This is a genomic window from uncultured Desulfobulbus sp. (genome assembly GCF_963662935.2).
Lineage (GTDB): Bacteria > Desulfobacterota > Desulfobulbia > Desulfobulbales > Desulfobulbaceae > Desulfobulbus.
The window spans coordinates 230687-288357 of the sequence record NZ_CAXXTL010000003.1 but is presented as its reverse complement, the minus strand read 5'-3'; the positions used below and the strand labels follow the sequence as shown (position 1 = coordinate 288357).

The following is a 57671-nucleotide window of genomic DNA, read 5'->3' as shown; positions in this document are numbered from 1 at the left end:
TTGGGTAAACTGTAAGAGCGGCTGTTGACGGCGGGAGCAAAAAAACAGCGGCTTGATTTCCTGATCGTTGAACGGGGATTAGCGGACACTGTTGACTTGGCCCGACGGTTGCTAGGCGCGGGCAGTGTTCAGGTTGAGAACCGGGTCTGTGACAAAGCAGGGACGCTTGTTGATCCAACCTGTACAATAGCAGTCAAAACCACCAAGCGGTTTGTCAGTCGTGGCGGCGATAAACTTGAAGCCGGTCTGCTCGGCACAGCGGTGAACCCCCTCGGGTACACTTGTGCTGACATCGGTTGTTCAACCGGCGGTTTCACCGACTGCTTACTGCAGCATGGGGCGAAAAAGGTGTACTGCGTTGATGTCGGTTATGGCCTCCTTGACTGGAAACTGCGGCAAGATGGGCGGGTCGTTGTCCTTGAACGCACCAATGCCCGTCACCTCACCAGACAGCAGATGGCCGAACCCCTTGATTTGGCCGTGATCGACGCCTCGTTTATCTCGCTGGAACCGCTTCTTGCCCCCTTGCTCCCCTTTTTCCAGGACGCAATTCGAATTTTAGCTCTTGTCAAACCGCAGTTTCAATTGCCCCGTGAAATGGTGGGGCCTGGTGGGGTTGTTGCAGATGCAACCTTGCACCAGCAATCGCTGGCGATGGTCAGGCAGTTCGGGCAAAATTTGGGGCTGCATTGTGCGGGTGTTGTCGCCTCGCCCGTCAGAGGCGCAAAAGGGAACCAGGAATTTTTTATGTTATTGACCAATTCTTCCGAGGGGGAAGAATGAAGGATCGAATAATCTGGAACAAGGAGATCGTGATGTTGTTTCGACCACTGACTAAATGCATACCAATGAGTTTGCTGGCCTCTGCTTTTGCCCTGACCACCGCCTTTGCCGGCGAATATATGAGCGTCATCAAAGACGGAGTGAATTTGCGCTCCGGCCCCAATACCAACGCTGAAATCCTTTTTCAACTGCCGGTTGGCTACCCGCTGGAAGTGCTGAGTAAAGAAGGGCAGTGGCTGAAAGTGAGCGATTACGAGGGTGACAAAGGGTATATTCAGGAGTCGCTGGTTAATAAAACCCCCCATGTGATCGTCAAGGTGAAAGAATGCAAGGTCCGCAGTGGTCCCGGTGCCAACGAGAAGGTCGTGGGCAACGGTGTCAAGGATGTCATTTTCACCAAGAACGAGCAGAAGGGCGATTGGATAAAAGTAACCCATCCTGACCTCACCGGCTGGGTGCATAAAGACCTTGTCTGGCCCTGAGTATTCGTTTTCCCCGCTCCAGGGTTTCCCCGATTGACCGGGCAAAATCAACCGGCAGCCGCACCTCCTGTCCCGCCTTGTTCTGGAAGAGGAGGTGTTGTTGCCGGAATCCGAACAAGAAAAGATCACGTGTAATCTCAACATCCTTCCGGCAATACTCTGCGAGTTTTTTCATCTCCCCCTGCTTGAACCAGCGCAAGGCATCCAGGCCGTCCCCGTCTTTTTTCACCATCAGGGTTTTTTCTGCTAACCTGTCCAAGCTGAGCCGATATCCCAATTGGCCGGTGATTGCCTCAAGGATATCAAAAGATGGCAGCAGGCTGAGATCTTGCTTGGTGTAGGCCGAGAGCACCTTGTTGTCGAACCGTTTATTGTTGAACCCGACCACCAGATCCAGAGCAAACAGCCGTTTGATCAGTTCTTCAATGGTGTTCTCGGTGAAGGTGGTGAATTGTTGCCCCTCGCTCTCATAAAGCACGGCGACGCTGATCTGCATCAGGTTGGCTCGGTGCCAGCCGCCAACTTCCTGGGCCGATTTCTGTGTTTCCACGTCAAAGACGCCGAACTTTTTCGGAAGATCAAAGGCTTCCTTTAGGCTGACCGCAGGCGTTCTAAGCGGGACAGGCCGTTTGGTACCGGGTGGATTTTTTTCTAGTTGCTTGGCATAGAGTTGCTCCAGAATAAAGAGACAAGCGTGTTTGTCGAGGGGCCGGTTGCCGGAACCGCATTTGGGCGAATGGACACAGGAGGGGCAGCCGAGATCGCAGGGGCAATCGCTGACGATTTTCCGGGTCTGTTCAAGCAGGATGGCCATGGCGGCAAAGGCCTTGGAGGTCAACCCCATGCCGCCGGCGTATCCATCGTAGACAAAGACCGCCGGGCCAGCTACCTGATCATGCCAAGGGTGGGAAATGCCGCCGATATCGTTGCGGTCGCAGAGCACCAGCAGAGGCATCAGTCCGATCATCGCATGTTCCATGGCGTGGATGCCACCCATGAAATGTAATTGTGCCGCCTCGGTCTTTTTTTGCAGCCAATCCGGAATTTCGATCCAGAAGCCTTCGGTCTCAAAGATCTGCGGTGGCAGGTCGAGGAGGATCCGGTTGATGATTCGCATGCTGCCCTGCGCTATTTTTTGGTAACCGGTAATTCGTTCAGTGACCCGCAGTGCGCCGAAATGGACAAAAGTCGCACCGCACCGGATGCTGCGGCGGACCTCCAGAATCTCGGTGGTTTTCTCGGTCAAAACCCTGGTGAAATAGGAAGGCTTGACCGGTGAAACCAGAACCTCCCGGCCTTCCTGATCCAGGCTGTCGACATGGTAGGTGCAGGCTCTATGGAGATAGATGGCGCCGGGGTGGCACTCCCGCAGGGCACGGTAAGCGTCGATCTCGCCCAACACCTTTCGTTGTGGCAGCTCAAAAATTGCCATTGTGGTGCCGCCGCCGCGGAGATTGACATGGCGTTGCGGATAGGTCTGGGGCGAGAACCAGGTGGCACCATCCGCCGACTGCAGGAGTTGTCCGTCCTTGGTCAGGCGATCAACAAGTGTAGCCCTCTCCTTGCCCAGCAGCAGAGGATCGGTCAGGGTGAGCGGCAGTTCGGCAGCGGCACACACCATCTGGGGACCGGCGATGAAGGGATTGTCGGGGTTCATGGTCACCGGTTCTACTGGCCGGGTGAAGAATTCCTCAGGATTGCGCATGAAATACTGATCCAGGGCATCCTCATGGCCGATCAGCACCACCAGCGACTCCTGGTTTTTCCTGCCGACCCTACCAGCCCGTTGCCAGGTAGCCATCATCGATCCGGGGTAGCCGACCAGGATACAGATATCGAGGTTGCCGATATCAATCCCCAGTTCCAGGGCTGAGGTGGAGATCACGCCCAGCAGGTTGCCGTTGGCCAGGCGATCCTCAATGTCACGGCGCTCCTCCGGCAGAAAACCGGAGCGGTAGGAGGCGATCAGGCCTTTTTGTTCTTTGAGCCGCCCCTCGGTCCAGATGGTGATCAGTTCGGTCATTTTGCGCGACTGGCAGTAGACAATGGTGCGCAGGCCCCGGCTGATTGCGGCCTCCAGCAACTGGCTGGCGCTGGCGGCGGCGGAATCGAGGGGGTTGAGCAGGAGGATGTTGCGAGCGGCACTGCCCGCCCCGGATTGAGTCACCTCTGTCACCGGCGCGTCGACCAACAGCCGGGCATGTTCCCCGGGGTTACCGATGGTGGCTGAGGCCAGAATAAAGGTGGGGTCCGAGCCGTACAGGGCGCAGATGCGTTTGAGCCGCCGCATCACCCAGGCCACGTGCGAGCCAAAAACGCCCCGGTAGGTGTGGACCTCGTCGATGACCACATGCCGCAGGTTTGCCCAGAAGTGGCCCCAACGGTCATGGTAGGGCAGCATCGAGAGATGCAGCATGTCAGGGTTGGTGATCAGGATGGGCGGTAGAAAATCGCGGATTTTCTTGCGGCGGTATCCTGAGGTGTCGCCGTCATAGATGGCTGCGGGCTGCTGCTCGCAGCGGATCGCCTCCGGCAGCATTCGCCAGAGCCTGTCGACGGTTTTGAGTTGATCCTGGGCTAGAGCCTTCAGGGGAAAGAGATAGAGGGCCTTGGCGGAAGGGTCGCGGAGAAAGGTCTGTAAAACCGGCAGGGTGTAGATCAGGCTCTTGCCTGAGGCGGTGGGTGTGGCTACCACCGTATTCTTGCCGGCCAGGATATGGGCGATGGCCGCATGCTGGTGGGTGTAGAGGTTGTGCACCCCCATATCCCGGACCAGTTGTTGCAGTTCGATTGCCAGGTGATCGGGTGGAGTGGTGGTTGCCGCTGTGGCCGCAAGAATGCGGTGATCCACAACCTGCGGCCCGAATTTTTCCGAAGCTTTCAAGGCGAGGATATATTCCGCCACCGTGCCACGTTCCGGTCTCATCTCATGCGTCCGAGCATCGCTCACGTCATTGTTTAAAAAAATCTTGCCTATCCGCCGCTGAAAATGTATTGGACCGTGTTGGAGTTGTTTTTTCGGATTCGTCTCGCATGCCGCGCTTTTCTCTTTCCTGAAAAATCCACCTCTCCATGGGCAACGGCTTCACGGTTGTCACACGATTTTTGTTCATCGAAGCCGGTGGCAAGGGTTGGGCCCATACGGGACGACAAAGCCGGGCAGTGCTCGGCCAGTGAAAGAATGCACACTCAAAACCTGAGCAGGAACACCCCACAATGAAAACAATCGCCACCCTCGGGCCGGAACAATCCCAGTCATGGCAGGCTGCCGTCCAGTACGACAGTGAGGCGGAAATACGGCTGTATCCGCACGTTAAAGCCCTGCTCGATGCCTTTGCCGCGCGTGAAGTCGAGTATGCCGTCCTGCCGGTGTATAATACCCGTGAAGGTGAAAAGAAACAGTATTTCCGTTTTTTTGATCAGATCAAGGCCGGGTATTGGGTCGACAATGTTATTCTGCACTCCAATCTCTCCCTGGGTGTGTTCAACGAGGAGGATGCGGTCGAAAGCCTGCGCATGCTGGTGGGAAAGCGCGAGGTTTTCAACCAGTGCGAGGAGTTCATTGAAAACCGTCTGCCCGGTATCACCGAGATGAGCGTCCAGGATATCGACCAGGCCATCACCGAAATCCGGGACAGCGGGCAGAGCAAGGGCAGGGCGGTCATCGACAACGCGGAGACCCTGACTGCACATGGCTTGCGCATCATCGAGCGCGAGGTTGCCCCGCATAACCGCACCCGATACGCGGTTCTCGGGCACGCCCTGGCCCCGGTGACCGGATATGACGCCACCAGCCTGATCACCGAACCGCTGGATGACCGGGTGGGCATTCTGGTGGATATATTGAGCGAGTTTTCCCGGCGCGGCATCAATATCGTCGACATGCGTTCGGAAAACGACATCAAGACCCAAAAATTGCGTATTTATCTCGAAGCGGAAGGCCATATCCAATCCAACATCATGGCCAGCGCCCTTGCGCACATCGAGTCCCGAGTTATTCAGCAACAGGGCATGATCCGCGTCCTCGGTAGTTTTCCTCGGGTCGATATGCGGACCAAATATGTTAAATCATTTGGTTTCATCGGCACGGGCTCCATGAGCAAGTGGTTTGCCAAGCGGCTGGAGAGCGAGGGGTATGAGGTGCTGCAGACCGGCCGGACGACCACCTTGCGACCAGAGCAGATGATTGAACGAGTCGACGTGGTGGTGGTCTGCGTGCCGATCTCGGTCACTTCGGCCACGGTCCGCCAATATGGGCCGCTGATTAAGGCGGGTAAAGCCCTGATCCTCCTTGCCGGCGAATCAGAGGAGACCATCAAGAGTGCCCTGGAATCGACCAACGAGGAAGTCGAGGTCATGCTGGTCCATAACCTTTGGGGCCCCCAGGCGGCCACAATGAAGGATAAGAACGCCATTGTTGTCCGGACCTCACGCAGCGGTATGTTCTGCAGTGAGTTCGAGGCCTTTCTTTACAAGCATGGGGCCGATATCTTCCATGATTCTCCTTCCAAACACGACCTGCTGATGGGCATCGGTCAGAAGCTGCCCACGGTGATTTCGGTGGCCCTGGCCATGACGCTGGGTGAGAACGACATCACCAGTGAGGACATTGCCAGCCACTGTACCCTGACCTCGCTTTATCCCATCCTCGCCATGTCACGGGTGCATTCACAGAACCCCCGAACCTATGCGGAGATCATGTCTACCACGGGAGACAGCCGCAAGATTGTCGCCGATTTCGCCAAAAACCTGGACGAGGTGATCCGGATGGCGGAGACGGCCTCCATCCCCGGTCTCTGTTCCCTGATCGATGCAAACGCCGAGCACCTGACCGAGGCCTTCCTCCAGGCCCGGATGCAGCAGGCCAAGGCAGTCGACGATGTCCTGGGCCGGATGATTTGAAGACCGCCGGTTGACCGCGCTGGGGCCAATGGTTACTATGACCGCATGACGAACCAACGTAAAAGAAACCTGCTGCTGCTGGCCCTTTTTGCTTTGTGGTGCGCTGTCCTTTTGCTCCGGCCCGCTGTCCGTTCCGGCCCCGGTTGAGCCAGTCTGACCGCGCCGCCGGTCGGCGGTCCGCCTTGCCCACTGCCGCAGGCAGCGAGCCCAACCCCATCCTATTAAGGAGTCAGAAATCATCATGCTGTTAGCCGTCTTGAAATATATTGAAGAAAAGCATTACTGCCCCCATTGCAGCGGCGATCTTAAGCTGTGTCACGCGCCGCCGGTGCATGTTGGGGACGGTTTGGGTTGGGGCTCGGAATTTTTGTTTGTCTGTCTCAACGACGAATGTCCGCTTTTTACTAAAGGATGGGAGTATATCGAGAATCAGTACGGGCATGTCGGCTCCTATCGCTACATGGAGATTCCTGATTCCAAGGAAAGTTACAATATGATGGTTGTCGGTAAAGATGCCTTTACCGGCAGTCTCGTCGATGTTGAGGCCCTCAAGCGGCAGAGTGTGCGTTACCAGCGGTTACAAGAAGCGCTTGCCGCCTTGGAGCATTGTGTCGAACGACAGGAATTGGAACCGGTGCTCACCGTCTTGCTCGACGACTCGGCCTCGATCGATAGCCGGCAACGGGCGGTAAAGATGCTGGAACCATTGAATGACATTGCCTGTATCGAGCCCCTGCGTAATCATGTTTTTACAATCCCCCATCTGAAGGAAGAGGTAAGCCGGGCAATCGGCAAGGTGCTGGCCGGAAATTTCCTCAAGGAATGCCCCTACTGCTTTGAGTTGATCAAGGCGAGGGCAACGGTCTGCAAACACTGTCAGCGGGAGTTGGCTGTCTGACTTTCTGCTTGCGAAAAAGACGCCGTACGGGTATATAAGCCCACGATTGCGTGGTGGGCGTAGCTCAGCTGGTGGTAGCACCGGGTTGTGGCCTCGGAGGTCGTGGGTTCAAGTCCCATCGCTCACCCCATTAGATATTTAAGCAGTCTGAAAAAATACATGAACCCGCTTCCTCACCAGGAAAGCGGGTTTTTTGTTGTCCGTCGGCATCCTTGCCAATCAACCAGGGATCACCCTATTTTTTCAAATAATCCTTGCTGTTTATTCCTGGTACACTATAAAAAAACTGATTGCCAGTCAGTTCACAATCATTTGTATTATGGTTGTTTCTGGATCATGCCGTTCATTCAATTGCCAACCGGTAAAACAGGGAAGAATTCATGAGCTACAATGAGCAGGAAACCCGGTTTTTCCTCATCGATCCTGTCCTGCGAGATAAAGGCTACGACGATTACCAATGGCTACGACTGGAAACTCCTGCCCCGGTCGAACCAACCGGGCCCAAGGGCCGCCGCCGCAGGGGACCAGGACGGACGGATTACCTGTTGTGCGTACAGGCGGGGGATATGCCCAAGCCTCTCCCCGTCGGTGTGCTTGAAGCCAAGAAAGAGAGTCAAGATCCGCTCAAAGGCATGCAGCAGGCCAAAGGCTATGCCGATTGCCAGCGCTTTGATGTGAAGTATGTTTTTGCCACCAACGGCCACCGGTATGGTGAGTTCGATTTTTGCACCAATCTGCAGCAAGGCCCATTTCCTTTCGAAACCTTTCCTTCACATCCCGATTTAACCGCCCGTTATGTCAAAGATACCGGTATCGACCTGGCCCGGCCTGAGGCCAGTATCCTGTTCATGGCCGATAGCCCCGCCTGGTCGCTAAGCCGCTATTATCAGGATGCCGCCATCCGCGCCGCCTTTGAAAAAATCCTCACGAACCAGCAAGCCGGCGAACCTGCCCGTGTCCTACTGTCCCTGGCCACCGGCGCAGGCAAAACCATCATTGCCACCAACCTGCTGTGGCGCTTGAGCGAGGCCGGGCAGTTGCCCAAACCCGCCCTGTTTCTCTGTGACCGCGACGAACTGCGCGAACAGGCCTATACCAAACTCAAAGCCGCTTTTGGCGACAATGCCCGCATCGTCAAAACCGAGCAAGGACGCAACGCCGCCCGCAATGCCCGAATCCACATCGCCACCTATCAGACCTTGGGGCTGGATGATGATGACGATGAAGGCTTTGCCAGCTTCCTCAGCGAACACTACGGCCACGATGCCTTCAGCATTATCATTATTGATGAATGTCATCGTTCCGCCTGGGGCCGGTGGTCGGAAGTGCTCAAGCGCAACCCCAGCTCCATACACATTGGCCTCACCGCCACTCCCCGCCAGTTACATGAATCGAAGAAGGCCACGTCTGAAGACCAGGAGATCACCGCCAATAATCACCGCTATTTTGGCAAACCTGTTTATGAATACACCTTGATTCAGGCCCAGGAAGACGGCTATCTCGCGGCCGGCGAGATAGTCAAGCGCAAGGCCAGCATCGATAACCGGGTATTTACCAGGGAGGAGATTCTGGCCGCCAAACCCAAGAATATCCGAACCGGCAAGCTGCTCACCGAGGCCGACTTGACCAAAGCCACCTACACCGGTAAGGATTTCGACGACGAACTCTTTATCGAACTCCGCACCCCCGCCATGTGCCAGGACCTGTTCGCGCTACTCTGTCAAAATGGCGGGCCGGAACAAAAAGCGATTATCTTTTGCACCCGCGAAATTCACGCCGACCGGGTGGCGCAGCACATGAACAACCTCTATACCCGTTGGTGCAACGAGCATCATCAGATTCCCAAGGACCACTACGCCTTTAAATGCATGGGCGGCGCTCATAACGGTTCGGACATGATCGAACCCATGCGCGGCTCCGGTGAGCGCGCCTTTATCGCCTGCACCGTGGATTTATTGGAGGCCGGGGTGGACATTGAACGCCTCAATGCCGTGGTGTTTTTTCGTTACCTCCAATCGCCGATCAAGTTCTACCAGATGGTGGGGCGCGGCACCCGCATCCACGAAGAGACGGATAAATACAAATTCTGGCTCTACGATTACACCGATGTCACCGCGCTGTTCGGTACCGATTTCATCACCAAACCGCCGAGGCCCAATGGTGGAGGCGGCGAGGACCCTGATCCTCCACCGCTTCCGCCCGAGCCGCCTAGTGTGGCTGAGGTGGGCGGGTATTATGTGACCGTCACTCCCCAGGGCCGCTTCATTCTCTCCAGCCGTGACGGTCGCGACACGCCGATTCCGGTGGATGAATACCGCCGCGAAGTGATCGAGCGGGTGGTGCGTGAAGCCCACAATCTGGATGAGTTTCGGGCGCTTTGGATAGAGGCCCACAAGCGCCGGCAACTCATCAACCACCTGCTTGGGGATAATTTCAGCCCGGAAGTTATTCGTGAAATTGATCAGATGAATGATTTTGATCTCTATGATTTCTTCGGGCACCATGGTTATCGAGCCCGTGCCCTGAAACGGGCCGAACGTGGCGAGTTGTTTGTGGTCAACAACCGGGCCTGGTTTGAGGGGATGGCGGGCAAGGCCGCGATTGTTTTGCAAGGGTTGGGTCACCAGTTTGCCCAGGGCGGCACCGAGGCCTTGGAAACTCCGGCCCTGTGGGAGGTGCCGGAGATTAAGCAGGCGGGCGGGTTGCAAGCGCTCACCCTGGTGGGGCGGCCGGTGGATGTGGTCCATCAGGCCAAGGCAAGGCTCTTTGCCGCGTAGGAGCGGGCCATGCCCGCGATGGTTTGGTGGTGTTCGCGTTTTTCGCGCCCATGGGGCGCTCCTACAGGGTGCGGTGGTTGAGGGAGGGGTTGGGATGAAGGATGAGAAGGTGTTTGGGGTATGAGTATCGGCGCAAATTGGGAAAAAGCAAAACTAGGTGATATTTGCCACGTCGTAACCGGTAATACACCACCAAAATCACATCCAAAATATTATGGTGGCTCTATTCCTTGGATCAAGCCAGATAATTTAGACAAAGAGATGTATGTTCAAGAAAGTACAGAATATTTATCTGATGAAGGAGGCAGTCTTGCAAGACTTCTTCCTGCAGGATCAGTTCTTGTTTCTTGCATCGGGAATTTAGGAAAAATTGCTATAGCCGGAATAACTCTCGCAACCAACCAGCAAATAAATGCATTAATTCCATCGGATAAAATTGATTCAGAGTTTCTGTTTTTTGCCTGTTCAGCAATACGAAAGAAATTGTCACAAATTGCAGCCGTTACAATTGTACCGATAGTCAATAAAAGCGCTTTTTCAGAAATCGAAATACTTGTTCCGCCTATCGAAGAACAACGCCAAATAGCCGCCCGCCTGAAAGCCCAACTGGCCGAAGTGGAAAAGGCCCGCCAGGCGGCAGGGGCGCAATTATCTGCAACCGGCGAGCTTACCAATGCCATCATTAGTGACAGCCTAAAAAAAGGAAAAACGGTAAAATATTTACTTGGCGACGTTCTGCAGGAGGTCAAGCAGGGCATAGGCGATGGCTGGGCAGAGTTTCCGGTGTTGGGAGCTACCCGCAACGGCCTTGCTCCGGCCAAGGAACCGGTTGGCAAGCATCCGCACAAATACAAACCGGTTTTTTCCGGCACCGTCTTTTACAATCCCATGCGTATTCTCATCGGCTCCATCGCCTTTGTCGATATTGACGATGCGCCCGGCATCACCAGCCCTGATTATGTCGCCTTAACAGGGAGGGAAGGGATCGTCGATTCCAGGTGGTTCTATTATTGGCTGCGCTCTTCATTGGGCGAACAATGCATTCTGTCACTGGCACGGGGCGCGGTACGGGAACGGATGCTTTTTAATCGATTGGCAGAAGGGGAAATTGAGCTGCCCAGTTATCAATCGCAACAAAAGGCCTCCATAGCGCTGGCTGGTTTGAAAGCAATGCAGCGTGCAATCGAGAAACAATTGCACGAAATCAGCATCCTCCCCCAAAAAATCCTAGCCCAGGCATTCGATTGGCAAGAACGGTAGGAGCGGGCCATGCCCGCGAAAACAATGAGCCCAGACATTCCACATCGCGGGCATGGCCCGCTCCTACAACCTGAAACTGAAACACCGGGCAATCGGGCGTTGCGACGCGGCCGGGTGTCATTGCCCCATCAGGTGTATCTGGTGACATCGGCTACACTGCAACGGCAACGGTTTTTTGCTGATTTCCCGGCAGGTTGCGCCGCCGCCCGCTGCTTCGAAACCCCGGCCCTTCTCGGTAATGCCCGCATGCTGGCCTGGGTGTTGATGCCGGATCATGCCCATTGGCTGCTCCAACTCGGCGAAAAGGATACCCTCAGCGTGGTGGTGAACCGTCTCAAATCGGCCAGCGCCCGCCTGGCCAATCGAGCCCTGGACAGAAGCGGGGCATTGTGGGAACGGGCATTCCATGACCATGCCTTGCGCTCGGAAGAAGATATCCGGGGCGTTGCCCGGTATGTGGTCACTAATCCGTTGCGGGCAGGGTTGGTTGAGCGGGTAGGTGATTATCCGTTTTGGAATGCGGTTTGGGTTTGAATAATTTTGATACATTTTCGCGGGCATGGCCCGCTCCTACAACAAGAGAAATGATGAGGAAAAAGAATACCACCAAACAGGGCAAGGCCATCGGCTCCACCCAATCGCTTTCGGCCTTTGTCAAATCGATCTGCGACATCATGCGCCGCTCCAACTGCGCCAGCGCCCTGCAATATGTGCCGGAGCTGACCTGGATTCTGTTCCTGCGGATTCTCGATGATCAGGAGACCAGAGCGCGGGATGCGGCTGAGGCTGTGGGCGCGGATTTTACGGCCGCCTTGCAGCCGCCTTTTCGCTGGCAGGACTGGGCCGCCCCGTTTGCTGACAAACCGGATCACCCCACAACCGCCGAATGCAAACCTTTTGGCTGGAAACGGCAGGAACTGTTTGCAGCGGGCGATGGCAACTTATTCGATTTTATCAACAAAGAGCTGCTGCCCCATCTGCACGGCTTGGATATTGACAAGCGCACTGGCCTGCCCAACCCTTCCGCCAGTCGCAAGCAACGGATTGTCGGCCGCATCATGACCGCAGTGGAACGGGTACGGGTGGACAGCGAAACCAACCTGCGCGACATCCTCGACAAGGTGCACGAGATCAAAACCGAGCAGGTGGACGACACCCACTTTTTTACCCTGTCGCAGGTGTATGAAGATTTGCTGTTGAAAATGGGGGAAAAAAATTCCGATGGCGGCCAGTTCTTCACCCCGCGCGAGGTGATCCGGGCCATGGTCCATACGGTCCATCCCACCCTGGGCCAGACCATTTATGACCCCTGCTGCGGCACCGGCGGTTTTTTGGCCATTGCCTATGAGCATATCGCCCGCAACCTCGGCAACAGTGCCACCAGCACCGATATCGACACGCTCAAGCACGACACCTTTTTCGGCCGGGAGAAGGAAAACCTGGTGCTCCCCATTGCCCTGGCCAATCTGGTGTTGCACGGCATTGATCAACCCAATCTCTGGCACGGCAACACGCTCACCAAACGCGCCACCTACGGCGCGCTGTTTGAACAGGCTCCGAAAACCTTTGATGTGATTCTCACCAATCCGCCTTTTGGTGGCAAAGAGGGCAAAGACGCGCAAAAGAACTACGCCTTTGAGACCGGTTCCACCCAGGTGCTGTTTGTGCAGGATATTTTAAGCGAACTGGCCCCCAAAGGGACCTGCGCCATCGTCTTGGATGAGGGTTTGCTCTTCCGCACCAACGAGAGCGCCTTTGTTGAAACAAAACGCAAACTGGTGGACGAGTGTGCGGTGTGGGCGATTGTGAGTCTGCCGGGCGGAGTTTTTTCCACTGCCGGTGCCGGTGTTAAAACCAACCTGCTGTTTTTCACCAAAGGCAGGAAGACCGAAAAGATTTGGTACTACGATCTGTCCGCCGTGAAAGTCGGGAAAAAAACGCCGCTGACCTTGGCCCATTTTGGTTTTGATACCAATACAGCGGTGCTGACAGACAACCTCCTTCCGGCCAACCTTATCGCCGACTGGCTGGAGGATGCAGCCAATGCAGGGAAAGCTTTTCCCAGCTATGCACGGATGCTGCAGGCTCGAGGGACGCCCGAGGGCGAAAGCCGTTATTCCTGGACCATTGATTTTGCGGCGCGGCGCGCCAAGGCACGTGTGGAGATGCAACCGCTGCTGGAGGAATCAGCACAGCTCAGGGCGACGGTGGTCGATCTGAAAGAGCAGTTCAAGCGACTGAAAAAAGAAAAAGCTGGAGCCCAGAAACTCGAGGCGCTGGAAACAGCCATCAAAGACCAGGACAAGGCCGCACGGGATCTGGAGGCCAAAGCAGCTGGCATCGACGCCGCTGTATTCGACCTGAAAGCCGTCAATCCCAATGCGGTCGCCAAGGTGGACAGCCGCACGCCGCAGGAGATTATCGACACAATCCAAGCGCAGGGTGAAATTGTTGCGCAGGCGCTCGGAAAACTGAAAGCACTCTTGGCGGAAGCTGAGTGAGGTGCGTATGAACTTCGCTCCCATCTGTATCGAGTAGAGAGAAGAGAGGCGTGAATGAAGAAGAACAATTACCATCCGCCCTACACCATCACCCCGGCCATTGTCCATCTGGTGGCCCGGGTCAGCGAAGCGGTAGGGCGTTTGGTCGTGCTCACCGATCAGTCCAGGGCGCTGCGGCTGCGACGCATCAATCGCATTCGCACCATTCGGGGATCGCTGGCCATTGAAGGCAATACTCTGAGCGAGGCGCAGATCACCGCGATTGTCGAGGGTAAACGCGTCATTGCGCCACCCCGCGAGATTCAGGAGGTGCGGAACGCTCTTGTCGCGTATGATCGTTTTGCACAATGGAATCCGGAAGGAGCGGCGGATTTGCTGGAAGCACACCGCATCCTGATGGCCGGGCTCCTTGATGAGCCTGGGGCGTATCGGCGCGGCAGTGTCGGCGTGATGGCAGGCGGCGAGGTCATTCATCTCGCCCCCCCGGCGGATCGTGTTCTGGGGTTGATGACTGATCTTTTCCGTTGGCTGGCTGCCTCCGAAGAGCATCCCCTGATCACCAGTTCAGTGTTTCACTACGAGTTCGAGTTCATTCATCCTTTTGCCGACGGCAATGGCCGGATGGGTCGTCTCTGGCAGTCCTTGATTCTGACCCGTTGGAAGCCACTGTTTGCCGATATCCCGGTGGAAAGTCTGGTCCACGAACACCAGGCAGACTATTACCAGGCATTGCAAAAGAGCACGGATCAAACCGATTCAGCACCCTTTATCGAATTCATGCTCAGGATGATTCTTGATGCTGTCTCCACTGCCACCCCCCAAGTCGCCCTACAAGTCACCCCCCAAGTCAAGCGGTTGCTGCAGGTTCTCCAAGGCGAAATGACCCGCGAGGCATTGCAGAACGCGCTTGATTTGCAGGATCGCAAGTCATTCCGCGAGCGGTATCTCAAACCATCGCTGGCTGAAGAACTGATTGAAATGACTATCCAGGACAAACCCAACAGCCGTTTGCAGCACTATCGCCTAACCGATAAGGGGCAGCAGTGGCTGCACGATTGTGTCGGCGAGTAAGGAAGAATGACCACGTCTAATAAGAAAAAACCGACCTGGACCGACCTCAAACGTAACCTTGCCGATCTGGACCAACACGCATTGCTCGGATTGGTTCAAGACCTTTACGCTGCCAGCAAGGAGAATAAGGTTTTCCTTCATGCCCGTTTTGGGATGGGCGATGATGTTCTGGAACCGTACAAGGCTACCATCTCCCGCTGGGTCTGTCCCGATGTGATGCGCAACCAGGACTATTCAGTTTCCAAAGCCAAGAAGGCGATCTCTGATTATAAAAAAGCCGTCGGCCATTCCGAAGGGTTGGCCGAGCTGTCGGTGCTCTATTGCGAGTCCTGCAGGGATTTCCTCGGATTTTGCAGCGTAGATGACGAGGGTTTTTTCAATGCCCTGGTTCGGATGTTTGAGCAGGCCTTGAAATGCATTCGGCAGCTAGATGCGGGCCAGCAAGAACAATATCTTGAGCGCCTTGATAGTGTACATTATGAAGCCGACGATTGGGGATGGGGCGTCGGTGAGGACATGGATGACCTGATGGCCGAGTATGGATTTGGCAAGCAATGAGCAAAATAGAGAACCACCGGATGAGCTGCAGCAACTGCGGGAAGAGAACGCCCGTCTCAAGGCCCTGCTGAACAGTCATGGTATTGCCTGGGAGGTAGCTTTTGACAAAGAGCCGGATTCCCCCACCGCCGAATCCCCGCCAACCGCAAACCACCTCACCACCAGCGAAAAGATTGCGCTCTTTCGCCTTCTGTTCCGTGGTCGCACCGACGTCTATCCGATACGCTGGCAATCTGCCAAGGATTCGGCCGGTTATTCACCAACCTGCAGGAGCGAATGGAAGCCCGGCATCTGCCACAAACCGAAGGTCAAATGCGGTGACTGCTCGCAGCGTTTACTGTTGCCGGTGACTGATCAGGTACTCTTTGACCACCTGTCCGGAAAACATACCGTCGGGTTTTTTCCACTCCTTCAAGGATTACGGGTTTTTTTGTTGTCCGGTGAAGTCTGATGAAATACGTTGATAGCAAGGGGGAACTAGTGTCTCGTGCGGTTAGTCTCGTTGTTTAATGATTGTTTTGCTCTTTCCACTTTATCAAGGATACCATCGGCGCTTTTTGTCCACTTGAAAGGTTTTGCCGTCTTTGAATTATGAGGGCTTATGAAACGGTGGATTTCGTTTCTCAGTTCTTTGACACTGGTAAAAACTCCGCGATAAAGAGAACGACGTTCCAGCTGTCCAAACCAGCCTTCTACAGCATTAAGCCATGATGCGCTGGTTGGGGTAAAATGCATTTTGAAGCGGGGATTGGTCTTGAGCCACTTCTTCACTTCAACCGTTTTGTGTGTACTGCTGTTGTCCAGAATAACGTGGAGGTCAACATCTGACGGCATTGCTTTTTTTATTTGCCGAAGAAAATCGAGAAATTCTTTTGCCCTGTGCCGTGCTGTCGTCCTCCCAATAACCTTACAGGTTACAATGTCAAAGGCAGCGTAAAGGCTGGTGGTCCCGTTTCGCTTATAATCATGTGTCCGACGTTCAATTTGGCCTGGCCGCAACGGGAGCATCGGTTGGGTTCGATCTAATGCCTGAATTTGAGTTTTTTCGTCAACGGATAAAACAACCGCATTTTCAGGAGGATTCATGTACAGCCCAACGACATCTATAACCTTTTCAGCAAAGTGTGGATCATTACTGATTTTGAATGTCTTGAGCCGATGGGGTTTTAAGTCGGCAGCCTTCCATATTTCCCGCACTTGCCAGGTGGTGACATGAGCCGCTTTCGCCATGAGGCGGACACTCCAATGAGTCGCCTCTCGAGGAATGCATTCCACGGTCATTCTCAGCACTTCCATGACTTCTTCTTTGGGAAGCTTCTTGGGCTGACCACTTCGAAAACGATCCTGAAGGCCCGTGAGGCCTTGATCTTTGAATCGCTTCCTCCAGCGGTAGACAGTCAGTGCAGTGGTCCCGAGCTGGCTTGCCACTTGCTCAACTGTCTTTCCAGAAGCCGTCAGCAGGATGATCTCCGCACGGAATACAAGGCTTTGCGCTGTTTTAGGTGAACGCAGCAGGGCTTCGAGGCTCCGCTGCTCGTCTTCATTAATTGTATAGTTTTCATGTGTGCGTGGCATGACGCACTATAACACATAAATTGATAAATGTGCCCAATTAACCGCACGGGACACTAGGGGGCAATATTGGGGAGCAACTGCTAATCCCTGCTAAGGAGTTGCCCCCATGTCACCTACTGACGTAGCAATTAAAAAAACTAAAATCAGGGAATAAGGCTATTCGCTTGTTCGATGGCGGGGGCTTGTACCTTGAAGTTTTATCTGCTGGGGGCAAGTGGTGGCGGTTTAAGTACCGTTTTGGAGTAAAAGAAAAACGAGTTTCTCTTGGCGTCTACCCAGGTTTTTTTCTTTGAAGGATGTACGAGCGCGGCACTTTCCTGGCCGCCGTTGCCGATGATTGCGTTCCAATAGCGATCCGTTTGGGCGTGGTCAACGGTTGCGACCTGAAACGAGAACGCTTCGTCGTGCTTGAACGCAGGCCACCTTTAAGCCCAAGGCACGGAACGCCCATCACCGTAAACTCGACTGTCAACCCGTCCGCTTTGATCTGGTGGTTGTTTAGTGTAGAAAAAGGCACGAAGCCAGTCAACCAAGGTGGGCCTTTTCTGGGCGGATGGCACTATGAGCAGGTGAAGGCCTGGGAACAGGTCATGACTCGCTCTACTTTGCATGTTGGTAGAGGGAAAGGGTGAATTGGGCTCGTTCGCCCCTCAGCGATGATCGAGCAGCACCTCACGCACTTTTTTTCTGAGGCTGCGAGCTGAAAAGGGTTTTTCGAGAAAATGAATATCTGGGCTGAGGATGCCGTGCGGAGAAATGATGTCAGCCGTATAACCGGAAATGAAGAGGACCCTGATTCCAGGTCGGATCATCTCGATTCTCCTGGCTAATTCCTTCCCGTTCATTTCCGGCATAATGACGTCGGTAATGAGCAAGTCGATAACCTCCCGGTTCTCCTCAACCAGGGTGAGAGCTTTGGTGGGTGTTGGAGCAACCAGCACCTTGTAGCCCTGTTGTTCAAGGATGTAGATGCCGAGTTCGAGAATGGCGGTTTCATCTTCCACCAAGAGGATGGTTTCGGTTCCGATATCCTGTGTTTTTTCGCTGTTTTCCTGGAGGATTAAGTGAGATACCTGCGCTTGCGGCAGGTACAGGTTGATGGTCGTTCCTTGATTGGGTGCGCTGCTAACAGTGACAGCTCCCTCATTCTGCATGAGTATGCCGTAGACGGTCGCCAGTCCCAGGCCAGTTCCTTTTCCTTCTTCTTTGGTGGTGAAAAATGGTTCGAATATCCTGGACATGGTTACCTCGTCCATGCCGCAGCCGTCATCAGTGATGGTTATCAGAACATACCGACCAGGGGCAAGGTCAAGTCTTGGCCGGCCATTCTTCTCTTTGATAGCAACAGTGCTGGTTGTAATCACTAGGCGCCCGTTCCCGTTTATAGCATCCCGAGCATTCACTGCAAGGTTGGCCAGTATCTGCCCCAATTGGGTCGGATCGATCAGCACCTGGCCCGGGTTTGAACCAGGTTTCCAGACCAGTTCGATGTTTTCGCCGATCAACCGGTGCAGCATTTTCAAGGCGTTGGTGATAGTTTCGTTGAGATCGAGTAACCGGGGAGAGATGACCTGCTTGCGGGCAAAGGCCAGGAGTTGCCGGGTCAGATCCGCCGAATGGAGGGCGGCCTGGTGGACCTCACGTAACCGCTTATACAGGGGATGTTCTTCGTTCAGTTCATTCAAGGTCATTTCGACATAGCTGCCGATGATGGTCAGCATGTTGTTGAAATCATGGGCCACGCCACCGGCCAAACGACCCACGACTTCCATCTTCTGTGATTGAAGGAGTTGGGCCTCAAGTTTCTTCTGCTCATCCTCGGCCCGTTTTCGCTCAGTAATGTCACGGCTGACACCCCGGTAGCCGAGGAAAGTACCCTGCGGGTCAAAGATTGGGGTGGCGCTCGATTCCAACACCACCTCTCCACCGTCTTTTTTGACAAAGGTACGGCAGAGTTGACTATAGGGTTGTCGATTGGTGAGGATCGCTTGGAAATGGGCAACGCTTTCCGTGGATTCATCTTCTCTATCGAGAATGTCGAACCAGGATTTGCCGACAAATTCTTCGGGGGTGTAGCCCAGCATGTCTATGGACCGCCCGCTAGCGAATGAGTACCGATGATCCGGGCCTGTTTCCCAGATGAAATCGCTGATGCTTTCCACCAGATCGGTGTACCGTTTGGCGCTCTCGGCCCGCGCCTTTTCGATGGCCCGCCTTTTGGACTGATCGCGAAACACGAGGACAACACCGGTGATCAGTCCGGCTTCGCTGCGGATTGGTGCCGCACTGTCAGCTATGGGACGACAACTACCGTCCTGGGCGATGAGCAGTGTGTGGTTGCTCATACCGACGATTTCCCCATCGCGCAGAACTCGCTCAACCGGTAGTTCAACCGATGTACAGCTGTCTTCGTCAATAACCTGGTACACCATGGCCAAGGGGTTGCCCAAGGCCTCTGCCTCCCTCCAGCCGGTGAGAGATTCCGCAACCGGATTCATCCGGGTCACTAGCCCTCGAGTATCCGTGGCGATGACGCCCTCGCCGATGCTATAGAGGGTGGCACGATTTTCTCCGCGGGTCTGTCGGTGTTCGCGCTCTTCTTGGAGCAGGGCCTCGGACAAGGCTTTGCGTCGTGCGAGACTGGTAAACTGCACCAGGATGCCGGCAATAACGGTTGCCATGGTTACCAGCAGCAGAATCGCGCCTGCTCGGTATCGAGCTTCAGCAAGGATTTCATCGGAGTCCATCTTGGTGACGATGTACCAATGGGTTTCGGGGACGGCATTTGCGCTGGCCAGAACATCAACGCCGCGATAATCGACACCGCGAATCATTCCGGTGATACCGAGCACAGCCTGAACGGAGGGCGCGTTGTTTTGGGTTAAAGGCAGGCGAAAAGACAGGGCTGGAGATGGCTGATGACGGAGCTGGTTGAGAAAGAGTGCATGGTCGCCCTCTTTACGCACCAGCATCGACTCGGCGTTGCGGTGCACGATCGGCCAGGTTTGGATCATCGGATAGAGATCGCGTTCCGGATCAGCAACCAGAAGGAGCACTAAGGAGACCTGGTCACCGTTGAAGATTGGGGCCGCGACCTCAAGGTGGGATTGATTGCAGTTGCGGCAGTGAAAAAAATCGCCGAGAACAACCTGCTTCGAGGCGACAACCTGACTGACAAGATGCTGTTCTTCCGGCTCAAGTTCGGTGATCCTGGGCAGAAGCGACAACTGAATGCGCCCCGTGCTATCAGCCAGCATCATGTTGGCGTATCCCTCGTTTTCTTGGAAGAACTGCAGGCGTTGGCGCACCTCTTCCAGGAGAGCGGGACGAGGTGATTGCAGCCATTGTTGGGAGAGAACCCGGACCATTCCAGAGGAATGCATGCGGGCATCGGCCAGTCGCTCCTGACGCCAGGCGAGGATTTGATTGGTTTTCAGTTGGGCGATGGCATGCAAATTCTCGCCGTGTTCGCGCAGGATGGTCTGTTCCTGCTGTTTGTACAACCCATACCCACCTGCAGTGATTGCTGCGATCACCAGGCAGGCCAGGGCGAACAGAGCCCGTGCGGGCAGTCTCCCGTAATTCTGGTTGCCGCTAGTTGCTGGTGAAGGCGGTGAGGGGGGCATGTTGCTCTCGTGATGACTTCTGTGGAATTATTTTTGGACAACGGAGCCGAACTGCCACGAAACAATCCATGACAGCTCGGCAATGCCTAATGGTTCAGAGTAAGGCGAAAAGAGGGACAAGTTCAGACTCTGAATTTTTTCACCAGCAGTTCCAACTGCTCAGCCAGGTCGGAGAGATTTTGGGCACTGCTCTGCACCTGACCGGAGCCGTCTCCTACCTGTTTCGACTGGCGGCTAATCTCGGTGACGTCGCGGGTGATGTCGGTCACCACCAACGAACTCTGGGCCACGTTTTCGTTGACCTCGGCTATTCCCATGGAGGCTTGAGCTATATTGCCGGAGATCTCACTCGTGGCTGTCGACTGCTCTTCCACCGCCGTGGCAATAGCGTTGATGACGCTGTTGATTTCAATGATGACATCGGAAATCTTGGCGATATCCCCAATGGTGGCGCTGGTCGTCGACTGCATCTCACTGATCTGATTTTTGATGTCAACGGTAGCATCGGCGGTCTGGCGTGCCAGTTCCTTGATTTCGTTGGCGACCACCGCAAAGCCCTTGCCCGCTTCGCCGGCCCGTGCCGCCTCGATGGTGGCGTTGAGGGCCAGCAGGTTGGTCTGTTCGGAAATCTCGGTGATGGTTTCGGTCACCCTACCGATCTTCTTGGCCGACTCACCTAGGTCAGACATTTTTGCCGAGGTAGCCTGCGATTGTTTAACTGCTGACTCCGTGATGATCCGAGCTTTTTCAGCGCTCTCGGCAATTTCGTTGACCGTAGCGGTCATTTCCTCGGTGGAAGAGGCAATCATGTTGACGTTGCTGGTGGATTGCTCCATAGCAGCCGAAACCGACTGGAAGTTGGTGCTCATCTCCTCGGAGGCTGCTGCCACCGAACCGGACTTGTCGGCAGTATCCTTGGCAGCTGACGATAACTGTTTGGAGACGGCCGCCAGATCGGAAGATGACATGGACAGGCTGTTGATACCATGGACGATCTCCTTGATCATCGTGCCCAACTGGCCAACCATCAGGTTGAGGGATCGGGCCATGAGACCGATTTCGTCGCCTTGGTGGACATCGAGTTTGGTGGTGAAATCGCCGTTGGCCATGGTTTCGGCAAAGGCGGCGGTCAAGCGGACTGGTCCGGTTATAGCCCTGGTGAGGAAGGTGGCAAAGGCGAAGCCAAGAAGTAAGGCGGTCAGGGAGATGATCAGTGTGGTACGGATGGCGATTTGGCTTGAGGTCTTTAACGTCTCTCCCAACCCCACCTGATCTTTGACGTAGGTTTTGTGGATGTCGTTCACCAGTTGGGCCACTTCCCCGCCTATCTGAGTCAGTGTTCCGTTGTAAATGGTGTTGCGTCCGATGGTGGCCTTAGCCATCTGGTTGAAACTGTCGATATACAATTTGGCATCGGCAAGGACTTTCTGCGCCTTGGTTTTGCGTTCCGTATGGGATCCGCCCGCTAATTGGGCAAGGATCTCCTGCATCTGGCCGTTTTCAGCGACCACCAGCTCAGCGTCTTTTTCAGCAGCTGTAGCCAGGAATCTTTGCGCATAGAGGCGGGCCAGGAGCATGTGCTGGGTGGCCAGGGCTGCTTTTGCCGTGGCCTCGTTGTCCTGATCGTTTTTGGCCGAGGACATGATCTCGTTCATGCCGTTCTGCATACCTGGACCAAGGGATCTGAGAACATCGTTGATGATGCGATCGCTCTCCTTGATGTCAGCGATCAGTTTATCAAAAGCAGCTTGATAGGAATCGGCGCTCTGGTCAATCTTGGCGATTTTTGCAGCTCTTTCAGGGTTTTTAATGCGGCCCTTGGCCTCATCGAGCGTTCCCTGCATCTCGGACATGTGCTCCTTATATCCCTGTAGGTCCTTGTCGCTGTGATTGATCATGAAATCCTTCACTTTCATGCGAACTTGGAGCATTGATTCCTGGAGATTGGCCACCAGATTCGAGTTGTTGCCCCGGCGGTCATACTCGTTGATTCCTTTGGAGGCCGCATCAAGTCCGTTCCAGGAAAAAAAAGCCACGATCAACAACAATGCCAAGATGAATCCAAAACCACCGCCTATCTTCACCGATAATTTTAATTTGTTCATGAGGAGCATCCTTAGGAGCAATATTTTATCTGTTGTTATTGAATAGATTTTTTATATATCCTGGCAAATCGCCCATGTTGCTGTCGAGATAAAACACGAATCGTGGAGTGAGGAGAGGGTATTTGCTGTCGGATATCTGCTGTTCGTTTTTTATGATCAGAAGGATTCTGAAGCTTTCATATTCATCGCGCAGAGCCAATAGATCATTGATTTCCTCCTCATCCTGTGCAAAGAGGATGAGAATATCGTTGCTGCGTAGTTGCAGGCAGAGCGGTGATGTGAATTGGGATCCTGGTGGCAGGGTGATGAGTTTACCGTCTGGGTGTATCTTGCTTAAAAAGTGTTCGATCCAGCGAAAGGTTTCGGAATCCCTTGCCGCATAGAGGAAAAAATTTTTCATAGGCCCCTTTAAGTGTCGCAGTTAACATCTTCGACAAAAGTAACTCGCTTTTTTATAGAGCATAAAGCTTGCCAAGGGGACGGTTGGCGGAAAAAAATTTGTTTTATTGCAGCATTTTAAATAATTACGATGAATCGAGTTGTTTAACTGAACGCGATGACGATAAAATGATTGCTGAAAAAAAAGACAGTCTAATTCTGTGGACAGAGTTCAGTCTGATTTTCTAGACAATGGTACCTAATGGTGAAACCGAATTCGAGAAAAAGAGGGAGACGTAAAAGATGGGGATTGGGTGAGTTTTTTCGACGGTGCAGTCGATGGTCAGGCAAAATCTTGATTGGAGGCGCCGATGCCGTGGAGTTTGATCTGCTGGTACAGTCGAGCCCGGGAAAGATCAGAAAGACGACACATCTCTTTCATGTTGCCCTTGGCGTAAGCAAAAAGAAGCTGCAGGTATTCTTGTTCTTTTATGGCTTTGAATTCCTTCCAAGGCAGAGGGCTTGCCTCAGGCTCCAGGACGATAGGCGTCTGAGGGACAACCGGCTCGGATTTAATCCCCTCGAGAGTTTTGTACACCTTGATCGATTCGGGCAGGTGGTAGGGATAGAAGGTGGGGTGATGAATGGCGTTGGCAAAAACTTGTTCTAGGGTCTGCTGTAATTCGCGGATATTGCCTGGCCAGTTGTAGGAGAGCAGATAGTCAAAAAATTCGTCGGCAATACCTTTGGTGTCCGTTTTGGCCCGGTCGCATAGCCGGGTAAGAAAATAGCGCGTCAGAGGGCGGATGTCCTCTTTTCTCTCCCGCAGCGGCGGCAGGTGGAGGGAGAGGGCGCGAAGACGATAGAGGAGATCGGAGCGAAATAAGCCATGCGCCGCGTATTGATCGAGATCGCGGTTGGTGGCGGCAATCACCCTGAAATTACTGCATTCTTCCTGGGTGGCCCCGATCGGACGAAACCGATGTTCCTGCAGGACTCGAAGAAAGGTTTTTTGGATGCGTTCCGGCAATTCGCCGATCTCATCGAGAAACAGGGTGCCGCCATGCGCCATTTTAATCAGGCCGCCGGCTGCCCGGTCCGCCCCGGTGAAGGCCCCTTTAATATGGCCAAACAGGGTGCTTTCGATAAGGGTTTCGGGGAGTGAGGCGCAATCGACAACCACAAAAGCCTCCCCGGCCCGGAGTGAGTTGTCATGAATGGCGCGGGCAAAAACCTCCTTGCCGGTTCCGGTCTCCCCGGTGATCAGGACGCTGGCTTCGCTGACCGCTGCCTTGGCCAGTTGATCGAGGCAGTTGAGCATGCCGGGGCTTTTTCCGATAATAGAGTCCCTTTTCAAGGCAATCGGGACGATTCCGCTTTTCATTTTTTCTTCACGATATTGCAGGGCTCTGGTGAGCGGGAGCAATAAATCGCGCAGAACATGGGGTTTTTCCAGGTAGCTCCAGGCGCCGAATTGAATGGCTTTTTTCGCGCCGTCCGGATCACCGGATCCGGTCATAATGATGATTTCTGGGTTGGAGGTCACTTTGAAAAATTGGGGCAAGGCATCCAGGCCGTTACCGTCGGGTAGCTGCACATCAAGGAAAATGAGATCAAAGAAGCCGTTGCGAGCATGCTCCATGCCAATCTTCAGCATATCAGCGATCACGACGCGGTGTCCGGCGCGCTCGAGATGGCTAGTAAGCATCTCGGCCAGCATGGTATCATCATCGACTATTAGGATATTAGCCATCGTTCAGAACGTTTAATGGTGCTCACAACTAGTTGCAGGGGGCAACAGGTTTGAGAAGAAAGGTGCGGATACCCGCTTCATCCATGGTTCTGTTGAAACCTGTGCAGAGATGATTGGTAAATTCAGTGTGATCCGGAAATGTTTCCGGTTGAAGGCGTCGTCTGACATGACCGGCGTGGTCATTGCAATTGCCGTCAAGTCGATCCGTTGCCGATGTTCGGAAAAAAGGCTAACGCGTCGAGATATTCTATAAGTTGTATATCACAGTGTGCTCCTGCCATTCCAGCCCTTTGTACAATAATTCATGGTTTCATTTTGCATGTCCCGCAGTTTATGAGTTTTTCAACAGCTTGATAGCTGCTGACCTGGTCACTCGGCGAGATGATGACGACCGCTTCGATTTTGCCGAAGGGAATGACTAGTTGGTACGCCTGGCCCTGGAGGGGGAAGAGTTGCTACGGAGCGATCTGTACAGCCTGTATGTCGGTTGGTTACGGCCTGTGACGACCGCGGGGAAGCCAGGTACTGATGATCTGGAGCTACTAGCATTGAACGGGTTACAGTAACAGACAGCGGCGCAGCAGAACCTAGCGGAGTTTTTTGAATTCGATGAGGATTTGCTGGCAAGTACAGGCATCGACAGGCAACCAATGATTACAGCCTGAAGCGGCAGATGAGACCGTTTAGGATACATGGTTGGACCAGCTTCCCCAGCTTGAGATCAGAAAGTATCGGTAGTAGATGCTGTTGGGGCAGGCCAAAAAATCGCAGGCTTATTGCCATTGGAACAGCGACCGATTTTGAACGGATGAACCTGGGATTCACAAAGCTCAATGAGTGAATGACACTGGTTGCATGAGAAAGACATGATAGTGTAAGTACAGAATACGTATGCCATAGCCAACAAACGGATCGAAGAAATCTTACCGATCCTTTTCTCAAATTTTTGAGGAGTACCCATGTTACGAGATTTAGCGCTGGCCGCGAAGGCTGCCTGCAGCCGGGAAGATCAGGAAAGTTTGATCCCGATGGTGAAACAGTTACGCGATCTGGGTGAAACCGCCTTTAAGAAGGGGCTGCTTGCCCTGGAAGGTGAACTGATGCAGATCAAAGATCCGTTTCTCAAATTGGGCATCCAGCTGATCGTTGACAAGACCGAACCGGAAAACGTCCAGGATATTCTTGATTCGGACATTTACTATAATGAATCCAACGGTAGGGAGCTTTTGAAAAAAATCATTCTCCGTGAAGGATTGCTCCGCATCCAGGCCGGGGATAACGCCCGCAACATCCTCATCTGCACCAAGGTTTTTCTCGGTAAGGTTGATCCGAGCCTCTGGTGATTGCTCCTCTTTTATTGTCTACGGTTACTTTACCACCCAACTCACCCCAGGGAGGCGCGGCATGCACGACCAAAAGTTTGTGGACTTGTCTAGAGAAATGCAACTTGAAGAGGTAACGACTCGCTTTCAATACCGAAAAGAGGCAGGGTGGTTTACTCCGGAGGGGATCTTTGCCGGTAAGAACGAGATGGATGTGATCGGAGCCCTGATTGATCTGGAAGAAGCGGAGATCAACGCCATTGGCGACTGCATGGGCGGTTGCTGCATGGTGTCGCCCCAGCTGGGGGATTTTGTCAGGAAATTCGTGAAGAAATATTGAGAGGGTAAGGTGCTCAAAGAGCGCGACTGCTGCTTGAACATCGCGGCTCTCCAGCCTCTTTTTGGCCGGATTCCAGGAGGAATTTTTTTGTGACTTGTCCGCACTCGCCGTCCAGAGTTCTTTATTGGAAACGGAGGGGTTTTTCGCCGATCTCAGCCGGACCCTTTTTGGGGGCTGAAGTTGGCGCCAGGTGTATTTCTTCCGACTGCCGTTGAGGCTGTGAAGGCGATCTGTTTTCACGCGCGCCCTCGCTGAGCAGAGTCAGCATTTTGCTCAGCTTCTTTTCGCCACCGTATGAATCGACAACTGCTCATGCCGAATAACCCGCAATGAGCAAGCCCGTTCATTGGCCATTGAGAGCCTGTTCCCCGGATCTGAAAGAGTCAAAACGTATCGGTGATCACCACCTCGGCGAGTGGTAGTTTGCCGCCGCGCGGCCAGGGGGCAGCCGTGCTTTTCCCGATTGCAACAAACAGGGCAATGACATGATCGTCCGGCAAATTGATCAATCGGCCGACGGCATCAAAATCGAATCCGTCCATGGGGCAGGAATCGTAGCCCATGCTTTTGGCAGCGAGCATTAACGTCTGGGCCGCCATGCCGCAGGAACGCATCGCCTCATCACGCTGAACCTGCTCTTTTCCCCGGTAGTAGCTATCGATGGCCGGGACCACGAAATTGCGCACCGATTCAGGTGCATCTCCCCAGTAACGTTCTGGGTGTTTGGACCAGGCCTTGAGATCAGCACAGAGGACAATAAAGAGTGAGGCGTCGGTCACCTGGGCCTGATCCCAGGCGACTGCCCGAATCTGTTGCCGGATTTTGGGATCGAGGACTACCACGAATCTCCAGTTCTGGATGTTGAAGGCCGTGGGTGAAAGCATAGCCAGACAGAGCAATTGCTCGATCTCTGCCTCGGTCATCCGGTGATGGGGATCGTATTCTTTGACTGCCCGCCGCTGGGTAATGGCCTCAAAGGTTTCCATGTGCTCCTCCTTGATAAAGATAACAAGCCGCCCGCCGTGCCCCTGTGCCCTGGGGCCACTTCGCCAAAACGGCCGGAATGTACCAACGCCGATTTTCTTAAATGTAACTCTGATATTCCGGTTCAAACATCAAGCAACGGATGTGCTCTTCCAGATCATCCGGCCTGGGTTTGGCCGCTAATCCGTTGCGGTAGGCCACCTCGGCCACGGCCAGCGCCACGGCCAGCGAGACCTCGCGAATTCGCGGCAACGGGGGATAGACCCGACCGTATTGCAAATCCGCTTCCGATACCTCTCCGGCGACCACTCGGGCTGCCACCAGGAACATCTCATCCGTGACCCGGACGGCGCCACAGGCCATCACGGCCATGCCGACTCCGGGAAAGATATAGACATTGTTGCCCTGAGCCGGGAACAGTTTCCGGCCATGGGTAGTGACCGGGGCAAAGGGACTGCCGCTGGCAAAGATGGCCCGACCCTCAGTCCAGGTATAGGCCTCTTCGGCAGTGCACTCGGCCTTGGAGGTTGGGTTGGAGAGGGAAAAAACAATGGGCCGCTCATTGATCCGGGCCATCGCCTCGAGAATTGCGGGGGTGAACCGCTTGGGCTGACCGGAAACACCTATAATCGCCTGGGGCCGCAAGGTCTCAACTGCGTCGATGAAATCGGCGATGGGCGGATGATCGTGGGCATAGAGCAGCTTCTGCCCGGTAAGATCGGTCCGGCTCTTGACGATTAGCCCCTTGGAGTCGACGTACCAGCAGCAACGCCGGGCCTCTTCCGGGGTGAGCCCCTCCTCGACCAGGGCCGAGACCAGCAACTCGCCGGTGCCGAGTCCAGCCTCGCCAGCACCGAGGAAAAGAAAACGCTGGTCCTTGAGTAAACCACCGGTGATTCTCAAGGCCGAGAAGATCCCGGCCACAGTGACCGAGGCTGTTCCCTGGATGTCGTCGTTGAAGCAGCAGACCTGATCGCGGTACTGCTGGAGCAACCGGAAGGCGTTCCGGTTGGCAAAATCCTCGAACTGGATCAGGGCTCCGGGGAAAACTTGCTGGACCGCCAGGACGAACTCTTCAATCATCTCATCGTACAATTCGCCGCGAATGCGCGGATGTTGCAGGCCGGTATAGAGCGGATCATTCAGCAGCCGGGCATTATCCGTGCCCATGTCAAGGGTGATCGGTAGGCTGAGCGAGGGGTGGATGCCGGCGCAGACCGAGTACAGGGCCAGCTTGCCCACGGGGATGCCCATACCGTCGGCTCCGAGGTCGCCCAGGCCGAGGATGCGTTCACCGTCGGTCACCACAATGATGCGGATATCGTTGAACGGCCAGTTGCCAAGCAGCTCTGCCACCCGCCCCTTATCCTTGGCGGTAATGTAAATGCCGCGCGGCCGCCGGAAGATATGGCCGAACTGGAGACAGGCCTGGCCGACGGTGGGGGTGTAGACAATGGGCATCAACTCCTCGATATTGTCGAGCAGCACCCGATAAAACAAGGACTTGTTGCGGTCCTGAAGGGCAATCAGATAGACATAACGCTCGATATCGGTGGATTGCTTGCGCAGATTCTCCAGCACTCGTTGCACCTGTTCATCCATGGTCAGGACCCGGGGTGGCAGCAGGCCGGTCAGGCCCAGGGCCTCCCGTTCTTCCAGGGTGAAAGCCGAACCCTTGTTCAGGCTCGGGTCGCGGAGCAGGGCAATGCCGGTGGGCAGACCGGCAAGCCGGCTGCGGGCGCGTACCCGGGCGCTGGCATCGGTGGCCGCACTCTTTTTCAGCATGGACTGGAGATTTATATGACTCAAGAAACGGGACAGGGTTTCGCCATCAACCAGGTCTTTTTCAAACCGGATGAGCATCTCATCCTTTTCATGAATTATTTTATACATGCCATAACTACCCTTCGGTCCGTGGTCAGGAAGCCACGCCGCGCTTGCCGCCCTCGTCGCATCACAGCAGGAAGTGCTGAATGGTACGGAGGAGTGGAATTCTCATTGTTCAAGCATTACAAACCTCTGGCATGACTGTCAAGGTTCTCGGATTTTCTTGCCAGGCTCGATAAACGGTTGTGACAGAACGAAAGGGGGACCGCCGGGGTCCGTGGTCAAAAAAGCAGACCTTGCGGTGAGCAGCAGGAAGCGATTGTTCGTTCGGTGATAGTCTCTTGCCCGCTCAAGGTGCCGGTCAACAGGGGTGATTTGGGATCATGGGCTGCCCGGTTGGTGGTCACGGCCCGTTCGCTGACATTGGCGTAGCAGTAGAGGCAACCATGCGGGCAGGTATTATAGGCACCGATATCGATACTGGCGGCGCAGCCACAACCCGGCCGTTGCCCTTTGTCCTTTGCAATCCGGACCGGTTGTCCCAGCATTGCAGCCACCAGTTGATCGTCGATGCATCGGGCTGCCTCGATTGCGCACTGTTCCTGGAGGAAGGGGTCACAGCAGGCTTTGAGGCTGAGGGCGTATTGACCAGCGATGGCAGCCAGTTGCCGGACAAAATGTTTTTTTTCTCTTTCGTTCAGAGTCAGGAGATCAACACCCCGCAGGTTGCGCTTGCACTTCTCGTAGAGACTGAGAAAACTGATCGTGCATTGCCGGGTGAAAGGATGCAGCTGTTTGGCGAGATCGGCAAACTCGGCAAGCACTGCATCAGGCCCCTGGGTACGGGTGAACAGGATCGGGTCAAAACGCCACAGCACCCGTTCGGGTCCGATCCGCTCGGCCAGGCGGCGGAAAACAGCAAGTCGCCGGGATTTATCCGGAAGATACTTTTCCAGGTTCCGGTCGCAGGCGGTGAGGGTGAATTGGAACAAATAACGATGGCCGAGCCGGTCGATCTCATCAAGCCGGGGCAACAACGGCGCCGGATTTTTCGTCCAAAAAACAAGACAGTCCACGACCCCCGCATCAAGTGACACCCGGGAAACCTGAAGGGGATTAAAAGGATTGCGGACCAGCGCAAAACCCTCCCGCAGACGGTTGAGCAGCCAATCGCTGTAAAAAGCAGGAATGTCGGTCCGCCTGCTCACGCTGATAATCATCGAAAAATTCCTCCTGCAGACTGTTGCGTGGTCTCGCCTACTTACCGTGCTCCCCATCGCAATGCAAGCGCGCATTGTCGGTATGAGGTTTCAAGCATTCTGGGGCATCGGCGTAGATCTAAACGGGTCACTTCACCCCGCGATCCCGTTTGTTTGAGTTAAAATGACCCATGTTTGTGTTCGCATTCGGTCGTGCTTTGAGTATACTTCCCACAAACAAGAGCACATTGCGTCATGCCATCTGGCCGGGGTAGGGTCATTTGTACCCGTCATTTGACAAAGTGTCTTCCTTCAGCCGCCCAAAAAAACTCTCGGCATGAAAGATGCAAATTCCTGTTACAAGTAAGAACAAGTGGTGAGCCGCCCCAAAGCGCGGTCCCACAGCAGCACCCCCCCCGGAAACATTTCAGCGGTACAGGATTCATGGACATCACCAAATTCGCCATCCCCGAGATCATCTTCGGCCGGGGCAGCCTTAATCATGCCGGGCAATGCGCCCTCCGTCTCGGCGCCAAAAAAGTTTTTCTCGTGAGCGACCAAGGCATTGAGGAGGCTGGCTGGTTGCAGCGTCTCATGGACATCCTCGAAAAAGAGGGCATCAAATGGGTCTACTATCCCGGGGTCACCTCGAACCCCCGCGATTTTCAGGTTGAGCAGGGAGCGGAATTCTATCTCAAAAACGGCACCGATGTGATCATCGCCATCGGTGGCGGCAGTGCCATGGACACGGCCAAGGGCATCGCCATTATTGCCAGTAACGGCGGCCGAATACAGGATTACGAGGGGGCCAACCGGGTACAACGGCCGCTGCCGCCGATGATGTTGATCACCACGACCGCCGGCAGCGGGTCGGATATCAGCCAGTTCTGCATCATCACCGATATGAAGCGCGGGGTCAAAATGTCCATCATCACCCGGACGCTGGTGCCCAACATCTCCATTGTCGATCCCCTGATTCTGCGAACCAAGAGCGAATCCCTGATCATCCAGTCCGCCGTCGATGCCCTGGCTCACGCCATCGAGGCCTACATGTCGCGCATCGCCTCACCCTTTACCGAGATGCACTCGCTCAAGGCCATCGATTTGATCCTGGCCAACCTGCCTCGTGCTGTGGCCACCCGCTCTTTGGACTCACTTGAACAGCTCAGCATCGCTGCGGTCTCCGCCTCCATGGCCTTCAGCAATGCAGGGCTCGGGGCCGAACACGCCCTGGCCCACTCTCTGGGCGGCCATTTCGACATGCGCCACGGAGTAGTGCACCCGATACTCCTCACCAGCGTCATGCGGTTCAACCTCGGGATCAACCCGCAAAAAATGGCCGAGATCGGCCGGATCATCATCAAGCGCCAACTGGGTTCCGACCAGGAAACCGGACTGGCGGGCATTGAACATCTCGATCAATTTTTTGCCTCGTTTGATGTGGCCTTGCGCCTCAGTCAATTGATCCCGGAAAGCGAACGCCATCACCTCGAACCCCTTTGTAAAATGGCGGTCCATGACGCCTGCAATCTGACCAATCCCCGGCCGGCCACGTGGGAGGAGTTCTTGAAGATCTGCGAGGAGGTGTGGTGATGCCCCACATGACAACCCTGGAAGATCTGGTCGGCATCGAGCACTGCAAGCTCGGTTTCTACCAGGATCTGCAGCAGAAGGTCGAGCAGTTGAAGGGCTCCAACCTGGAGTTGGAAAAAAAACGCAAGGAGATTCAGGCACTGCTCGACGGCATCACCGACCTGATGGTGGTGCTCAACGAAGACCTCACCATACAACGTGTCAACCATGTGTTCATCGAGTGGTTTCCTGGGGTCGACCCGATCGGACAGCACTGTCATCAAATCTTCCGGGGCAAGGACAGCCGCTGCGATGATTGCCCGGCCCTGCGAGCTCTGGATCGCGACCAGATCGTCAAGGATCTTTGCATTTACAAGGTGGGCAACGATTTCAAACACTACGAGATCATTGCCTCACCCCTCAAGACCAGCCCCACCGGCGAGCGCCAGGTTTTACTTTTTAAGCGCGATGTTACCCTGGAGAAGGAGTTTCAGGCCCAGTTCTATCAGGCGGAGAAAATGGCCACGGTCGGCACCCTGGCTGCCGGCGTCGCCCATGAGATCAACAACCCCCTGACCGCCATCCTCGGGTTCGCGCAGGGTTTACAACGCCGGAACTCCAAGCTCCAGGGTGCAATCGACGACGAACTCTTCGCCGATTTTAAGGAATATACCGAGACCATCATCAAGGAATGCCTGCGCTGCCGCGATATTGTTCAGACCCTGTTGACCTTCAGCCGGCCGACCGTCGCCAGCATCGGGCATGTCGACCTCAACCAGTGCGTTACCGATACCCTGTTCATCCTCAAACACCACTTCAAAGAACATCACGACCTCACGCTCAAAACAGAACTTCAGGACCATCTCCCGGCCATCCTTGGCGACGAGTCGCAGCTCAAACAGGTAATTATTAATCTGCTGACCAATGCCATCGACGCTACCGAGTCTGGCGGCATCATCCTGATTAAGACCCAGATCGAGGCGGACAACGGCGTGACTCTGATCATCGATGATAATGGCTGCGGCATCCCGTTGGAGGTGCAGGATAAACTGTTTGAACCCTTCTTCACCACCAAGCCGGTCGGTAAGGGGATTGGCATCGGCCTTTCCACCTGTTACTCGATCGTGAACAATCACCGCGGAGAAATCAGCGTCACCAGCGCTGTCGGCAAGGGTTCGGCATTCCGGGTTTCGCTGCCGGGTATGGAGCACTGATGGACAAAGAAAAATATTCCATTCTGGTTATTGATGACGAGGAGTCAATCAGACGGCTCCTGCAAAAGGAACTCGCCAGCAGTAGTCGCGAGATCTTGACTGCTGGTGACGGCGCCGAGGCCATGGCAATGGTTCGCAGCCACTGGTTCGACGTCATCATCATGGATCTGTGGCTGCCCGATGTCTCCGACCTCGACTTGCTGATCCGAATCCGGGAATCGATTCCTCACATCGAAGTGATCATGATCACCGGCCACGGCGACGTCGACATCGCGGTGGAGGCCATGAAACTGGGCGCCTGCGAATTCATCCGCAAACCGTTCAACCTCGATCGGCTCGATCTGATCGTGGAAAAAGCGCACCAGCGGGTGCTGCTCTCCCGAGAAAATGCCATGCTTCGCCACAGCACCGGCCAGGCGCAGAGTCAGGTGCGGTTTATCGGCAACTCCCAGGCCATCCGCGACATCCAGTTTCTGATCGACAAGGTGGCCCCGGCCAGGATACCGGTGCTGATCACCGGCGAATCGGGCTCTGGCAAGGATGTAGTGGCTCGCCTGATCCACAATCGCTCGCCCCTGGCCGCCAATCCGATGATCATCAAAAACTGCGCCACCTTGCAGAAGGAGTTGGCCCGCAGCGAACTCTTCGGTCACATCAAGGGCTCGTACACCGGTGCCAATGAATCGCGGGAAGGACTGCTCTCTTTTGCCCACGACAGCACTCTCTTTCTCGATGAGATCGGCGAGCTGCCGCTTGAGGTGCAGGCTTCGCTCCTGAGGGTGCTGGAGACCGGCACCTACCGGCGGGTGGGAGAAAAGGAGGAACGCACTGTTAACATCCGCTTTCTCTTCGCCACCAACCGCCACTTGGCCGAGGAGGTGGAAAACGGGCGATTCAACGAGGCATTTTTTCACCGCATCAACGCCTTCAGCATCGAGATTCCTTCGCTCAAGCAGCGCAAGGAAGACCTGCCCCTGCTGGTGGATTATTTTTTGACCGCGTTGAGCCCGGACAACACCAGCTACCGGATCGTCGAACGGGCCATGGCCTGTATCCTCAACTACAACTGGCCCGGCAACATCAGGGAGCTGCGCAACGTCATCGAGCGCTCCATTATTCTGGCGGAAAACGGCATCATCACCGAGCGCTGCCTGCCCCGTGAACTGGTGGAATCCTCGGAGAGCGGCGGGGTCGCCTTGACCCTGGAGTCGATGGAAAAGCAGCACATCCTCAAGATGCTTGATTACCACGGCGGCAACCGCCAGAAAACAGCCGATATCCTCGGCATCAGCCGCAAGACCTTGTACCGGAAATTGACGCAATACGCGATTGATTGATTTCTGCAGATCTCTCTCGCTCTCGCCGTCGAGGTCGTGCTGGTTTCTTGAAGAAGAGATCAGGCTGACTTCTGCCGGTTCGTTGTTCAATCCGTTGTTTTTTCATCTCTAACAGATTACTATTCGGCTCACATTAAGGCAGGAGCGAAGCGTTCTTCTTCCGCCGATTCCCCCACGCCCCAAGGGTAAAAGGAGGTGTCCATGAACAGACGGCAATTCATCCGCGAGGTTTTTCTCTGGTCTGCAGGTACCACCCTGGCCATTCCCCGATTCACCATTTTACCTGAAGTCTTAGCTGCAGAAAAACCGCCTGCCTTGCTCAGTGTCGCCAAGGGTGGCGAGTATTCCCCCCTGGTTCAGCGGGTCCTCGCGCCTTTGGGCGGGATGGGACAGTTTGTCCGGCCGGGCGACCGGGTGGTGGTCAAACCGAATATCGGCTGGGACCGCAACCCGGAACAGGGGGCTAACACCCATCCCCTGGTGGTTGCGGCTGTGGTCGCCCAAGCCCTGGAAGCCGGTGCCAAAAAGGTACTGGTGTTCGACCGCACCTGCAACGAGCAGCGGCGCTGCTATGCCAACAGCGGTATCGAACAGGTGATCCTTGAGCTTAAGGATTCTCGCGCGGTGATCGAACATATTGACCAGCGCAAATTCGTGCCGATGCAGATCGCCAAGGGTAAGTCGCTCACCCAATGGGAAATCTACAAGGATGCCCTCGACTGCGACTGCTACATCAACCTGCCGGTGGCCAAACATCACGGCCTTTCCCGGCTGACTTTGGGCCTCAAAAACAGTATGGGCGTGATCGGCGGCAACCGGGGTTCTTTGCACCATGATCTCGGCCAGAGTCTGGCGGATTTGGCCACGGTTATCCGGCCTAAACTGACAATCATCGATGCCACCCGCATTCTCCTCAATAACGGCCCGCAAGGAGGCGACCTCAAGGATGTGCGCCGGCTCGATACCCTGATCGCCTCTGCCGACCCGGTGGCCGCCGATGCCTATGCCACCACCTTGTTTGATCTGGCACCCGATGCTATTGACTCTACCGTGGCAGCCTACAAGATGGGGCTCGGTGAGATGGCCCTGGATAGGATCAAGGTGCTGGAGGCCTGATGCGACGTTCCAGCCTTTTTTTGTCGCCGTCCGCCTGGAGAAAGATCAGCCAGAGCCTCTTTTTTCTCCTTTTCCTCGTCCTGTTTATCAAAACCGATTATGCCGGGGTCGATGAACTGAACTGGGCGGTCAACCTCCTGTTTCGCATCGATCCTTTCCTCGCTTTGGCCGCCATGCTGGCCGCCAAAACGGTGATTGCCCTTATGCTGCCGGCCCTAATCACTCTAGGGCTGACCTTGCTGTTCGGACGGTTCTTCTGCGGCTGGGTCTGCCCCATGGGCGCCCTGATCGATGCCAGCCGTCGCCTGTTTGGAAGGACCAATACTCTGATTCCAGAGCCGGGTCGGCGGCAGCTCAAATACTATCTGCTGTTCTTTCTCCTTGCCGCCGCCTGCTTCGGCCTACCTCTTGCCGGGTACCTCGACCCCTTCTCCCTGTTGGTGCGCGGCTTCAGCTTTGCTGTCCATCCGGGCTTTGATCATGCGGCCACCACCCTGTTCACCTGGACCTATCAACAGGCCCCCCCGTGGGTGAACGCCCTGACCGAGCCGGTCTACGCCCTGCTGAAACGTTTCGTGCTCCCTTTTAGCGACAAGGTATATGCGCTGTCTGTTTTCTCCCTGTTCCTGCTGCTGGCGGTGCTGGGCCTCAGTTGGGTGGAACGCCGGTTTTTCTGTCGCAAGGTCTGCCCGCTGGGGGCACTACTGGCTCTTGTTGCCCGTTTTTCCCTGGTGCGGCTCACCGGAGGCTCGGCCGAATGCGGCCAATGTCGGCAGTGCCGCTCCGTCTGTCCGATGGCGGCCATAGATGAGACCAGGGCCATCGCCACCGCGGAATGTACCCTCTGTCTCGATTGCCTGACTCACTGCCCTCGATCCCGCATCCATTTTGGTTTGCTCCCCAGTGGAAATGGCAGGCAAGCACCTGATCTATCGCGAAGGGCAATGATGGCCTCGCTGGCCGCCGGAGCCTTGGCGCCGCTTGTCTTGCCGACCCGGCCGCATGCCCGGCATGCCGACCCGATGCTTATCCGGCCGCCTGGCGCCCTGGCGGAAAAAGAATTTCTCGGCCTCTGCGTGCGCTGCGGTGAATGCATGAAGGTCTGCATTGGCAACGCCTTGCATGCCTCCTGGCTGGAAGCGGGCCTAGAAGGTGTCTTCACTCCACGGCTGATCGGCCGCATCGGCTACTGCGAATACAACTGCACCTTGTGTGGCCAGGTCTGCCCCACCGGTGCCATTTTAAAAATGAGCAAAACTGAAAAACAAGCGGTGGTTATCGGTCGCGCCCACTTCGACAAAAATCGCTGCCTGCCCTATGTCTCCGGCATTCCCTGCATCGTCTGCGAAGAGCATTGCCCAACGCCCGACAAGGCCATCAAATTCCGGGAGGTCGAGATCGAAAACAGCAAGGGGGAACGGGTCAAAGTGCGGCAACCGTACGTGATCGATCACCTCTGCATTGGCTGCGGCATCTGCGAGAACAAGTGCCCCATCAGCGGAGCGGCTGCAGTGCTGGTCACCTCAGCCGGTGAAAGTCGGCATGCGGGATTGCCTTCGCTGGACGGGTATTGATTTTCATTTAAATGGTATAAATGGCGTTGTTCCGCATAAGTTATCAAGATTTCCTTTCAACATTTCTCATTGCTTCAATCAGCAGCACTTTCCATCGCGCTTCATCCGATTGCCAATTGTGTCACAATGACCCATTGTAGATAATTGCCGGCCCAATTTGACTCAATAGGTCTGGAACCTGTTGTTTTCAGTCGATTTGGGGCAATTGACTGTCAAATCCTCAGTCATTCTTACCCGCCAACTCTATCGTGCGGGACATTTTGCGGAACTTCAAAACGTTCATTCGGTATAAATTGCTGGAATTATGTTACTTTGCAGATGGCACGATCATTGCTATAAATGGGTAGCGCATATTTGGATCCAAAGAGAGGCAGGAACTTTTGCAGGACAAAAAAGAACTCCCCCTAAAATTTAGATAAGGATGGTGTCATTATGGCAGTTCGTGAACAAGTCTACGGTTATTTCATTCCCAGCGTTACCCTCATCGGAATTGGTGCTTCCAAGCAGATCCCGGATAAAATCAAGGCCCTGGGCGGCTCCAAACCGCTGATCGTCACCGACAAGGGCATCACCGGCGCGGGCATCACCAAGCAGATCACCGATCTGCTTGACGCCGCCAAGATGAAATATGTGGTCTATGATGAAACAATCCCTAACCCCACCGACAAGAACGTCCACGCTGGCGTCGACGTTTACAAGAAAGAGAAATGCGACTCCCTCATCACCCTGGGCGGCGGTTCCTCCCACGACTGCGGTAAGGGCGTTGGTCTGGTGATTGCCAACGGCGGCAAGATCCACGACTATGAAGGCGTCGACAAATCCTCCAAGCCCATGCCGCCTTACTTGGCGGTCAACACCACTGCGGGTACCGCTTCCGAGATGACCCGTTTCTGCATCATCACCGACACCTCCCGGCACGTGAAGATGGCCATTGTTGACTGGCGCGTCACTCCGGGCATTGCCGTGGACGATCCGATCCTGATGATGGGCATGCCGCCGGCACTGACCGCCGCCACCGGTATGGACGCCCTCACCCACGCCGTTGAGGCCTACGTGTCGACCATCGCCAACCCGATGACCGACTCCGCCGCCGAGAAAGCCATTGAATTGATTGCCAAGTACCTGCGCCCGGCCGTGGCCAACGGCCAGGACATCGAGGCCCGCGAAGGCATGTGTTTTGCTCAGTACCTGGCCGGCATGGCCTTCAACAACGCCAGCCTCGGACATGTGCATGCCATGGCCCATCAGTTGGGCGGTTTCTATGACCTGCCGCACGGTGAGTGTAATGCCATCCTCTTGCCGCATGTCGAGAAGTTCAACCTGATCGCCAAGATGGACCGCTTTATCAAGATCGCCCAGTTGATGGGTGAGGTCACCACCGGCCTGGCCCCCCGCGATGCCGCTGAGCTGGCCCTGGTGGCAATCAAGAAGCTGTCCGCCGATATCGGTATCCCCGGTGGTTTGATCGAGTTGGGCAAGCGCTACGGCAAAGATGTCAAGGCATCCGACATCGACACCATGGTCGCCAACGCCCAGAAGGACGCCTGCGGTCTGACTAATCCGCGCTGTCCCAAGGATGTGGATGTCAAGGCGATCTATACTGCGGCGCTGTAAAAGCAGGTGGTTAGGCGTGTAGTCTGTAGGTTGATAGCTGGCTCCAGACTACACACCTACAGACTATCGACCTAAAAAATTTCCCGGTGCAGCCTGCCCCTGTTTTCCCTGACTTGGCCTGTGCGGGCTGCACCGGTTTTGCACACTCTTCACTGGAACCAGTTACGCTGTGGTTGGCGTTGCGGGACGCGAGGTTGCGTCCCGCATTTCACGTTCCCCCTGGAAAGGAGAGGCAGGGTCTTTTACTCCTTGTGACCCTGTCTCTCTAATCCAATTCCAACCAGAATCAACCAATTCGTACAAGTGTTGACAAGTGAAGTAAGCCGCACTAAATTGCAAGCAACATATTGAATCTTTGTTTTTTTACAACACACCCACTGTCTATCATTACGGGTACGGGTTCCCCCCCTTGAGCCCGGTTATTCTTTTTTTTGTAGAGGAGGTATTGTATGGCTGATACAATTTTTCGTGTGAACATGTCGGACCTGAGCACCAAGGTCGAAGCTGTACCCGAGGGATGGATGGGCCTGGGCGGGCGCGGTCTGACCTCAACCATTGTCGCCGCCGAAGTCAAACCCACCTGTCATCCGCTCGGAAAAAACAACAAACTGGTTTTTGCCCCAGGCTTGCTTTCCGGCACCCAGGCAGCCAACTCCGGCCGCCTCTCGGTCGGTGCCAAAAGCCCCCTGACCGGCACCATCAAAGAATCTAATTCCGGCGGCACTTCGGCGCAGATGCTAGCCAAATTGGGCGTTAAGGCCCTGGTCATCGAAGGCAAACCAGCTGACGACAGCAAGTGGTACAGCCTGCACGTCAATGCCGGCGGCGTTACCATCAAGGAAGAAACCGAGGTGGTTGGCCTGGGCAATTTTGCCGTGGTTCAAACCCTCAACAAACGGTTTGGCGACAAGGTCGGAGTCATCACCATCGGCCCGGCTGGCGAAATGAAAATGCTCGGGGCCAATATTTCGGTCAAGGACCCGGATAGCCACATGCGTTCCCACGGTCGCGGCGGCCTTGGCGCGGTCATGGGTTCTAAAAAAATCAAATTCATTGCCATCGAACCGACCGACCGCAAGGTCGAAATCGCCGACCCCGAGGCCTTCAAGGTTGCCAGCCGCACCTTTGCCAAGGCCTTGATTGACAATCCCATCAGCAAAGCCCTGGGCCAATACGGCACCAACGTCCTGGTCAATATCATCAACGAATCCGGTGGTCTGCCTTCCCGCAACTTTACCAGCGGTCAGTTTGCAGGCCATGAGGCCATTTCCGGCGAGACCATGCACGACACTATTGTCGCCCGTGGCGGCAAGCCGAAACACAACTGCCACCCCGGCTGCGTCATCAACTGCTCGCAGATCTATGCCGACGCCAAGGGCCAGTACAAAACTTCCGGTTTTGAGTACGAGACCATTTGGGCCCTGGGCGCCGACTGCTGCATCGACAATCTCGATTATGTGGCCGAAGCCGACAGCCTGATGGACGATATCGGCGTCGATTCGATCGAAATCCCGGTAGCCTTCGGCGTGGCCATGGAGGCCGGTGTACTTAAGTTTGGCGACGGCGCCGAGTTGTGCCGCATCCTTAAAGAAGACGTTGCCAAGGGTACTCCGCTGGGACGGATCATCGGCAACGGTGCCGGTTCGGTCGGCAAGGCTTTCGGCGTCACTCGGGTGCCGGTGGTCAAGAATCAGGCTATCCCGGCCTACGATCCCCGCGCTATCAAGGGTATCGGCATCACCTACGCCACCTCCACCCAGGGCGCCGACCACACCATGGGCTACACCATTGCCACCAACATCCTTGGAGTGGGCGGCAAGGTCGATCCGTTGAGCAAGGAAGGGCAGGTAGAGCTGTCGCGCAACCTGCAGATCGCCACCGCCGCCATCGATTCCACCGGCATGTGCCTGTTCGTGGCCTTTGCCGCCCTGGATGACCCTACCTGTCTGCCGGCCCTGATCGACCTGCTCAATGCCCGTTACGGCATCCATCTGGTGGCCAATGACGTCACCAACCTCGGCATGACCATTCTTAAAACCGAACGGGCCTTCAACCTGGCAGCCGGTTTCACCAACAAGGATGACCGGCTGCCCGAGTTTTTTTCCGAGGAAGCGATTGCACCCCATAATGTCGTTTGGGATATCACCGACGAGGCCATTGATTCGTTCTGGAATTTTTAACGGCTCTCACCAAGTAACAACCTTGTTCTGTCATTTCGAGCAGAGCGAGAAATCTCGTATTTCAAAGGACGAGATTTCTCGCTACCACTCGAAATGACAAGATAAAACGTTTCGCTCTTCTCCAGATAATCGGATCGAAACAGACATTCTTTTCATTTTTGCAAAAGGCTCGAGAGCATGAGCGTTTTCCCGCCTCAAGCCAACGCATTCAAAAAAACAAAAAACGTATGCAGCTGACGGTCAAACTGTTCGCCTACTTCCGGGATAACCGCTTCAAGCAGCAGCAGATGGACTTTCCCGAGGGAACCACGGTGGAAGCGATCATCCGCTCCCTCGGGGTGCCGCTCGATGAGGTCGGTGTGACCATGATCAACTCACGCCACTGCGAACTGCAGCAGGTTCCGGCTGAAAACGACCAATTGGCTATCTTTCCCAATATCGGCGGGGGTTGATTTTTCCGCCGATTTCTCTTCCACACTTTCCCCTCTCAGGCGGCACATTCCCTGCTCCAATTCACCGGTTCCGTGCTATAGTCGAGCGCATGGTCTCCCTATTTGTGTCGCCAATGACGCCCATCGCCGGTTGATTGTGGTTCCGGCAACCGTTTCCCTGCTCCGAAGGCGCAACGGAGCATTGCCCAGGCAAGGAAAACATGAACGATTTTTTCAAATTGATCAGTCCCTCCGATTTCGTCGCCCTCTTTACCGATTTTGCTCCGCTTGAATCCGAGATGGTCGCGGTCGGCACCGCCCGTGGCCGCATTCTGGCTGAGGAGTTGGTCAGCAGCGAGGCCCTGCCGCCTTTTTCCCGATCCACCATGGACGGCTATGCGGTCCGAGCCGCCGACACCTTTGGCTGCTCCGAGTCGGAAACCGCTCTGTTGACGGTGATTGGCGAGATTGCCATGGGTGCATCGGGCCAAGCCCTGAGCCTGCGGCCCGGGCAGGCAGCACGCATCTGGACCGGCGGTGAGCTGCCCCAGAAGGCGGACGCCGTGGTTATGGTCGAGTACACCCAACCCTTTGACGAAGAAACGGTGGCGATTTTCCGGCCAGTGGCCCCAGGGGAAAACGTTATCCGTAGCGGCGAGGATTACGCCCCCGGTACAGCGATCCTCGATCGGGGCAGCTGTTTACGCCCCCAGGACCTGGGGGTGCTCTCCGGCCTGGGCATCACTTCGGTTCCGGTGTATTGCCGGCCTCGGGTGGCGATACTTTCCACCGGCGACGAACTGGTGCCCGCTGACCAGACGCCGCCTCCGGGCAAGATCCGCGACATTAATTCCACTACCTTGGCTGCCCTGGTCGAAGAGACCGGCGGCATTGCTCTGGTGCATGGTATCTGCGGCGACGATTTTGACCGGATGCTCGCTGTCTGCACTGAGGCCCTCAATGATGCCGACGTGCTGCTGCTCTCCGGTGGCAGCTCAGTGGGCCAGCGTGATTTCACCCAGCGTGTTTTTGCTGCCATGCCGGGCAACCAGATGCTGGTCCATGGGGTTTCGGTCCGGCCGGGTAAACCCACCATCCTCGCCCGCCAAGGCAACAAAGCCCTGTTCGGCCTCCCCGGTCACGTTGCCTCGGCCCTGGTGGTCTTTCACTGTTTTGTCCGGCCGCTGTTGCGGCAGTATTCGGGCCTGGGGGCAACACTGGGACTCAGAACGGTCAAGGCAATCACCGCCCAGCAGATCCCCTCGGTCATCGGCCGGGAAGACTATGTCCGCGTCCGCCTGACCCCGCAGGACAACGGCGCCCCGCCCCTTGCCACCCCGGTCTACGGCAAATCCGGCCTACTCAACCCTTTGGTCCGGGCTGACGGCCTCCTGCCCATCGGTCGAGATGTCGAAGGGTTGGATAAAGGTGTCATGAGTCCCGTCCTGCTCTTTCCCTAAGAATTCTTTTTCTATCGGAAACCTGCCATGCAACGAAAAATCTATCTCCAGATGCATTCCCGGGAGGAGGCCCAGCAGCTGTTCTGGTCCCGTTTCGCCCCCCATTCAACCGGCGAGGAAACCATCGCCTCGCGCATGGCCCTTGGCCGGGTGACCGCTGGGCCGGTCAGCGCCCGTTTCTCCTCGCCCTCGTTTCATTCCGCCGCCATGGACGGCCTGGCGGTAAGGGCCGAAGATACGTTCGGGGCCACCGACGAGACGCCGGTGACCCTGCGGTTCGATTTCGGCGAGGCGGTGCTGATCAACACCGGCTACCCGCTGCCGCCGGAGAAGAACGCGGTGATCATGATCGAAAATGTCCTGCTCAGCGAGGACGGCAAGGAAGGACTGATCCGCGCGCCGGTCTACCCCTGGCAGCATGTCCGCAAGGTGGGCGAGGACATCGTGGCCACCGAACTGCTCTTTCCTACTGGTCACCAGCTCCGGCCGCCGGACATCGGTGCCCTGATCACCGGCGGCTGCGCCACGATCCGGGTGCGCAAACGGCCCAAGGTGGTGATCATCCCCACCGGCAGCGAACTGGTCACTCTGGAGGACTCTCCCGATGCCATCCCTCCGGGCAAAACCATTGAATCAAACGCCATAGTCCTTGCCGGTCTGGCCGCACAGGCCGGAGTCGAGGTCGAGATCACGCCGATCATCAGTGATGATTTCGACTCGATTAAAACCCATCTCGCCGCTGTTCTCGCCACCGAGGCTGATCTGGTGATCATCAATGCAGGTTCCTCGGCCGGCAGCGCCGATTACACGGTGCGGATCATTGAGCAATTGGGTGAGGTCTTGGTGCACGGGATCACCATCATGCCCGGCAAACCCACCATTTTGGGAGCGATTGCCGACAAGCCGGTTGTCGGCATTCCCGGCTATCCGGTCTCGGCCATCATTGCCATGGAACAGCTGGTGGTTCCCCTCCTGGCTCACATGCAGGGCGTTTATGTGGCGCCGCCGGTCGCCATCAAGGCGATTCTGGCCAAAGACCTGCCCTCGCGCTCGGGCATTGAAGAATTCCGGCGGATGATCGTTGGCCGTATCGGTGCCAATTTCGTGGCTGTGCCACTCAAGCAGGGCGCTGGCGCCATCACCACCCTGACTCGCGCCAACGGCATCCTCTGCATAGCCGCCGCCTCCGAGGGCGAAATGCACGGCCGCGAGGTGACAATCGAGCTGCTCGTCCCTCAGCCCCAGGTGGAGCGGACCCTGCTCTGCACCGGCAGTCACGACCTCTGCCTGGATGTGCTGGGCGATTATCTCCGCAAGCAGGATCCTGCCTATCCCCTGGCTTCGACCCATGTCGGTAGTCTGGGCGGCATCATGGCGCTCAAGCAGGGGATGTGCCATCTCGCCGGTTCGCACCTGCTCGACCCCAAGGATGGCTCGTACAACACCACCTATATCCGCAAACACCTGGCTGGACGCGATATCCGCATCGTTACCCTGGTCCACCGCGAGCAGGGTTTCATCGTCGCCAAGGGAAACCCGAAGAACATTACCGGTGTCCGCGACCTGTTCGGTGCCGGTATACGCTTCATTAACCGTCAGGCCGGTTCCGGTACCCGGGTGCTCCTCGACTACGAATTGAGCCGCCATGACCTTGATCCGGACGGAATCGACGGCTACCAGCAGGATGAATACACCCACATGGCAGTGGCGGTGGCGGTGCTCTCCGGCAAGGTGGACGTGGGGCTGGGGATCAAAAGCGCGGCTAGGGCACTGGGCCTTGATTTCGTGCCGCTGGTGGAAGAACGTTACGACCTGCTCATTCCCGGTGAGATGTTCGATACACCGATGATGCAGGCGGTGCTGGCGGTGATCGACACGCCGCTGTTTAAGCAGACAGTGGAAGGGATGGGCGGATATTCGACCCGGGAGACGGGGCATCTGGTTCCGCTGGACTGAAAAGAAAGTTTCGCCTGATTATCGCTCGTTTAACAGAAAATCGGTGTCCTTCAGGTCGATGTGCATCCAGTTGTTGTGCAGGGAGGAGGGGAGGCCGAGGAGGAGTTTGACGGTTTCGGCGGCCTGCAGGCTGGCAATGACCGCCACGGTGAAGGAAAGCACCGAGGGTGCCGAATTCTCAGTCATCCGCTGCGGATAGAGGCGCTCGATCAGATCAGTGCCGGGCAGCTGCACGCCCACTTGGCCGTACCAGCCGCTGACCGCACCGTGCACCAGGGGCATGGACCTGCCATTGCACAGGGCAGCCAGATCGCGCCGGGCCTGGAGGTTGTCGAGGCAGTCGACCGCCACATCGACCTGCAATGATTCTTCCTCGCAGGCAATTCTGAAATCCACAGGGAAAGCGGTGACCTTGCTGAAGGAATGGATGCTGGCTGCCCGGCTGGCCGCAACCTCCGCTTTGTTTTGTCCCAGGGTCGGCATAAGGGCGTTGAGCTGGCGGTTGCAGTTGCTCGGAGAAAAGACATCGGGGTCAAAGAGGTGCAACTGTCCCACCCCGATGCGCACCAGTTCCTCGATCACATAACCGCCCAGGCCGCCGCACCCGATCACCGCCACCCGCTTTTTATGGAGAAGGTGCTGTTGTTCGTCGGTCAAAGAACCTTGGTTACGGGCAAAACAGTCGGTGAAAGAGGGCATGGCGCGGCCTTAGGCATGAAGGAATGGTTGCATGAACGCAAGGTACCGGCGACTGTAGCGACTGTCAATTGCTTCCCAACCAATCGCTGCGTTCATGACTGGAAGAAGCCACCCGGGAAAGATTTTATAAAAATGATGGAACCATCTACACAATCAGGAAACGTCAGGCAACCGACCGATACCTCCCGGCAGCAAACCAGGCCTTCCGGCACCATGCGCTGGCTCGGTATTGCGGCGCGAACCGGCCATATCGGCGTGGCCGCGGTGCTCTTCGGCGGCGATCTCCTCCTGGTGCCTTTTGCCCGCCTGACCCTCTGGCACCACCTGACCATCCTCACCGGGTGCCTGCTCCTTATTCTGGAATGGCTGCACGATTCGCGCTGGCTGCACCGGGGCAAGGGGTTGCTTGCCCTCCTTCACCTCGGTCTATGTCTCCTTATTCACTTCACACCGGCCTTGACCGTGCCGCTGCTCTGGCTGATCCTGATCAGCGGTTGCATCGGCAGTCACATGCCGCGCCGCTTCCGCCACTGGTCGATCCTTCAGGGGTGGGAAACGAGGGAACCAAAGGAACACAGTCATTGAACGCCTCGCTCAACCCTTGATGCAGTCGGGTAACAGGCTTCCTGTGAATGTCAGAAATGGTAGGAATGAGTTGGTAATGGAAAAAGAGAACGGAAAACTCGCAAGAGTCTTGACGGAAAGCGACGAAAAAGGCCATCTTGTCGGGACGGCACCAGTTCCTCTTCCATCTCCACCGGGATCGTCCATGAAACGCTTGCTGACCACCAAAGAAGTCGCCGAACTCCTCAACATCCATGAAAAGATGGTGTACACCCTGGTTGCCGAAAAGGCTATGCCGGCCACGAAGATTGCCGGCAAATGGCTCTTTCCCCAATACCTGATCGAACAGTGGGTGGAAAACAATACCATCAATTTTCCCGAAAATATCCGCCCCCTGACCTCCAACCAGCGACTGGTCGTTCTTGCCGGCAGTAACGACATCCTCCTCGACAAGACCATCACCCTGTTCAACCGTTCGTTTTCCGGACACCTGGCGGTCTTCGGCAACCTCGGCAGCCTGGGCGGCGTCCAAGCACTGCGCAGCAACCTCTGCCATATCGCCGCCAGCCATCTCATCCAGGACGATGAAGCCGACTACAATTTTCAGTTTGCGGCCCAGGAGTTCGACAAGATGCCGGTGGTGGTTAATTTCTGCCGCCGCCTCCAGGGGCTGCTGGTCAAAAAGAACAATCCACGGGAAATCCTCTCGGTGGCCGATCTCGGCCAGCCGGGCCTGCGGCTGGTCAACCGGTCGCTGGGAACCGGCACCCGGCTGCTCCTGGATCGCGAACTGCACAAGGCTGGTATCCGGAGCGACAAGATTATCGGCTATGACTACGAGGTGCCGCGCCACATGGATGTCGGCCTGGAGATCCTGGCAGGACGGGCCGACGTCGGGCCGGGGATCGAAGCGGTAGCCGGGGCGCTGGATCTGGGTTTCCTGCCCCTGCGCTGGGAGCGGTTCGATCTGCTGGTGTCCAAGGAGGTCTTTTTCGAGCAGTCGATCCAGGCCTTTTTCGGCCTGTTGCAGTCGGACCCCTTCAAGGAGGCCGGGCGCTCGATCAAGGGATACGATTTAAGCCTGGCGGGCAAGATCGTCTTCCAGGAAAGTCAGACCATGTAAGGGGCAGGGGTGGATATCTGCCTGAAATCACTCAAGAGGAGTATGCGATGAAATTCGGAAAAATAGTATTCTGCGGTCTTATCTTGACCACTTTTGCTTGGACGGCTGCCCTGGCTGAACAAAAAGTGATCAAGATGTCGACGACCACTTCGACTCAGGAATCCGGTCTGTTGGATGTGCTGCTGCCGGCCCTGGAAAAAGACACCGGCATCACGGTCAAGGTGATTGCCAAGGGCACGGGCGCCGCCATCCGGGACGGCATCGACGGCAATGTTGATGTTATTTTTGTCCATGACCGGGCTCGGGAAGACGCCTTTGTGGCGGACGGTTTTGGCACCGAGCGTTACGCGGTAATGCACAACGATTTTATCCTTGTCGGGCCGGCCGGCGACAAGGCGAAAATCAAAGGCACGACCGAAGGCGCCGACGCCCTGAAGAAGATCGCGAGCGCCAAGACCACCTTTATTTCCCGGGGTGATGATTCCGGCACCCATGCCAAGGAGCAGGAGCTGTGGAAAGCATCAGGTTTGCCCCTGGAAACCGGGACCTCAACCGTGGAAAAGGACGGCAAGCAGGTCGAGATCAAGTCCGTCCACCCGGCAGCCAGCACCGACTGGTACCTTTCCGTTGGCCAGGGCATGGGGAAGACCCTGACCATCGCCGATGAAAAACAGGCCTACACCATCGCGGATCGCGGCACTTACATCAAATACAAATTCGGCCGGGAAGTGCCGGTGAATCTGGATATCCTCTGCGAGGGCGGCAACCAGCTGGCCAATCCGTACGGCATCATTCCGGTTAATCCTGCCAAGCATCCTCATGTGCAGGCTGCCCTGGCTGAGCAGATGGCCCAGTGGCTGGTATCCCCCAAGGGCCAGCAGGTCATCGCCGACTACAAACTGCACGGCAAGCAACTGTTCTTCCCCGACGCCAAATAAGGGCTGGATTAGCTTTCAGCCATCCGGGCGGGCGGAATTTGTGATTCCACCCGCTTTTTTTTACCACCTTTTCATCTGCTCAAACCCATGGCCTTTTTCCTTGAGAGCTTTCTTTCCGCCTGCCGTCTGGCCTGGTCACTCGATCCGGAGCTGCTGACTATTGTTCGCGTCTCGCTCTCGGTCAGTTGCCTGGCCACGGTGTTTGCGGCTCTGGTGGGCATTCCAGCCGGATTTGCCATCGCCCACGGCCGCCTGCCGGGCAAGCGGATCATCATCACCCTGCTCAACACCCTCCTGGCCCTGCCTACGGTGGTGATTGGCCTGTTCGTCTATGTCTTCATTTCCCGGCGCGGCATCTTCGGCCCCCTGGACCTGTTGTACACCCAGCAGGCGATGATCATCGGCCAGTTCATCCTCATTGTGCCGCTGATCGCCGCCCTGACCATCGCCGCCATCAGCCGGGTCGACGAGCGCTATCGCAAGACCGCCCGGACGCTGGGAGCCAATGGCTGGCAGACCGCCTTGGTGGTGCTGCGCGAAGGCCGGTTCGGCATAGCCGCCGCCGTCATTTCCGCCTTTGGCCGGGTGATTTCCGAGATCGGCATCTCGATGATGCTTGGCGGCAACATCAAAGGCTTTACCCGCACCATGACCACCGCCATGGCCCTGGAATACGACAAAGGCTCCTTCACCCTGGCCGTGGCCCTGGGACTGGTGCTCATGACCCTGAGCCTGGGGATGAATGTGCTCTTTAATCTTGTCCAGGGGAGGAGTAGCCGATGATGCTCTACTCCCTGACCCAGGTGACCCAGCAGTACAACGAGCGAGTGGTTCTGGATATTGACCATCTGGAGATCGAGAGCGGCCGCATCTATGCCCTGCTTGGGCCCAATGGCGCTGGCAAAACCACCCTGCTGAATATCCTCGGTTTTCTGGAAACGCCGACCACCGGCAGAATGGTCTTTCGCGGCCAAGCGGTGGCAGCCTCGCGGGCCGCAATGCTGCACCTGCGGCGGCAAGTCGTTGTGGTCGATCAGCACCCGATCATGTTTTCCACCACGGTCAGCAACAATATCGAATTTGGACTGAAAATCAGACGGATGGAGAAAGAAGCGCGACAGCGGGTGGTCGACGAGGTTCTGGAGATGGTCGGACTGCGGCCCTTCAAGTCTGCACGCGCCCATGAACTCTCCGGCGGTGAGACCCAACGGCTGGCCCTGGCCCGCGCCCTGGCGCTTGCACCCAGCGTTCTGCTCTGCGACGAACCCACCGCCAGCGTGGATGCAGAAAATCAGGCAGTTATCAGTGTGCTGCTCCAACAGATCAATGCGGCCCGGGGCACCACCATCATCTTCACCACCCATGACCGGCTGCAAGCCGCGGCCCTGGCCCAGGACACCCTGGTGCTGGAAAACGGTCGGCTGGCGGCCACGACCTACGAGAACAGTTATGCCTGCTCCCTGCTTTCAGGGGGAAACGGCTGCCTCCGCTGTTCTCTGCATGGCCGGGTGGCCATCCCTTTCGCCACGCCGCCGTCGGCTGACCAACTGAAAAGGAGCGGACGGGTCTACATCGATCCCGAAAAAATAACGCTCAGCCGAACTGACGATCTGCATGCAAATGAGGGTGTCATGGGGACAATTGTGCTCATTATGGCCGAAGGCGAGAAGATCAGGGCGGTAGTCAATATCGGCGTCCTGATGGTGGTGCTCATGGATCGCGCCAGCTACCAGCACCAACGCCCCGCCATTGGCGAAACAATGCACCTACGGTTCGCACCAGACGCCGTTACCCTGTTGGGCTAGTCATTCTGACTTCGGACAAAGAGACGGTAACAGAAATACTGAGCCTGGAGGGCTAGAAGGATGAGATCTCTCTCTGCGTTCGAGATGACAGCAGAGCATGACAGAGAGATGCAGCGTTCACAGATCGTTTATCTGCTATCATTTCGACCAGCGGGAGAAATCTCTGGTTTGCTGTCAGGGCGAAATGCATCGCCTGTAGAGGCAACCAGGCTTCCATGAAAGCCGGCTTTTTATCGGCAGAGAAACCTTGCCGAAGCCAGGATCTCTGGCGGGATACGGGCAAACACGAGGTCAGGAACGGCCTCCTCTTTTCGTGAAAAGGCGTGACAGAAGCGTCGCCATCACCAACCAGAGAGCAGACCAGAGGGAAACAACTATCATCCAACCAAGCAGCGAGGGGGGCGCCCAGCCGCCGGATTCAGCGTGATCAAACACCGGGATGCCCACAGCCTCGAGTGGCATGAGGGGGAGGTAAATTGAACCAGCCACGACCGGAGCCACTGCTTCAGATGAGAAAAGGCCTGTTGCAGCCGCCGCATGCAGGAGAACGAAGGCAGCAAGGATGAACCAGCGCATGAGTTGGTGTTGCCTCGCGAGTCTGGAGGGAAAGTGGGACGACTCAGCGCTGTCCGGTGAGAAAAGAACCTGAAATGCGGTTCCTTTCGCGATTACAGTGTGATCGAATGAAAAGGCCTTGCACAGGTAAGGCTCTCCTGGATGCAATCAGTCCGTTTCGGTCTGCGCCTTTGCCACCCGAGTTGCGCAGAACTCGCAGGGGACAAATCCGGCCTCCTGGGCTATTGCGATGCTCTTGAATTTCAAGCGGCATTCCGGACAATTGTACTGGGCACAATCTGGAAGATGATAGATGCCGGTGGTGCTGTTGGCGTGAATCAGGAGTGAAGGAGGACTTGGGTCCACCTCTTTCTTGAGGGCAGGTTTATGTAATATCCAGCGGTTGCTCACCCTTCGGGTCAGGTGAATAAGCCGTTGACAGGCAATTTTGAGAAAGCGGTCATAGAGTTTTAGAAAAACGGCTTGCAGACGTTCAGGAACAAGGGGGCGCTCCTGCTGCACTCGGAGGAAGAGGAATATCGCCAGGATAAAAAAAAGGATGTTGGGTAGCCACATGCCCAATATCAGGGGTAAAAAACCATCCTCGCTCATCACTCGGGTCGTGGTCAGAGTGATGTAATAGAACACGAAAAAAGCGAGCCCCAGCGGGATGCCCACAGCGCGTCTGCCAGGGCCAGCCTGCAGGCCCAGCGGCAGCCCAATGAGGCTGAGGAGAAAACAACCCACCGGCAGGATTAACCGGTGATGGTATTCGGAGAGGTAAATTTTTGCTTCTTTGGAGTCGGGTTTTTGCCGAGCGGCTGCCTGGAGGAGTTGGTCCTGGCTCATGGCGCCACGGGATTGACTGGTGACGTCCTCCTTGCCGATCTGAGTCGGTGGCCGGAGAGAGATTTGCAGTTGATAGCGCGCGAAGCGGATCACTTGGTTATCCGGACCCTCGTTGTTATGGAGCGTGCCGTCAGTGAGGATGATGGTCACCAACATCCGTTCCATCTCGGCCTCCATGTGGCCTGATTTGGCAACGGTGATCAGGGGCTGGGTGCGGCCGCCGCGCATGTCGGAGACATAGACCCCGTGCCATCCCTGCTGGTCGTCGATTGCATCGACATAGACGACAATGTCGCCCAGGGCCTCCGTGAATTCCTTGGCCTTCAGTCCCTTGTCGATTTTTTCCTTGGCCAGCTGAAACATCAATTGCTTGACCCCCAGGGCACCGGCGGGGATGAGCCGGATGGAAAAAAAGCCGGTCAGGAAGGCGATGGCGGCAGCAATGAGAAGCACCGGCGGCAGCATTTGTTTGAGACTGACGCCGCAGGCCTTGAGCGCCAAGATCTCCCGGTCGTTGGTCAGGCGGGTGAAGCCGACAATGACTCCGGCCATGCTGGCCATGGGAATAATGTAGAGCAGCATGTGGGGAAAGATATAGGAAAACAGGCGGATAAAGTCGCCGATCCCGATGCGCAGCGAGAGGACTATCTCTAGCAGGGGAATGAGACGGACTAGGAAAAAGACACAGTAGAGGATGAGAAAACTGGCGAAGAATGGGGCCAGGAGCTCGTTGGCAATGTAGCTGTAGAGCAAAAACGGCGGTCGTCGCCACCGGAAACGGGGAACACCTCTGTTCCCCGTCCCATTTCCCATCTTTTCCTGGGTTGAATTAGAGCGCATTGAGGACGGACTTGATATTGACATCGATCCAGTGCTGGTCCCACCACTCGATCGGGGTGACAAAAATGCCATGCACCAGCATGGAGAAGTGGAGGTGGTCGCCGCCAGCCATTCCTGTGGCACCGGAATGGCCGATTGGCTGATCCTTTTCCACCAAGGTACCTACGGTGGTGTCGATGCTGCTTAGATGGGAGTAGAGGCTGGCGATTCCCTGGCCATGGTCGATGATGACCGCGTTGCCGTAAATGCCTAAATAGGTGGCAAAGACCACCTTGCCTCGATTGGCAGCCCGGATTTCGGCCCGTTCCAAGGAGGCAATGTCAACCCCGAGGTGGGTTTGGGTGTCGATGGCCGTACCGTTGTACATGTAGGTGCGTTGATCAGCGTATCCGGCCCGGCCGGAACCAAACATACGCAGGAAGCGGTCGGCCCACAACTGCTGCGAATCGGTGGCGGAGCAGGCTTGGGCGATGGTCTGGGCATTGCTCTGCCGCACCTGGTTGTTGACATAGAGGTATTTTTCCACCAAAGTCCCCTTCATCTCCGGATAATGCTGTTCAAATTCCGGGATTTTCTGTTGGAGGAACAGCTCGCTGAGATTGATGCTGTCCCGTTTGGTAAGCTCTTTTTTGAAGGTGGTGATCAAGGGCAGGGAGGTCTCGTTTCCGGCCTCGTCATTGCCGATAACCCTCATCTTCTCCGGCTGCTTGGCGTCCCAGGGCAGTGCAAAATAACAAATATAAGCGTCTTTCTTGCCAAGGGGAAACCCTGGGAAAAAGGTAGTGTCAATCATCACCCCATGCTTTCCGGGTGGTTCCGAAATGGTGTAGAGAACTATACCGCTGCCGCCGGGATGGATGGCCCGCTGGGCATGGGCAATCGTTACTTTGGGCGGTTTGGTGTCCATGGTTACTGGAATCCGCTGCAGGGTTTCATTCCCCTTGAACAGGCCGTTCAGGGAAAAATCGCGAACTGAAATCAACAGTTCCGCCTGACCTTCCTTGATCCCGGCTTTCTGGGCATCGATCACCACCTTTTCACTGATCGACGCAGGACCGGCGGGCTTGAACCAGGCCTGGCGCGGGAAGGTCTTTTCCAGGAGCTGCTCTGTTTTCTCCCCCTGTTTCAGGGTGATGACGATAGAGCTGATGCCGCTTTTCTGGTCCGTGACCCGCAGGGGCAGTTCCACCTTGCCGCCCAGATATTTAATCTCCTTTTCCAGAACCAGGGTCGGCTTTTCGAACTCAAAGAGAAGAAAGGCGACCACGACAAGGGCCACGGCCGCCAATGAGGCCAGTGCCAGAAAAAAAGTCTTGAAGAAACCGCCTCTTCGCGAGGAACTGCGCAACCGGATATGTTTTGCCATGGGAAACTGTCGTGAAAATCGGGTTAGATGAAGTGCCGGGTTGTTTTATTCGTTCCAGATAACGTCATACCGTTTGAGGTGCATGTCGGGGACCGGAATGATGGTGAACCGTTTTTCCGTTTTTTGTTCCAGTTGCTCGATGGAGTAGGATTCTTCATTGAGCAGCATCTCTGCGATATGGGGATGCACCTTGATGGTGACATGTGAGCCGCCGATCTTGCGCGAATCCCGGCTGATTTTGCGGAAGATCTCGTGGCAGACGGTGCGGCGCGACTTGATGAACCCATCGCCGCCGCAGTACAAGCAGGGCTCGCACATGGTTTGGGTCAGGCTTTCCGAGAGCCGTTTGCGGGTCATCTGCACCAGACCAAACTCCGAGAGCTTGAGGATGTTGACCTTGCTCTTGTCGTTGCGCATCGCCTCTTGAAAGACGGTGTACAGCTCTTCCCGGTGCTGCTCACTCTCCATGTCGATGAAATCGATGATGATGATGCCGCCGAGATTGCGCAGACGAAGCTGGCGGGCGATCTCCCGAACCGCCTCCATATTGGTCTTGAAGATCGCTTCATTCAGATCGGTGGCACCAACGTAGCGGCCAGTGTTGACGTCGATGACGGTCAGGGCCTCGGTCGGCTCGATGATGATATAACCACCGGAGCGCAACCACACCTTTTTGTCCAGGGCGTTGTTGATGTCCGCTTCCACCCCGTACCGTTCAAACAGGGGGAGGTCGGAATCGTAATAGGTGATTTTGTCCTGCAATTGGGGGGCAAAGGTCTTGGCGTAGGAGAGCAACTGCTCGTAGACTTCGCGGTTGTCGATCACCAGTTCGTTGATGTCCTCGGTGAAGAAGTCGCGGACCGAGCGGAGGATGATGTCAAGATCTTTGTAAATCAGGCAGGGCGCTGGGGTTTTCTGTGATTTGGTCAGGATCTCGTCCCAGAGCTGCAGGAGGAACTCCATGTCCGCTTCCAGCTCCTCGTTGCCGATGTTTTCGGCCACGGTGCGCATGATAAAGCCTGTACCCGGCGGCCGCAGCACCTCGATTTTGTCACGCAATTGCTGGCGGATGGTTTCATCCTCGATTTTACGGGAGATGCCGATATGGTCGGTCAGCGGCATGAACACCAGGTTGCGGCAGGGCAGGGTGATGTTACAGGTCAGACGGGCGCCCTTGGAGCCGATCGGTTCCTTGGCGATCTGCACCAGGATCTCCTGGCCTTCGTGGAGAATCTCGTTGATGGCCGGGGTGGAGGGGAGGAGGGGCGACGGTATCGACCTGAGTTTGTGGCCCGGTGTAAGGCGCTGATAATTCTCTGAAAAAATGTAGAGAGCCTCGTCGACATAGAGGAAACCGGTTCGATCCAAGCCGATGTCGACAAAAGCGGCGTCAATGCCGGGCAAGACCCGGACCACCCGGCCCAGATAGATGTTGCCGATCAGCCCTTTCTCCGAGACGCGCTCCAAGTGGAATTCGCGCAGGTTGCCGTTCTCCACCAGGGCGATCCGGTTCTCGTAGAAGGTTGCATTGATGAGGATGTCTGTGTACATAGAAGTGCCTGGATAAATGCCGTCCGCTGCAACCGACGACCAAGGCGCACAGCGGTCCGGGCGCGTAAGTTTTTATGAAACAAGCATTTTACTATACTCTACTATCGGCAAACCGCTAGCGTAAATTGGCTGCAGTAAAGGCCGGCACCCCCGCGGTGTGCCCCGCCGCGTTCGGTAACAGATGTGATTTCTGTAATAATTCCTACCTATAATCGGGCGCTCCATCTGGTGCGGGCCGTAGAGTCAGTGTTGTCGCAGCGTCGGCTTTGCGACGAGCTGATTGTGGTCGATGATGGTTCTACCGATGCTACTCCGGATGTGGTCCAACGGCTGGCCGCCGGTTCCGTTGTCCCTATCCATCTGCTGCGCCAGGACAATCGGGGCGCGTCTGCGGCCCGTAACCTTGGCATCCGCAGGGCGCGGGGGGAGTTGCTCGCCTTTCTCGATTCCGACGACTGGTGGCTACCGAACAAACTGGTCCTGCAGGCGGCGGCCATGGCAGCCCAGCCGGAATTCCTGATTTCCCATACCCGTGAGCGCTGGTTTCGCCGGGGTCAGCGGGTCAATCAGAAAAAGAAGCACGATCCTCCCCATGGCGATATCTTTGCCGCCAGTTTGGGGATGTGCGTGGTCGGCATGTCCACGGTCATGGCCCGGCGGCAACTGTTTGACCGTTACGGACTTTTTGATGAAGCCTTACCATGCTGCGAGGATTACGATCTCTGGCTGCGGGTGGGGTGCCGGGAACCCTTTCTGCTTGTGCCCGAACCTTTGACCGGCAAGGACGGCGGCCGGCCTGACCAGCTTTCCGAGATCCACCGTGTGGGCATGGACACTTTTCGTATTCGTTCGCTGTGCCACCTGCTCGACGCGGGCGACTTGAACCGGGAGCAGCAGCGGGCCGCAACCGCCGAGCTAATACGTAAATGCATAATCTATGGTCAAGGTTGCTGTAAACACGGCCGCCCCGAGGAAGGGGCGCACTATCTGGACCTGATCACCCGCTATCAATCATAATGGGGAAATAACTCTTGAAACAGACCTCCTCCTACGGCGACCCCGCCCGTTTTGTCACCCATCTTCATGTGGCCAAAGACTGTCTTGATCTGCCCTACACCCAGGAGATCATGGCCCGTGCCAACCTTCCTGTGACCGTGATCGGCGAGCGGGGTGTCCCCGAGATTGACGGCGACTATCCCTATAATTTGAGCACCGGCAAACGCCACCTGCTCCTCTGCCGCAACCGGGGCGTCTTCTTCAAGCCCTGTCCCGGCACCCGCGAGTACCGCTGCTGCGACTACCAGGTGCTCAATATCGGCATGAACTGCCCCATGGACTGCGTTTATTGCATCCTCCAGGCCTATCTCAATAACCCTTGGCTCAGCTTTTTCGTCAATGTCGAGGATCTGTTTGGAGAACTCGACCTAGCCCTGGATGCCGAGCCCGAGCGGTTCTTCCGGATCGGCACCGGCGAGTTCACCGACAGCCTGGCCCTGGACACCCTCACCCATCTCAGCCCCCGGCTGGTTAACTTTATGGCCCAGCGCAGCAACGCGGTGCTGGAGTTGAAATCCAAGAGCGTCAATATTGCCAACCTCGAGGGCCTCGATCATCGCGGTCGAACCATTGTCGCTTGGTCCCTCAACAGCCCGCCGATCATGGCCAGGGAAGAAATCCGCACCGCCACCCTGGAGGAACGGTTGCAGGCGGCGGCACGATGCGCCGGGTGGGGCTACAAGCTCGCCTTTCATTTTGACCCGATTATCCTGCACCAAGGCTGGCAGGAAGGGTATCGGCAGACCATCGGCCGCCTGTTTGCAGAGATTCCGGCCGAGTCGATCGCCTGGATCAGCATGGGCGCCCTTCGCTATCTACCTTCGTTGAAAAAAATTGCCGTTGAGCGCTTTCCTGCCTCGCGCTTTTTCTATCAGGAATTCATCGACGGCCTCGACGGCAAGCGCCGCTATTTCCGACCCCAGCGGGTGGCCATGTACCGGTTTATTCATGATGAGCTGCGCAAACACGCCGATCCGCGGACCTGCATCTATTTCTGCATGGAAAACGATACCATATGGCAAGAGGTGTTCGGCTTTGTTCCGGAGGAGCGGGGTGGCTTGCCGGCGATGTTGGACCGGTCTCTTGGATGGCCGCGATGAAGGCTGCTCCTTGGTTTTTGGGGCGGCAGGGATTATTTTGCTGGCAGCACTTGTGGTATGGCCACAAGGAGTGATGAGGTGAACAATGATTGACCGGAAAGTTGCCGCGGCGTGCAGCATTTTTTAAGCGAAAACGGGGCGGAAAGCCAGGTGCGCCTTTTATCAGAGAGTGCCCGGACCGTGCAGGAGGCAGCAGATACCTGGTGATGAAAAATCCTGATCGAACAACCGTTTTCCGGCTGGAGCACCTGCCCAACATTGGCAAGGCCATGGCCGCTGATCTGCGCCTGCTCGGGATCGAGCTGCCGCAACAACTCATTGGCCGAGATCCGCTGGCCCTTTTTCATGCCCTGGAGGAGGTGACCGGGCAGCGTCAGGATCCTTGCGTTCTCGATACCTTCATGGCCGCGATCGATTTCATGGAGGGTGG

At 56.0% G+C, this 57671-nt stretch carries 46 protein-coding genes, 1 tRNA gene and 1 pseudogene (2 of these 48 running past the window's edge); 34 read left to right on the top strand and 14 right to left on the bottom strand.

Annotated features, from left to right (window positions below):
• The 3 genes in view from ACHZCX_RS20035 to ACHZCX_RS20025 are tightly spaced (at most 9 nt apart) and all read left to right on the top strand, a layout consistent with a single transcriptional unit that may run on beyond the window.
• Positions 1-15, top strand: the 3' end of a protein-coding gene (locus tag ACHZCX_RS20035) for a tetratricopeptide repeat protein (RefSeq protein ID WP_319588978.1). It extends 1170 nt beyond the left edge of the window; the window shows 15 of its 1185 coding nt (coding positions 1171-1185); its start codon lies off the left edge, out of view; it ends in the stop codon at positions 13-15.
• A gap of 9 nt (positions 16-24) precedes the next feature.
• Entirely contained in the window at positions 25-783 is a 759-nt protein-coding gene (locus ACHZCX_RS20030; protein WP_319588977.1) for a TlyA family RNA methyltransferase, read from the top strand.
• Positions 780-1265, top strand: a complete 486-nt coding sequence (locus ACHZCX_RS20025; RefSeq protein WP_319588976.1) for an SH3 domain-containing protein — start codon at positions 780-782, stop codon at positions 1263-1265. The genes ACHZCX_RS20030 and ACHZCX_RS20025 overlap by 4 nt, the downstream gene beginning before the upstream one ends.
• On the opposite strand, the gene ACHZCX_RS20020 is transcribed toward ACHZCX_RS20025, so the two are convergent.
• Positions 1228-4191: a DEAD/DEAH box helicase gene (locus ACHZCX_RS20020; protein ID WP_319588975.1), complete on the bottom strand. Its 2964-nt coding sequence runs from the start codon at positions 4189-4191 to the stop codon at positions 1228-1230. The genes ACHZCX_RS20025 and ACHZCX_RS20020 overlap by 38 nt on opposite strands.
• A gap of 290 nt (positions 4192-4481) precedes the next feature.
• Here ACHZCX_RS20020 and ACHZCX_RS20015 point away from each other — a divergent pair, with 290 nt between their 5' ends.
• From ACHZCX_RS20015 to ACHZCX_RS19970, 10 genes are all read left to right on the top strand, one after another.
• Complete coding sequence (locus tag ACHZCX_RS20015) at positions 4482-6167, top strand: prephenate dehydratase domain-containing protein (protein ID WP_319588974.1); 1686 nt, start codon at positions 4482-4484, stop codon at positions 6165-6167.
• 241 nt (positions 6168-6408) lie between these two features.
• Positions 6409-7065, top strand: coding sequence for a zinc ribbon domain-containing protein (locus ACHZCX_RS20010; protein ID WP_319588973.1), 657 nt, complete (start codon positions 6409-6411; stop codon positions 7063-7065).
• 53 nt (positions 7066-7118) lie between these two features.
• A tRNA-His gene (locus ACHZCX_RS20005) sits at positions 7119-7195 on the top strand.
• A 250-nt stretch (positions 7196-7445) separates the two neighbouring features.
• Positions 7446-9842: a DEAD/DEAH box helicase family protein gene (locus tag ACHZCX_RS20000; protein ID WP_319588972.1), complete on the top strand. Its 2397-nt coding sequence runs from the start codon at positions 7446-7448 to the stop codon at positions 9840-9842.
• Positions 9843-9962: 120 nt separating this feature from the next.
• Entirely contained in the window at positions 9963-11102 is a 1140-nt protein-coding gene (locus ACHZCX_RS19995) for a restriction endonuclease subunit S (protein ID WP_319588971.1), read from the top strand.
• Positions 11103-11126: 24 nt separating this feature from the next.
• Positions 11127-11636, top strand: a complete 510-nt coding sequence (locus tag ACHZCX_RS19990) for an REP-associated tyrosine transposase (RefSeq protein WP_394708859.1) — start codon at positions 11127-11129, stop codon at positions 11634-11636.
• A 50-nt stretch (positions 11637-11686) separates the two neighbouring features.
• A complete protein-coding gene (locus ACHZCX_RS19985) occupies positions 11687-13603 on the top strand; it encodes an N-6 DNA methylase (RefSeq protein ID WP_319588969.1) in 1917 nt (638 codons plus the stop codon).
• A gap of 54 nt (positions 13604-13657) precedes the next feature.
• Positions 13658-14674, top strand: coding sequence for a Fic family protein (locus ACHZCX_RS19980; protein WP_319588968.1), 1017 nt, complete (start codon positions 13658-13660; stop codon positions 14672-14674).
• Positions 14675-14680: 6 nt separating this feature from the next.
• Entirely contained in the window at positions 14681-15232 is a 552-nt protein-coding gene (locus ACHZCX_RS19975) for a hypothetical protein (RefSeq protein ID WP_319588967.1), read from the top strand.
• Entirely contained in the window at positions 15213-15683 is a 471-nt protein-coding gene (locus ACHZCX_RS19970) for a hypothetical protein (RefSeq protein WP_319588966.1), read from the top strand. The genes ACHZCX_RS19975 and ACHZCX_RS19970 overlap by 20 nt, the downstream gene beginning before the upstream one ends.
• A 26-nt stretch (positions 15684-15709) precedes the next feature.
• Here the strand turns inward: ACHZCX_RS19970 and ACHZCX_RS19965 are convergent, their stop codons facing one another.
• Positions 15710-16807 carry an IS630 family transposase gene (locus ACHZCX_RS19965; protein WP_319588965.1) on the bottom strand — a complete coding sequence of 366 codons (1098 nt, stop codon included), beginning with the start codon at positions 16805-16807 and terminating at the stop codon, positions 15710-15712.
• Positions 16808-16971: 164 nt separating this feature from the next.
• Between ACHZCX_RS19965 and ACHZCX_RS19960 the strand changes: the two genes are divergently transcribed.
• Positions 16972-17100 (top strand): Arm DNA-binding domain-containing protein, encoded by a 129-nt coding sequence (locus ACHZCX_RS19960; protein ID WP_394708850.1) that lies wholly within the window; start codon positions 16972-16974, stop codon positions 17098-17100.
• A gap of 18 nt (positions 17101-17118) precedes the next feature.
• Here ACHZCX_RS19960 and ACHZCX_RS19955 read toward each other — a convergent pair.
• The 5 genes and pseudogenes from ACHZCX_RS19955 to ACHZCX_RS19935 form a co-directional block, all read right to left on the bottom strand.
• Positions 17119-17291 (bottom strand): annotated as a pseudogene (locus tag ACHZCX_RS19955) (VOC family protein); the annotation flags it as partial.
• A 166-nt stretch (positions 17292-17457) separates the two neighbouring features.
• Positions 17458-20433 carry a PAS domain S-box protein gene (locus ACHZCX_RS19950; RefSeq protein WP_319588964.1) on the bottom strand — a complete coding sequence of 992 codons (2976 nt, stop codon included), beginning with the start codon at positions 20431-20433 and terminating at the stop codon, positions 17458-17460.
• 122 nt (positions 20434-20555) lie between these two features.
• Complete coding sequence (locus ACHZCX_RS19945) at positions 20556-22538, bottom strand: methyl-accepting chemotaxis protein (RefSeq protein ID WP_319588963.1); 1983 nt, start codon at positions 22536-22538, stop codon at positions 20556-20558.
• 25 nt (positions 22539-22563) lie between these two features.
• A complete protein-coding gene (locus ACHZCX_RS19940) occupies positions 22564-22938 on the bottom strand; it encodes a hypothetical protein (RefSeq protein ID WP_319588962.1) in 375 nt (124 codons plus the stop codon).
• 321 nt (positions 22939-23259) lie between these two features.
• The gene (locus ACHZCX_RS19935) at positions 23260-24669 is read right to left on the bottom strand and encodes a sigma-54 dependent transcriptional regulator (RefSeq protein WP_319588961.1); all 1410 of its coding nucleotides are present in this window, start codon (positions 24667-24669) and stop codon (positions 23260-23262) included.
• A 959-nt stretch (positions 24670-25628) separates the two neighbouring features.
• On the opposite strand from ACHZCX_RS19935, the gene ACHZCX_RS19930 reads away from it, so the two are divergent.
• Together ACHZCX_RS19930 and ACHZCX_RS19925 are read left to right on the top strand one after the other, a co-directional pair.
• Complete coding sequence (locus ACHZCX_RS19930; protein ID WP_319588960.1) at positions 25629-26012, top strand: hypothetical protein; 384 nt, start codon at positions 25629-25631, stop codon at positions 26010-26012.
• Between the two features lie 61 nt (positions 26013-26073).
• The gene (locus ACHZCX_RS19925; RefSeq protein WP_319588959.1) at positions 26074-26331 is read left to right on the top strand and encodes a hypothetical protein; all 258 of its coding nucleotides are present in this window, start codon (positions 26074-26076) and stop codon (positions 26329-26331) included.
• A 383-nt stretch (positions 26332-26714) separates the two neighbouring features.
• Here ACHZCX_RS19925 and ACHZCX_RS19920 read toward each other — a convergent pair whose 3' ends face one another.
• The 3 genes from ACHZCX_RS19920 to ACHZCX_RS19910 form a co-directional block, all read right to left on the bottom strand.
• Entirely contained in the window at positions 26715-27317 is a 603-nt protein-coding gene (locus ACHZCX_RS19920) for a nitroreductase family protein (RefSeq protein ID WP_319588958.1), read from the bottom strand.
• Positions 27318-27414: 97 nt separating this feature from the next.
• Positions 27415-29208, bottom strand: a complete 1794-nt coding sequence (locus ACHZCX_RS19915; RefSeq protein WP_319588957.1) for an NAD-dependent malic enzyme — start codon at positions 29206-29208, stop codon at positions 27415-27417.
• A gap of 215 nt (positions 29209-29423) precedes the next feature.
• Positions 29424-30362, bottom strand: coding sequence for a DUF1848 domain-containing protein (locus tag ACHZCX_RS19910; RefSeq protein ID WP_319588956.1), 939 nt, complete (start codon positions 30360-30362; stop codon positions 29424-29426).
• 423 nt (positions 30363-30785) lie between these two features.
• Between ACHZCX_RS19910 and ACHZCX_RS19905 the strand changes: the two genes are divergently transcribed.
• The 10 genes from ACHZCX_RS19905 to ACHZCX_RS19860 all read left to right on the top strand — a co-directional run bounded on the left by ACHZCX_RS19905 (position 30786) and on the right by ACHZCX_RS19860 (position 44795).
• Positions 30786-31934, top strand: coding sequence for an iron-containing alcohol dehydrogenase (locus ACHZCX_RS19905; protein ID WP_319588955.1), 1149 nt, complete (start codon positions 30786-30788; stop codon positions 31932-31934).
• On the top strand, positions 31934-33127 hold the full coding sequence (locus ACHZCX_RS19900) for an ATP-binding protein (RefSeq protein ID WP_319588954.1): 1194 nt from the start codon (positions 31934-31936) through the stop codon (positions 33125-33127). Before ACHZCX_RS19905 ends, ACHZCX_RS19900 begins: the two co-directional genes overlap by 1 nt.
• Positions 33127-34464: a sigma-54 dependent transcriptional regulator gene (locus tag ACHZCX_RS19895; RefSeq protein ID WP_319588953.1), complete on the top strand. Its 1338-nt coding sequence runs from the start codon at positions 33127-33129 to the stop codon at positions 34462-34464. The genes ACHZCX_RS19900 and ACHZCX_RS19895 overlap by 1 nt, the downstream gene beginning before the upstream one ends.
• Positions 34465-34665: 201 nt before the next feature.
• The gene (locus ACHZCX_RS19890) at positions 34666-35580 is read left to right on the top strand and encodes a DUF362 domain-containing protein (RefSeq protein WP_319588952.1); all 915 of its coding nucleotides are present in this window, start codon (positions 34666-34668) and stop codon (positions 35578-35580) included.
• Positions 35580-37154: a 4Fe-4S binding protein gene (locus ACHZCX_RS19885; RefSeq protein WP_319588951.1), complete on the top strand. Its 1575-nt coding sequence runs from the start codon at positions 35580-35582 to the stop codon at positions 37152-37154. Before ACHZCX_RS19890 ends, ACHZCX_RS19885 begins: the two co-directional genes overlap by 1 nt.
• 432 nt (positions 37155-37586) lie before the next feature.
• The gene (locus ACHZCX_RS19880) at positions 37587-38768 is read left to right on the top strand and encodes an iron-containing alcohol dehydrogenase (protein WP_319588848.1); all 1182 of its coding nucleotides are present in this window, start codon (positions 37587-37589) and stop codon (positions 38766-38768) included.
• A gap of 449 nt (positions 38769-39217) precedes the next feature.
• Positions 39218-40948 (top strand): aldehyde ferredoxin oxidoreductase C-terminal domain-containing protein, encoded by a 1731-nt coding sequence (locus ACHZCX_RS19875; protein WP_319588950.1) that lies wholly within the window; start codon positions 39218-39220, stop codon positions 40946-40948.
• Positions 40949-41175: 227 nt separating this feature from the next.
• A complete protein-coding gene (locus ACHZCX_RS19870) occupies positions 41176-41400 on the top strand; it encodes a MoaD/ThiS family protein (protein WP_319588949.1) in 225 nt (74 codons plus the stop codon).
• A 200-nt stretch (positions 41401-41600) separates the two neighbouring features.
• Positions 41601-42839, top strand: a complete 1239-nt coding sequence (gene glp, locus ACHZCX_RS19865; protein ID WP_319588948.1) for a gephyrin-like molybdotransferase Glp — start codon at positions 41601-41603, stop codon at positions 42837-42839.
• 27 nt (positions 42840-42866) lie between these two features.
• Positions 42867-44795, top strand: coding sequence for a molybdopterin biosynthesis protein (locus ACHZCX_RS19860; protein ID WP_319588947.1), 1929 nt, complete (start codon positions 42867-42869; stop codon positions 44793-44795).
• Positions 44796-44813: 18 nt separating this feature from the next.
• Here ACHZCX_RS19860 and ACHZCX_RS19855 read toward each other — a convergent pair whose 3' ends face one another.
• Positions 44814-45494 carry a HesA/MoeB/ThiF family protein gene (locus ACHZCX_RS19855; RefSeq protein ID WP_319588946.1) on the bottom strand — a complete coding sequence of 227 codons (681 nt, stop codon included), beginning with the start codon at positions 45492-45494 and terminating at the stop codon, positions 44814-44816.
• Positions 45495-45626: 132 nt separating this feature from the next.
• Between ACHZCX_RS19855 and ACHZCX_RS19850 the strand changes: the two genes are divergently transcribed.
• From ACHZCX_RS19850 to ACHZCX_RS19830, 5 genes are all read left to right on the top strand, one after another.
• Complete coding sequence (locus ACHZCX_RS19850) at positions 45627-46079, top strand: hypothetical protein (RefSeq protein WP_319588945.1); 453 nt, start codon at positions 45627-45629, stop codon at positions 46077-46079.
• Positions 46080-46263: 184 nt separating this feature from the next.
• Entirely contained in the window at positions 46264-47181 is a 918-nt protein-coding gene (locus ACHZCX_RS19845) for a helix-turn-helix transcriptional regulator (protein ID WP_319588944.1), read from the top strand.
• 47 nt (positions 47182-47228) lie between these two features.
• A complete protein-coding gene (locus tag ACHZCX_RS19840; protein WP_319588943.1) occupies positions 47229-48119 on the top strand; it encodes a substrate-binding domain-containing protein in 891 nt (296 codons plus the stop codon).
• Positions 48120-48206: 87 nt separating this feature from the next.
• Positions 48207-48902: an ABC transporter permease gene (locus ACHZCX_RS19835; protein ID WP_319588942.1), complete on the top strand. Its 696-nt coding sequence runs from the start codon at positions 48207-48209 to the stop codon at positions 48900-48902.
• Positions 48899-49924: an ABC transporter ATP-binding protein gene (locus ACHZCX_RS19830; RefSeq protein WP_319588941.1), complete on the top strand. Its 1026-nt coding sequence runs from the start codon at positions 48899-48901 to the stop codon at positions 49922-49924. Before ACHZCX_RS19835 ends, ACHZCX_RS19830 begins: the two co-directional genes overlap by 4 nt.
• Positions 49925-50647: 723 nt before the next feature.
• Here the strand turns inward: ACHZCX_RS19830 and lptF are convergent.
• The 3 genes from lptF to ACHZCX_RS19815 are packed head-to-tail and all read right to left on the bottom strand — an operon-like array spanning position 50648 to position 55085.
• Complete coding sequence (gene lptF / locus ACHZCX_RS19825) at positions 50648-52141, bottom strand: LPS export ABC transporter permease LptF (protein WP_319588940.1); 1494 nt, start codon at positions 52139-52141, stop codon at positions 50648-50650.
• 16 nt (positions 52142-52157) lie between these two features.
• Positions 52158-53534: a M23 family metallopeptidase gene (locus ACHZCX_RS19820; RefSeq protein ID WP_319588939.1), complete on the bottom strand. Its 1377-nt coding sequence runs from the start codon at positions 53532-53534 to the stop codon at positions 52158-52160.
• A gap of 45 nt (positions 53535-53579) precedes the next feature.
• The gene (locus ACHZCX_RS19815) at positions 53580-55085 is read right to left on the bottom strand and encodes an Rne/Rng family ribonuclease (protein ID WP_319588938.1); all 1506 of its coding nucleotides are present in this window, start codon (positions 55083-55085) and stop codon (positions 53580-53582) included.
• A gap of 183 nt (positions 55086-55268) precedes the next feature.
• Between ACHZCX_RS19815 and ACHZCX_RS19810 the strand changes: the two genes are divergently transcribed.
• The 3 genes from ACHZCX_RS19810 to ACHZCX_RS19800 all read left to right on the top strand — a co-directional run.
• Positions 55269-56102 carry a glycosyltransferase family A protein gene (locus tag ACHZCX_RS19810; RefSeq protein ID WP_319588937.1) on the top strand — a complete coding sequence of 278 codons (834 nt, stop codon included), beginning with the start codon at positions 55269-55271 and terminating at the stop codon, positions 56100-56102.
• A 14-nt stretch (positions 56103-56116) separates the two neighbouring features.
• The gene (locus ACHZCX_RS19805) at positions 56117-57241 is read left to right on the top strand and encodes a spore photoproduct lyase family protein (protein ID WP_319588936.1); all 1125 of its coding nucleotides are present in this window, start codon (positions 56117-56119) and stop codon (positions 57239-57241) included.
• Between the two features lie 206 nt (positions 57242-57447).
• On the top strand, positions 57448-57671 hold the 5' portion of the coding sequence (locus tag ACHZCX_RS19800) for a helix-hairpin-helix domain-containing protein (protein WP_319588935.1). Its footprint extends 82 nt past the window's final position; only the first 224 of its 306 coding nucleotides appear in the window; it begins with the start codon at positions 57448-57450; its stop codon lies off the right edge, out of view.

Bases quoted from the DNA above. Each gene is read 5' to 3' on its own strand.
- ACHZCX_RS19815 (WP_319588938.1), bottom strand. From the start codon at position 55,085: ATGTACACAGACATCCTCATCAATGCAACCTTCTACGAGAACCGGATC.
- ACHZCX_RS19905 (WP_319588955.1), top strand. From the start codon at position 30,786: ATGGACATCACCAAATTCGCCATCCCCGAGATCATCTTCGGCCGGGGC.
- ACHZCX_RS19940 (WP_319588962.1), bottom strand. From the start codon at position 22,938: ATGAAAAATTTTTTCCTCTATGCGGCAAGGGATTCCGAAACCTTTCGC.
- ACHZCX_RS19845 (WP_319588944.1), top strand. From the start codon at position 46,264: ATGAAACGCTTGCTGACCACCAAAGAAGTCGCCGAACTCCTCAACATC.
- ACHZCX_RS20020 (WP_319588975.1), bottom strand. From the start codon at position 4,191: ATGAGACCGGAACGTGGCACGGTGGCGGAATATATCCTCGCCTTGAAA.
- ACHZCX_RS20015 (WP_319588974.1), top strand. From the start codon at position 4,482: ATGAAAACAATCGCCACCCTCGGGCCGGAACAATCCCAGTCATGGCAG.
- ACHZCX_RS19890 (WP_319588952.1), top strand. From the start codon at position 34,666: ATGAACAGACGGCAATTCATCCGCGAGGTTTTTCTCTGGTCTGCAGGT.
- ACHZCX_RS19970 (WP_319588966.1), top strand. From the start codon at position 15,213: ATGGATTTGGCAAGCAATGAGCAAAATAGAGAACCACCGGATGAGCTG.
- lptF (WP_319588940.1), bottom strand. From the start codon at position 52,141: ATGGGAAATGGGACGGGGAACAGAGGTGTTCCCCGTTTCCGGTGGCGA.
- ACHZCX_RS20000 (WP_319588972.1), top strand. From the start codon at position 7,446: ATGAGCTACAATGAGCAGGAAACCCGGTTTTTCCTCATCGATCCTGTC.
- ACHZCX_RS19985 (WP_319588969.1), top strand. From the start codon at position 11,687: ATGATGAGGAAAAAGAATACCACCAAACAGGGCAAGGCCATCGGCTCC.
- ACHZCX_RS19860 (WP_319588947.1), top strand. From the start codon at position 42,867: ATGCAACGAAAAATCTATCTCCAGATGCATTCCCGGGAGGAGGCCCAG.
- glp (WP_319588948.1), top strand. From the start codon at position 41,601: ATGAACGATTTTTTCAAATTGATCAGTCCCTCCGATTTCGTCGCCCTC.
- ACHZCX_RS19870 (WP_319588949.1), top strand. From the start codon at position 41,176: ATGCAGCTGACGGTCAAACTGTTCGCCTACTTCCGGGATAACCGCTTC.
- ACHZCX_RS19990 (WP_394708859.1), top strand. From the start codon at position 11,127: ATGAGCCCAGACATTCCACATCGCGGGCATGGCCCGCTCCTACAACCT.
- ACHZCX_RS19900 (WP_319588954.1), top strand. From the start codon at position 31,934: ATGCCCCACATGACAACCCTGGAAGATCTGGTCGGCATCGAGCACTGC.
- ACHZCX_RS19935 (WP_319588961.1), bottom strand. From the start codon at position 24,669: ATGGCTAATATCCTAATAGTCGATGATGATACCATGCTGGCCGAGATG.
- ACHZCX_RS19980 (WP_319588968.1), top strand. From the start codon at position 13,658: ATGAAGAAGAACAATTACCATCCGCCCTACACCATCACCCCGGCCATT.
- ACHZCX_RS19835 (WP_319588942.1), top strand. From the start codon at position 48,207: ATGGCCTTTTTCCTTGAGAGCTTTCTTTCCGCCTGCCGTCTGGCCTGG.
- ACHZCX_RS19880 (WP_319588848.1), top strand. From the start codon at position 37,587: ATGGCAGTTCGTGAACAAGTCTACGGTTATTTCATTCCCAGCGTTACC.
- ACHZCX_RS19945 (WP_319588963.1), bottom strand. From the start codon at position 22,538: ATGAACAAATTAAAATTATCGGTGAAGATAGGCGGTGGTTTTGGATTC.
- ACHZCX_RS19820 (WP_319588939.1), bottom strand. From the start codon at position 53,534: ATGGCAAAACATATCCGGTTGCGCAGTTCCTCGCGAAGAGGCGGTTTC.
- ACHZCX_RS19910 (WP_319588956.1), bottom strand. From the start codon at position 30,362: ATGATTATCAGCGTGAGCAGGCGGACCGACATTCCTGCTTTTTACAGC.
- ACHZCX_RS19915 (WP_319588957.1), bottom strand. From the start codon at position 29,208: ATGTATAAAATAATTCATGAAAAGGATGAGATGCTCATCCGGTTTGAA.
- ACHZCX_RS19875 (WP_319588950.1), top strand. From the start codon at position 39,218: ATGGCTGATACAATTTTTCGTGTGAACATGTCGGACCTGAGCACCAAG.
- ACHZCX_RS19895 (WP_319588953.1), top strand. From the start codon at position 33,127: ATGGACAAAGAAAAATATTCCATTCTGGTTATTGATGACGAGGAGTCA.
- ACHZCX_RS19885 (WP_319588951.1), top strand. From the start codon at position 35,580: ATGCGACGTTCCAGCCTTTTTTTGTCGCCGTCCGCCTGGAGAAAGATC.
- ACHZCX_RS19830 (WP_319588941.1), top strand. From the start codon at position 48,899: ATGATGCTCTACTCCCTGACCCAGGTGACCCAGCAGTACAACGAGCGA.
- ACHZCX_RS19930 (WP_319588960.1), top strand. From the start codon at position 25,629: ATGTTACGAGATTTAGCGCTGGCCGCGAAGGCTGCCTGCAGCCGGGAA.
- ACHZCX_RS19995 (WP_319588971.1), top strand. From the start codon at position 9,963: ATGAGTATCGGCGCAAATTGGGAAAAAGCAAAACTAGGTGATATTTGC.
- ACHZCX_RS19855 (WP_319588946.1), bottom strand. From the start codon at position 45,494: ATGCCCTCTTTCACCGACTGTTTTGCCCGTAACCAAGGTTCTTTGACC.
- ACHZCX_RS19925 (WP_319588959.1), top strand. From the start codon at position 26,074: ATGCACGACCAAAAGTTTGTGGACTTGTCTAGAGAAATGCAACTTGAA.
- ACHZCX_RS19850 (WP_319588945.1), top strand. From the start codon at position 45,627: ATGATGGAACCATCTACACAATCAGGAAACGTCAGGCAACCGACCGAT.
- ACHZCX_RS20010 (WP_319588973.1), top strand. From the start codon at position 6,409: ATGCTGTTAGCCGTCTTGAAATATATTGAAGAAAAGCATTACTGCCCC.
- ACHZCX_RS19975 (WP_319588967.1), top strand. From the start codon at position 14,681: ATGACCACGTCTAATAAGAAAAAACCGACCTGGACCGACCTCAAACGT.
- ACHZCX_RS19920 (WP_319588958.1), bottom strand. From the start codon at position 27,317: ATGGAAACCTTTGAGGCCATTACCCAGCGGCGGGCAGTCAAAGAATAC.
- ACHZCX_RS19950 (WP_319588964.1), bottom strand. From the start codon at position 20,433: ATGCCCCCCTCACCGCCTTCACCAGCAACTAGCGGCAACCAGAATTAC.
- ACHZCX_RS19965 (WP_319588965.1), bottom strand. From the start codon at position 16,807: ATGCCACGCACACATGAAAACTATACAATTAATGAAGACGAGCAGCGG.
- ACHZCX_RS19840 (WP_319588943.1), top strand. From the start codon at position 47,229: ATGAAATTCGGAAAAATAGTATTCTGCGGTCTTATCTTGACCACTTTT.
- ACHZCX_RS20025 (WP_319588976.1), top strand. From the start codon at position 780: ATGAAGGATCGAATAATCTGGAACAAGGAGATCGTGATGTTGTTTCGA.